Origin of the sequence: Plantactinospora sp. ZYX-F-223 (genome assembly GCF_039649625.1) — a bacterium.
Taxonomy (GTDB): Bacteria; Actinomycetota; Actinomycetes; order Mycobacteriales; family Micromonosporaceae; genus Plantactinospora.
This window is the reverse complement of sequence record NZ_JBDJAV010000001.1, coordinates 57,672-115,342: the sequence shown is the minus strand read 5'-3', so window position 1 is coordinate 115,342 and position 57,671 is coordinate 57,672. Positions and strand designations below refer to the sequence as shown.

Genomic DNA, 57,671 nt, shown 5'->3' with positions numbered 1-57,671 from the left:
TCAGCGACATGACCTCCTCCAGCGAGTGCGCGCCGTCGTCACCGACCCGCAGCCCGAACCGCACCCCGTCGAAGCGGGCCAGGTTGGACGAGCACTCGCTCGGCGCGATCAGGTAGTAGGCCGGCAGCGCGTACTGGAAGTGCGGGCAGGAGACCTCGACGATCTCGGCGCCGAGCTTGGTCAGCGCGTCGACGGCGTCCCGGAACGCGGCCATCACGCCCGGCTCGGCACCCTCGCCGGAGAACTCGGTGACCAGCCCCAGCCGCACCCCGGTCAGGTCGCCGGTGGCGCCGGCCCGGGCGGCGGCGACCACGTCCGGCACCGGCGCCGGAATCGAGGTGGAGTCCCGCCAGTCGTGCCCGCCGATCGCCTCGTGCAGCAGCGCCGCGTCCAGCACGGTACGCGCACACGGACCGGGGGTGTCCAGCGACGACGAGAAGGCGACCAGGCCGTACCGGGAGGTCCCGCCGTAGGTCGGCTTCGCCCCGACGGTGCCGGTCACCGCCCCCGGCTGCCGGATCGAGCCACCGGTGTCCGAGCCGATCGCCAGCGGCGCCTCGTACGCGGCCAGCGCGGCCGAGCTGCCCCCGCCGGAGCCGCCCGGGATCCGGCCCAGGTCCCACGGGTTGCCCGTCGGCCCGTACGCCGAGTATTCGGTCGACGAGCCCATCGCGAACTCGTCCATGTTGGTCTTGCCCAGCATCACCGTGCCGGCGGCGCGCAGCCGGCGCACGATCGTCGAGTCGTACGGCGGGCGCCACCCCTGGAGGATCTTCGACCCGACCGTGGTCGGTACGCCCTTGGTGGTGAGCACGTCCTTGACCGCCACCGGCACCCCGGCCAGCGGGCCCAGCTCCTCCCCGGCGGCCCGCTTCGCGTCGACCGCGCGGGCCGCCTCCAGCGCACCGTCGCCATCGACGTGCAGGAAGGCGTGCACCCGGTCGTCGACCGCGGCGATCCGGTCCAGGTGCGCCTGGGTCACCTCGACCGCGGACGCCTCGCCGCCGGCGATGAGGGCCGCGATCTCGGTCGCGGTCATCCTGGTCACGTCAGCCATGGTGGTCACGCCTTCCCTTCCGCCGGGCCCTCACCGCGCGGGCTGGGCGGCTCGTCCTCGTCCAGGATGCGCGGCACCCGGAACCGGTCCTCCTCGCTGTCCGGTGCCCCGGAGAGCGCCTCCGCCCGGGTCAGCCCGGGCACCACCACGTCGTCGCGGAGCACGTTGGTCAGCGGCACCGAGTGCGAGGTCGGCGGGATGTCGGCGGCGGCCACCTCGCCGACCCGCGCGACGGCCTGGAGGATCACGTCGAGCTGGCCGGCGAAGGTGTCCAGCTCCTCCTCGGTGACGGCGAGCCGCGACAGTCGCGCCAGGTGCGCGACCTCCTCGCGGGAGATGGCGGACATCGGTGCCCCCTTCATGCCTTGACGTCTACGCGGCTTCCGCCGTCGACTTTCCCGGCGCAGCGTGGCACGCGCGCCGTGACCTGAGCGAGTCTATTTGTCACCCCGAGCGCCGCCGCCCCCGACTCCCCCGCGGCACCGACCAGCCCGAGCAATCCGGCCCGAGCAATCCGACCCCGAACGATCCGGCTTGAGCGATCCGACCCCGAACGGGCCGGACCGGCGGGCGGCGGGCGAGAGCCGGCGTTCACTCCACGCTCGGATGCAGCCGGGCCGCCGCCTCGGCCTTCGCCGGTCCGCCGGGCCTCGTCACCGGCGCGGCCGGATCGACCGGGGCGGCCAGCACGTCCAGCTCGGTCGTCGGATCGTCCACCCCGGCGGGCCGGTCCGGCGGCCCGGGCCGCTCGCCGAACTGCGCCGCGCCGTCGCCGTTCCGGGTTGCCGTCGCGTCGCCGTTCCGCGTTGCCGCCAAGTCCGTGGTCCGCGTTGCCGCCGAGTCCGTGGTCCGCGTTGCCGCCGGATCGGCGCTCTGCGCCGCCCGGTCGCCGTCCTGTTCACCCGGGCCGCCGTTCCGCTCGGTCCGGCCACCGGAGCCGGGCCGCTCCGCGCCGACCGGACCGGAGCCGCCGGCGCCGAGCCGGGCGGCGGGGCTGATCGGCCGGTACCGCGCGAGCCAGGTGACCAGGTCCTCCGCCGGCATCGGCCGGGCGAAGAACCAGCCCTGCGCCGCCTCGCAGCCGGCCTCGTGCAGCAGCCGCCAGGTGCGCTCGTCCTCCACCCCCTCGGCGACGACCCGCAGTCCCAGGGCACCGGCCAGCTCGATCACCGACCGGACGATCGCCGCGTCGTCGGCGTCGGCCACCATCCCGAGTACGAACGACCGGTCGACCTTCACCTCGGCCAGCGGCAGCCGCCGCAGGTGCTGCATCGACGAGTAACCGGTGCCGAAGTCGTCGAGCGAGATCGCCACCCCGATCCGGTCCAGCCGGGAGATGGTGGCCAGCACCCGGCGCGGGTCGGCCATCAACGCGCCCTCGGTCATCTCCAGCTGGATCCGGGACGGCGGTACACCGTACTGGGCGAGCCGCTCCGCGATCTGGTCGGCGATCTCCCCGGTGTGCAGGTCGCGGACGCTGACGTTGACCGCCGCCCGCAGCTCCAGTCCGGCCGCGGACCACTTCGCGAGCTGCTCCACCACGTCGTCGACGACCCGGCGGGTCAGCAGCCGCATCACCGCGCTCTGCTCGGCGACCCGGATCAGCTCCTCCGGGTCGACCATGCCGCGCCGGGGGTGCCGCCAGCGCAGCAGCGCCTCCACCCCGACCACCTCGCCGGTGGCGATCGCGATCTGCGGCTGGTAGTAGAGGGTGATCTCACCGGCGTCGTCGGCCCCGGTCTCGAGCACCCGGCGCAGGTCGGCCAGCAGGCTCAGCCGCTCGGCCGAGTTGTGGTCGGACTCGGCGGCGTAGACCGCCACCGGGTCGCCCCGGTGCTTGGCGTCGTACATCGCCACGTCGGCGTGCCGCATCAGGGTGGCGAAGTCGGCGCCGTGCTCCGGATAGAGCGCGATCCCGATCGAGCCGCCGACGTCCAGCGGCAGCCCGTCCAGCGGCACCGGGTCGGTCAGCTCCCCGACGACCCGGTCGGCCACCCGCCGGGCGTCCGCCACCCCGTCGAGCCGGGTGGCCAGGATGGCGAACTCGTCCCCGCCGAGCCGGGCGATCACGTCCGGCGGGCGTACCGCCGTGGTCAGCCGGGCGGCGACCTCGACCAGCAGCCGGTCCCCCACGGCGTGCCCGAGGGCGTCGTTGACGTGCTTGAACCGGTCGAGGTCGAGCAGCAGGAGCGCGAGCTGGCCCCCGGGCGCCTGCTTGCCGGCCAGCTCGGCGTGCACTGCCACCTGCTCGGTCACCTCGGCGAGCAGCGCCTCGCGGTTGGCCAGCCCGGTCAGCGGGTCCTGCCGGGCGAGCTGTTCCCGCTCGGCGGAGAGCCGGGCCATCCGGGAGACCGCGTAGAGCGGCAGCACCATCATCGGTACCAGCGCCGGGCTGGTCCGGGCGGCGGCGACCAGCACCGGGGCGAGCAGCAGCAGCGACCCGGTGGCGAGCAGCTCGAAGCCGAGCCCCTGCCGGATCCGGGTCCACCACCGGCCGCCGAAGCGCAGCCGGACGGCACTGGCCACCAGACCGTGGTTGACGGTCAGCCAGGCCCCCGCCGCGCCGACCGCGACCAGCACGTCGGGCGGTCGGAGCCGGCCGGTGGACCCGAACCCGTCGCCGGGCACGAGCCGGACGACCGCTTCGGCGGCGGCCAGCGCGCAGGCGTACTGGGCGATGTTGAAAATCGTGCGCCACGGCGCGTACCGCATCCGCCAGCCGGAGACCAGCACGGCGGCGGCCTGCACCACGATGGCCGGCCCCGGCCCCCACTCCAGGGCGATGGCGAAGGTGAAGCAGATCGACGGGAAGACGGACATGCTGCGCCGCTCGGCGTGCGGGCTGAACGGGCGGGCGTCGAAGGTGACCGCGAGGGCCGCCATCAGCCAGAACGCCAGCGGCAGCCGGGACAGCTCGCCGGGCAGGGCGAGCAGCGACACGGCGGAGACCCCGACGGCCAGGCCGACGACAGCCCAGACGAAGCCGAAGAACGGCGCCGTCCGATCTGGAGGGACGGAGTTCCGCAGCACGGCGGCCTCCATGTGACCTCCCGAGCCTCTCGGTCTGGGCGCGGCGGCTGCCGCGCGGCGTGCCCCCCATGAAACGCCCTGACCCGGGCCGCACGGGGGGCGACAGACGCGAATCGGACCTAGTCGTGACTAACTTGAAATACGGCGCATCTTGCCCAGACGATTCTGTTACGGAGAGCTGATTAACCCATCACTGATCGTCACTTATTACGAGCCTACCCGCCGCCTCCGGCCCCTCCGTGAGCAGCGCCGCGAAGCCGGCCTCGTCGAGCATAGGCACCTTCAGCGCGGCCGCCTTCTCCGCCTTGGAGCCCGGGTTGTCGCCGACCACCACGAAGTCGGTCTTCTTCGAGACGGACCCGCTGACCTTGCCGCCCCGGATCCGCACCTCCTCGGCCGCCCGGTCCCGGGTGTACCCCGACAGTGTCCCGGTCACCACCACGGTCAGCCCCTCCAGCGGGCGCGGACCCTGCTCGACCCGCTCCTCCGCCATCCGTACGCCCGCCTCGGCCCACTTGCGCAGCACCTCGCGGTGCCAGTCCACGTCGAACCACTCCCGCAGGCTGACCGCGATCGTCGGCCCGACACCGTCCACCGCCGACAGTTCCGCCTCGCCGGCCGCCTCGATCGCCGCGACCGAACCGAACTCCCGGGCCAGCGCCTCGGCCGCGGTCGGGCCGACGTGCCGGATCGAGAGCCCCACCAGTACCCGGGCCAGCGGCCGGTCCTTCGCGGCGGCGAGACTCTCCAGCAGCTTCTGCGCGTTCCGGCCCAGCGTGCCGTCCTTCTTGACGAAGAACGGCACCCGGGCCAGCCGCTCCTCGTCCAGGCAGAAGAGATCGCCCTCGTCGGTGATCGCCCCGGCGTCGAGCAGCGCGCCGACCGCCTTGAAGCCGAGCACCTCGATGTCCAGCGCCTCCCGGCCGGCCAGGTAGAAGATCCGCTCGCGGAGTTGGGCGGGGCAGGTCCGGGTGTTCGGGCAGCGGATGTCGACGTCACCGGTCCGGGACGGCGCCAGCGCGGTGCCGCAGGCCGGGCAGCGGGTCGGCATCTCGAACCGGCGGGCGTCCGGCGGGCGCAGCTCGACGATCGGCCCGAGAACCTCCGGGATCACGTCACCGGCCTTGCGGATCACCACCGTGTCGCCGATCAGCACGCCCTTGCGCTCCACCTCGTGCGCGTTGTGCAGGGTCGCCCGGGCCACCGTCGAGCCGGCCACCTTCACCGGCCGCAGCTCGGCGAACGGGGTCACCCGACCGGTCCGGCCGACGTTGACCTCGATGTCGAGCAGCTCGGTGGTGACCTCCTCCGGCGGGTACTTGAAGGCGATCGCCCAGCGCGGCGCCCGGCTGGTCGAGCCGAGCCGGCCCTGGATGGCCACCGGGTCGACCTTGACCACCACCCCGTCGATCTCGTGCTCGACGTCGTGCCGATGCTGGGCGTAGTACTCGATGTAGTCCTGGATGCCGGCCAGGTCCGGCACCACCCGCCAGCGGTCACTGGTCGGCAGCCCCCAGCCGCGCAGCGCCGCGTACGCCTCGGACTGGGCCACCGGCGCGAACCCCTGCCGCGCCCCCAGCCCGTGTACGACCAGCCGCAGCGGCCGGCTCGCCGTGATCCGGGGGTCCTTCTGCCGCAGGCTGCCCGCCGCCGCGTTGCGCGGGTTGGCGAACGGCGGCTTCCCCTGCTCGACCAGCCCCGCGTTCAGGTCGGCGAAGGCGGCCACCGGGAAGTAGATCTCGCCCCGCACCTCCAGCAGCTCGGGCACCGGATCGGTGCCGTCGACCAGCCGCTCCGGCACCTCCTGCAGGGTGCGTACGTTGGCGGTGACGTCCTCGCCGATCCGGGTGTCGCCCCGGGTGGCGGCCCGGACCAGCCGGCCCCGCTCGTAGGTGAGGTTGATCGCCAGCCCGTCGACCTTCAGCTCGCACAGGTAGTCCACCGGGCCGCCGGCGTCCCGCTCGATCCGCTCCACCCAACCCGTCAACTGGTCCTGGGTGAAGGCGTTGTCCAGCGACATCATCCGCTCGATGTGCGGCACCGGGGTGAAGAGCGTCGAGAACGTGCCGCCGACCCGCTGGGTCGGCGACTCCGGGGTACGCAGCGCCGGATAGCGCTCCTCCAGCCCCTCCAGCTCGCGCAGCAGCGCGTCGAACTCGGCGTCCGAGACGATCGGCGCGTCGAGCACGTAGTACCGGTACTGGTGGTCGGTGATCTCGGTGCTCAGCTCGGCGTGCCGGTCCCGCGCCCCGGCGGTCGGCTCCTCGCCGGCCGCCGCCTCCTGTTCCGGCCCGACCTGCTGCGGGATCGCTTCCTCGGACACCTCGACCTCCTCGTCCTCCCCGCAAACGTAACCGCCGGTCCGGACCCGCACACCGGACCGGTCCGAACCGCCTCCGGACCGCTACCCTCGCCGGCCGGCCCGGCGGACGCCGGCCGCACGGACGCCGGTTCCCGGCCCTGACCAGGTGCGCACCGCCGGATGCACGGCGCACTACCGCGCGGCCGGCTCCGGTGCGGCCGCCCGGCGCAGGGCGTCGAGCAGTCCGCTCAGCGCGGGCCGGACCGGGGCCTCGTTTCCCTGCGCTGAAGCACTGGTGTGGCGGCGGTCAGTCCCAGGCCGCGCCGAGGGTGCTGAGCTGGTCGGCGTACTCGATCCGGTCGAGCCAGTCGGCGGGCCAGCCCGCCATCCCGTACGCCGCACCGACGAACGCGCCGGCCAGGCAGGCGATGGAGTCGGAGTCGCCGGAGGTGGTGGCGGCCCGGGCCAGCGCCGACACCGGGTCGCCGGCGTGCCGGATCGCGCAGTACAGCGCGGTGGCCAGCGCCTCCTCGGCGATCCAGCCCGCACCGGTGGCCGCGCACGGATCGGTGCTGCCGTCGTCGGGCAGCGCCAACGCCGCGTCGAGCGCGTCGAGCACGCCGAGGCACTCGTCCCAGCCCCGGGTGATGAAGGTGACCGGGTCGTCGACGGCGGGCCGCTGCCACAGGTCGCCGAGCCAGTCCGCCCGGTAGACGGTGCGCTGCCGTACGGCCCGCTCGCGCAGCAGGCCGGGCAGCTCGGTCAGCGCGGCGCCGTCCCGCAGCACCCGGACCGCGTACGCGGTCAGCTCGCTCGCCGCGAGCCCGGTCGGGTGCCCGTGGGTCAGCCCGGCCTGCAACTGGGCGACCCCGGCGAGAGTCTCCAGGTCGTAGCCGGGGACCAGGCCGACCGGGGTGACCCGCATGTTGGCGCCGCAGCCCTTCGAGTCGGCGACCGTCGCGGCCTGCCAGCGCAACCCCTCGGCCAACCCGCCGCAGGCGCGCAGGCAGGTCATCCCGGGAGCGCGATCGTTCTCCGGGCTCTGTGCCCAGGCCACGAAGCGCCGCCGGAGCAGCGGCTCCAGCAGCTCGGGGGTGACCGCCGGACCGGCGTCGTGCAGGGCCCAGCCGACCGCCAGCCCCATCTGGGTGTCGTCGGTGACCCGGGCCGGCTGCCCGACCAGGTCGCGGGGGCCGGTCGGGCCGTACCGCCGCTGGATCTCGGCGACCGGCAGGAACTCGGTCGGCGCGCCGAGCGCGTCACCGTAGGCCAGCCCGAACAGCGAACCGGAGGCGCGGGCAACGGTAGGCGAGGCGGTCGGAGCGGCAACCGGATCATGCATGGCGGCCATCTTCCCCGAGTCGTTCCGGCGCCGCCACCCGCTCGGCGGGACGGGTCAGTCGTCCCAGCAGAGACAGAACGGGTGCCCGGCGGGATCGGCGTAGACCCGCCAGCCCGGGCCGGAACCGGGCAGCCGGGTGGCGCCCAGCGCCAGTACCTTCGCCTCGGCCGCGTCGACGTCCTCCACGGTGACGTCGATGTGGAACTGCTGCGGACGGCTCGGGTCGGGCCAGCGCGGCTCACGCAGGTTGACCGCCCGCTGGAAGGCGAGCCGGGGGTGCTCGCCGGGCCCGCCACCGAGCACGACCCAGCCGTCCTCGTCATCGGCGGCGCGGTCGTCGACGGGCAGCCCGAGCAGCTCGGAATAGAAGCCGGCCAGGGCGCGGGGATCAGGGCAGTCGATGACGACGGAACGCAGTTGACCGATCATGCCCCCATCCTGCCCGTCGAATGTGACAGAAAAACCTACTCCTCGGCGAGTCGGCGACCGGCGTCCCGGCAGGCGGTGAGGACGGTCCGGGCGTACTCGCCGGTGGCGCCGGCCAGCCCGCAGGCGGGGGTCACCACCACCTGCTCGGCGAGCCGGGCGCGGGGGAAGCCGAGCCGGTCCCAGAGTTGGCGTACCCGATCGGCGATCTGGGCCGACGACGGCCCGCGCCCGGTCGGCGGCGGCAGCGTCGGCGCCGCCCCGGCGAAGAGGCCGAGCCCGGCGTCGATCGCCTCGCCGACCGGGTCGAGCCGGTCCACCAGGGCCAGGTCGAGCGCGACCGCGACCGCGCCGGTGGACCGGACCAGGTCCAGCGGTACGTCCCGGGCACAGCAGTGCAGCACCACCGGCGCGTCGACCGCCGACACCACGGTGCGGAGCAGGCCAGCCGCCGTCCCCGACTCGACCGGCCGGTACGCCCCCAGCCCGCTCTCGGTCGGAATCCGCCCGGCCAGTACGGCGGGCAGCGCCGGCTCGTCCAGTTGCAGCAGCACCGTGGCCCGGGGCAGCCGGCGGCGGACCTGCGCCACGTGCCCGCGCAGCCCGTCGGCGAGCGACTCGGTCAGTTCCCGGACCGCGCCCGGATCGCGGAGCATCCAGCCGCCGACCGGCAGCTCGACGTTGGCGGCCAGGGTGAGCGGACCGGCCGCCTGGACCTTGAAGGTGCCGGTGAACTCGCCGGCCTGCTCGGTCATCTGGTCCAGGTCACGTTCCAGCAGGTCGAGCGCCTGCCGCAGGTCCCGCCCCGGCCGGCCGGCGATCCGCCACCGGGCGGCGTACAGCTCGACCGGCAGGTCCACCAGCAGTCCGGCGCTCCGGCCCACCAGGTCGGCGCCGGGTCCCCGGGCGGGCAACTCGGGCAGGTGCGGCACAGGCAGCTCGCCGAGGACGATCCGCTGCGCCTCGGCGATGTCGGTACCGGGCATCGACCCGATGCCGGAGGCCGCGCCGACCGGCCACGGCCAGGCCGGCCCGGTCGCCGCCGTCGATTCCGCGAGTTGATCGGGCACCTGCTGTTGATCGGTCACGTCGGCAGGTTATCCCGGCACCGGCGGTCCGTCCGGCGCCTCCCCGTCCGGCCGCCTCCTCCCGGGTACGCCGGGGACGGGTCGGACCGGGCTCAGGCGGCGGCGCTGATGGTGGCGGAGCCGAGCACGACGTCGCCACCCGGATCGGGCCGGTACGCCACGATCGCCTGCCCCGCCGCCACCCCCCGGACCGGCTCGCGCAGCTCGGCGCGGAGCCCTGCCCCGTCGAGCCGGACAGTGGCCGGCACCACCTGGCCGTGCGCCCGCAACTGCACCTCGCAGTCGAACGCGGCGGTCGGCACCGGCCCGCCGGTCCAGACCGGACGCTCGCCGGCCACCGTGGACACCTCCAGCGCCTCGGCCGGGCCCACCGTCACGGTGTTGGTCTTCGGGGTGATCGAGAGCACGTACCGGGGCTTCCCGTCCGGGGCCGGCACACCGAGCGACAGCCCCTTGCGCTGCCCCACCGTGTAGGCGTACGCGCCGCTGTGCGCGCCGACCACCGCACCGGTGCGGGCGTCGACGATCTCACCGGGCGCCTCGCCCAGCCTGTCGGCGAGGAACCGCCGGGTGTCGCCGTCGGCGATGAAGCAGATGTCGTGCGAGTCGGGTTTGTCGGCGACCGCCAGGCCACGGCGGGCCGCCTCGGCGCGTACCTGCGCCTTGGTCGAGTCGCCGAGCGGGAAGATCGACCGGTCGAGCTGCTCCCGGGTCAGCACCGCGAGCACGTAGGACTGGTCCTTGGCCAGGTCGACGCTGCGCCGCAGCAGCCCGTCCGGGCCGAGCCGGGCGTGGTGCCCGGTGACCACCGCGTCGAAGCCGAGCGCCACCGCCCGGTCCAGTACGGCGGCAAACTTGATCTTCTCGTTGCACCGCAGGCAGGGGTTCGGGGTGCGCCCCGCCGCGTACTCGGCGACGAAGGTCTCCACCACGTCTTCGTGGAACCGGTCGGCCAGGTCCCAGACGTAGAACGGGATGCCGAGCACGTCCGCCGCCCGCCGGGCGTCCCGGGAGTCCTCCAGCGTGCAGCAGCCCCGGGCACCGGTCCGGTACGTCTGCGGATTGCGTGCCAACGCCAGGTGTACGCCGGTGACGTCGTGACCGGCCTCCACCGCCCGCGCGGCGGCGACCGCCGAGTCGACCCCGCCGGACATCGCTGCCAGTACCCTCACCGGTCCATCCCCTCCACCCGACGAGCGTAGCCGGCTCGGCCGACGGACCGTCCCGGCCACCGGGCCGGCCGTCGCCCGGATCACCGGCCGGGATGCCGGCCGAGCCGGTCGGCCTTGACAGCGCGGTCAGCTCCGGTCGGCCTTGACGGCGCGGTCAGCTCCGGGCGGCCTTGACGGCCCCGGCCCGGCGGGCCCGCTCGACCACTCCGGGCAGCGCGGCGACCAGTGCGTCCACGTCCTCGGCGGTCGAGGTGTGCCCGAGCGAGAACCGCAGGGACGACCGGGCCCGGTCGTCGTCGGCACCCATCGCCAGCAGCACGTGCGAGGGCTGGGCCACCCCGGCCGAGCAGGCCGACCCGGTCGAGCAGGCGATCCCCTGCGCGTCCAGCAGCATCAGCAGGGCGTCCCCCTCGCAGCCGGGGAAGGAGAAGTGTGCGTTGCCGGGCAGCCGCTCGACCGGATCGCCGTTGTAGAGCGCCTCCGGCACGGCCTGCCGGACCCGAGCCACCAGGTCGTCGCGGAGCGCGGCGACCCGGGCCGCGTAGTCCTGCTGAGCCTTGACCGCGGCCTCGACAGCGACGGCGAAGGCGACGATCCCGGCGGCGTCCAGGGTGCCGGACCGGACGTCCCGCTCCTGCCCGCCGCCGTGCAGCACCGGCGTGCAGCCGACGTCCCGGCCGAGCAGCAGCGCGCCCACCCCGACCGGTCCGCCGAGCTTGTGCCCGGTGACGGTCAGCGCGGCCGCCCCGCTGGCGGCGAAGTCGACCGGTACCTGGCCGACCGCCTGCACCGCGTCGGTATGGAACGGGATGCCGTACGCGGCGGCCACCTCGGCGAGCGCGGCTATCGGCTGGACGGTGCCCACCTCGTTGTTAGCCCACATCGCGGTGACCAGGGCGACCTCGTCGGCGTGCGCGTCGAGTTCGGCCGCGAGCCGGTCCGGGTCGAGCCGGCCCGCACGGTCGACCGGCAGCCAGCTCGCGGTCGCCCCGTCGCGGGCGGCCAGCCACTCGACCGAGTCCAGCACCGCGTGGTGCTCGACGGCGCTCGCCACCACCCGGGTCCGGCCGGGGGCGCCGGCCCGGCGCGCCCAGAAGATGCCCTTGACCGCGAGGTTGTCGCTCTCGGTACCGCCCCCGGTGAAGACCACCTCGGACGGCCGGGCGCCCAGGACGGCGGCTACCCGCTCGCGGGACTCCTCCACCTTGCGCCGGGCACACCGTCCGGCGGCGTGCAGTGACGACGGGTTGCCGACCTCGCGAGCGGTCGCGACGTACGCCTCCAACGCCTCGTCGAGCATCGGCGTGGTGGCCGCGTGATCAAGGTAAGTCATCAGCATCCAGCCTAGTGCCAGAGTCCGGGCGGCCCACTCGGCCGCCCGGCCGTGCCCGCGGCCCCGGTGCCGGCGCCCGGCGAGCCGATCAACCGCTGGCCAGCGACGGAACCCGGCCGGGTGCCCTGGGGCAGCCCGGCCGGGTATCGCAGGTCACACAGCGGCTGGCGGGCGGTCATCGCCGGGCCGCTCGCCGGCTACCGCCGCTTGCGGATCTCCTCGGCGGCCTGCGGTACGACCTTGAACAGGTCCCCGACCACACCGAAGTCGGCCAACTCGAAGATCGGCGCCTCGGAGTCCTTGTTCACCGCGACGATCGTCTTCGAGGTCTGCATGCCGGCCCGGTGCTGGATCGCGCCGGAGATGCCGAGCGCCACGTAGAGCTGCGGCGAGACGGTCTTGCCGGTCTGGCCCACCTGGAACTGGTGCGGATAGAAGCCGGAGTCGACGGCCGCACGGGACGCGCCCACCGCACCACCGAGCAGGTCGGCCAACTCCTCGACCAGCTTGAAGTTGTCGGCGTTGCCGACGCCGCGCCCGCCGGAGACCACCACCGACGCCTCGGTCAGTTCCGGCCGGCTGCCCTTCTGCTCGGCCACCCGGTCGACCACCCGGGCCAGCCGGTCGGTCTCGCCGAGTACGACGTCGAGCTGCTCGACGGTGGGCGTGGCCGCGGCCGGGCTCGGGGTGACCGAGTTCGGCCGCAGGGTCACCAGCGGCAGACCCCGGGTCACCTTGGAGGTGACGATGGTCGAGCCGGCGAAGGCGACCTGGGTGGCGGTGCCGTCGGCGGCCAGTCCGACCACGTCGGTGAGTACGCCGTTGTCCAGCTTGACCGCCAGCCGGGCGGCGATCTCCTTGCCCTCCTGGCTGGCGGCGAGCAGCACGGCGGCCGGCTGTACCCGGCGGACCAGCTCGGCCAGCACCGTCGCCTTCGGCGCCACCAGGTAGCCGTCGATCTCCTCGTGCTCGGCCGCGTAGATCTTCTCCGCGCCGTACTCGCCCAGCCTGTCGCCGAGCGCGGCGGCGGCGCCGGGACCGCCGAGCACCACGGCGGCCGGCGTACCCAGCTCGCGGGCGAGGGTGAGCAGTTCGAGCGTGACCTTCTTGACGCCGAACTCGCGGGTGGCCTCGACGACGACGAGAACCTCGGTCATGACTTCTCCTCCTGATTCCCGGTCGCGCTCAGACGAACTTCTCGGCGGCGAGGAACTCGACCAGCCTCGTGCCGCCGGTGCCGTCGTCGGTGACCCGCTCGCCGCCGGACCGCTCCGGGCGGCGGCTGTGCGAGATCACGGTGCTGGTGGCGCCGGCGAAGCCGACCTCGTCGGCCGCGACGCCCAGGTCGGCCAGGGAGAGCGTCTGCACCGGCTTCTTCTTGGCCGCCATGATGCCCTTGAAGGAGGGGTAGCGCGGCTCGTTGATGGTGTCCCAGACCGAGACCACCGCCGGGGTCGCGGCGGCGACCACCTCGTAGCCCTCCTCGGTCTGCCGCTCCACGGTGAGGTTGCCGCCCTGCACGGTCAGCTTGCGGGCGCCGGTCAGCGCGGCGATGCCGAGCCGCTCGGCGAGCATGTGCGGCATCACCTGCACCCGGCCGTCGGTCGACTCGGCGCCGCAGAGCACCAGGTCGGCGTCGAGCTGGCCGAGGGCCGCGGCGAGCACCTTGGAGGTGGCCACGGCGCAGGACCCGTGCAGGGCGTCGTCGAGCACGTGCACGGCCTTGTCCGGGCCCATCGACAGCGCCTTGCGGATCGACTCGGCGGCCTTCTCCGGGCCCATGGTCAGCACGGTCACCTCGCCACCGTGCGTCTCCTTGATCCGCAACGCCTCCTCGATGGCGTACTCGTCCATCTCGTTGATGACGTTGTTTGCCGACCCCCGGTCGACGGTGTTGTCGTCACTGCGCAGGTTGCGGTCCGCGCCCGAGTCGGGCACCTGCTTGACGAGTACGACGATGTTCATCGCGCTTCGACGACCCTCCTGTGAATGGCGATCCCCGCCGACCGTGGCGATCCGCCGGGTTGCTCGGGAGCAGCCTCCCGCCTCCTTAACGATCGGTCAACCGAAGACCGACGGCTCGGCGCGCGAGAAGGTGTGGTGTTACTTACGGCTGATGTTACCCGCAAGTAGCATAGGGCTGCCGGCACCCCGGAGTGACCCGGCTCACCGTCCCCGCACCAGGCCGGGCGACGCCACCCGGCTCAGCCGGCCGCGTCCAGCGCCTCCCGGACCGTGGCCAGCACCGCCGCCTCGCTCGGGCTGATCCCGTCGTGTGCCCGGGCCACCTCCTCGGTGGCCCACAACACCGCCGAGCGATAGCTGACCACCTCGTCGGGTGCCTTCGAGCGGAGGATCTCGACCGAGCGGCGCAGCGCGGGCAGCACCGTCGCCGACGCCTCGGCCGGCGACCCGCCGGGCAGCCGGGGCAGGGCGCCGGTGGTGAGCAGTTCCCGGACCAGCCCGGTGGTGCCGGCGAACGCGTTCGACGCGGCCAGACTCTCCTTGATCATGGAGAACGCGCCCGGTTCGGCGCTCGACACCAGGAAGACCGCACCGAACGCGGCCCCCTTCAGGGTCGCCCGCTCCTCCTCGGTCAGCGGCTGCGTCACGGATTCGGAGTGTAGACGTACGGCGTGGTGGTGGTGACCGGGACGAAGCCGAGCCGCTGGAGGATCGGCCGGCTGTCCTCCGAGGCGTCCACCTGCAACAGGCTGAAGCCCCGGGCGTCGGCCAGCCGGGCCCGGTGGGCCAGCAGCGACCGGTAGATGCCCCGGCGGCGCCAGTGCGGCAGGGTCGCCCCGCCCCACAGGGTGGCGAACCGGGTGCCGGAGACGAACCGGATCCAGGCGGCACTGACCAGCTCGTCGTCGGTCTCGGCCGCCACGATGGTCAGCGGCGGCTGGTCCAGCTCCGCGCCGGCGGCGAGCTCCCGCTCCAACCCGTCGGCCAGCCAGCTCCCGTCGTCGTCGCCACCCCAGACCCGGGCCTTCAGCCCGGCGATCCGGTCCAGGTCCGCGCGTTCGGTCACCTCGCGCAGGCGTACCCCCGCAGGTGGCACCGGCAGCGTCGCCGCCAGCGACGCGACCGGGCCGATCACCACGGTCTCCCGTTCCTCCGGGACGAAACCGGCGGCCACCAACCGGTCCGGCAGGTCGGCCGGCTGGTCGTGGCCGTGCAGCTTCCACTCGACCGGCTGGCCCAGCCCGGCGAAGTGGTCCCGCTGCCGCGCGATCAGCTCGTCCAGCGCCGCCCCGGTCAGCCCACCCAGGTCCTGGTAGGTCAGGAAGCCGCCCCGGTCCAGGCCCTCGATCCGCAACAGCGGACCGTCCCGGTCCACCGTGACACCCGGGGGCACCGGCTCCGGCGGGCGCGCCCGCAACTGGTTGTCGTAGGCCGTCCGCAGCAGGTCGGCGTCGAGGTCTGTCACCCGCCCAGGCTACGGGCGATGTCCACCCGATAATCTCCGAACGTGTACCAGGCGATCCGGCGGTGGTTCGACCCGCGCGAACTGCGGGAGGTCGGCGAGACGCCGGACTACCGCTTCTCGCTCGCCAACGAGCGCACCTTCCTCGCCTGGCTGCGTACCGGCCTGGCGCTGATCGCCGGTGGGCTCGCCGTGGCGCAGTTCCTGCCCCCGATGCCGGTCCCGTACCTGCGCGAGGCACTCGCCGTGGCGCTGCTGCTGCTCGGCGGCGCGGTGGCGGTACGGGCGGTCGACCACTGGGCGCGTACCGAGCGGGCCATCCGGCTCGGCCACGAGCTTCCCGCCTCGCGGTTTCCCGCCGTACTCGCCCTGCTGGTCGGGCTCGGTGGCGTACTGCTCGTGGTGGCGGTGCTGGTGCAGGCAGCCCGTAACCCGTGAGCCCGGAACAGTCGGAGCCGGAGCACCGGGGGCCGGGGCGGGACGTCGGGCTGGCCGCCGAGCGGACCCGGTTGGCGTGGCGGCGCACCGTGCTCGCGGTCGGGGTGGTGGCGGTGCTCACCGCCCGGCTGGCCGTGTCGAACGGGACGGTCGGGGCGCTGGTCGCCGTCCTGGCCGGGCTGGGCTGGCTCGGCGTACTGGCGATGACCTTTCCGCGGTCGTCCGGCCGGCGCGGGCGCCCCGGCCGGACGCTGCCGGTGATCGCCCTGGCCACCGTCGGTTTCGCCGGACTCGGCCTGCTGCTGGTGCTGGCGTCGGTGCACTGAGGCGACCGGGTGCGTCATCATGGCCAGATGGTCCGCCTCTACGCGCTCCTCGCCATCGGACAGCTCATCCTGGCCGTCGTCGCTCTGATCAGCTGCCTGTCGGCCGAGGACGACGAGATCCGCGCGCTCCCCCGGTTCGCCTGGGTCCTGATCATCCTGTTCTTCCCGCTGGTCGGCTCGATCGCCTGGTTCGTCGCCGGCCGTCCGGTCAGCCCCGAACGGCCGGCTGCCGGTGGCCGTCCGGCCGGCGGCCCTGACCGCCGGCCACCGCTGGCCCCCGACGACGACCCGGAGTTCCTCCGTTCCCTGGACGAGGAGCGGTCGAAGCGCGACCGCGAACTGCTCGACAGCTGGGAGCGGGATCTCCGGCGCCGGGAGGAGGAACTGCGGCGCCGGGACAGCGAGCCGCCCCGGGAAGAGGACAAGCCAGACGTCTGACCGGCGCCGCGTCCCGCTCGGGCGTACCCCGAGCACCGGGTCGACATTGCGGGCTGCCCGGTGACCGTGCCAGGCACAATCGAGCCCGTGCAGATCGCCATGCTCGGGCCGCTGGAGGTCACGGCCGACACCGGGGCGCCGGTGCCGGTCAGCGGTGCACGGCTGCGCCGGTTGCTGATCCTGCTCGCGCTCGACGCCGACCGGGTCGTCGACACCGGCCGGCTGATCGACGGGCTGTGGGAGGACGAACCACCGGCGGGTGCGGCGAACGCGTTGCAGGCGCTGGTCTCCCGGCTCCGGCGTACCGTGCCGGACGCCCCGATCGAGTCGCATCCGACCGGCTACCGGCTGGCCATCGAACCGGCCGCGGTGGACGTACGCCGGTTCGAACGGTTGGTCGGCACCGGCCGGGCCCTGCTCGGCTCGGACCCGCCCGGTGCCGCCGAGGTCTTCGCCGACGCGCTCGGCCTCTGGCGCGGCCCCGCGCTGGCCGACGTGGCGCACGCCGGATTCGCCCGGGGACCGGCGGCCCGCCTCGACGAGCTGCGGCTGACCGCCGTCGAGGAGCGGATCGACGCCCGGCTCGCCTCCGGCGAGGCTGCCGTGCTGGTACCGGAGCTGCGTGCCCTGGCCGAGGCGCACCCGCTCCGCGAGCGCTTCACCGGGCAGCTCGTCCGGGCGCTGGCGGCCACCGGGCGGGCCGCCGAGGCGCTGGCCGCGTACGCCCGGCTGCGGCGCACCCTGGCCGAGACCCTCGGCACCGAGCCGGCCCCCGAACTCGCCGCGCTGCACCTCGAACTGCTCCGGGAGGCCGCGCCCGTCCCGCCGGCCCCCGCGCCCGAATCGGGCAGCATCTCCGGCGACGCGCCGGTCGACAACCTGCCCACCCCGTTGACCAGCTTCGTCGGCCGGCAGCCGGAGATCAGCCGGGTCACCGAGCTGCTCTCCGGATCCCGGCTGGTCACCCTCACCGGTCCGGGCGGCGCCGGCAAGACCAGGCTGGCCGTCGAGGCGGCGCGTACGCTCTCCGGCCGCGCCTGTGACGCCCTGTGGCTGGTCGAACTCGCCCCGGTGACGGACGGCGCCGAGGTGCCGCAGACCATCCTCCAGGTGCTCGGGCTGCGCGAGCAGGGCCTGCTGGCCGCTCGCAACCGCGTCCCCGACGCAGGGGCGACCGACCCGATCGACCGGCTCGCCGGAGCCATCGGATCCCGGCGGATGCTGCTCCTGCTCGACAACTGCGAACACGTCATCGAGGCCGCCGCCACCCTCGCCGACCGGCTGCTCGGCGCCTGCCCGGAACTGCGGGTCCTGGCCACCAGCCGGGAGCCGCTCGGGATCACCGGCGAGACGCTCTGCCCGGTCGACTCGCTGCCGCTGCCGCCCCCGCACGCCGACCCGGTGACGGCGATGGCGTACCCGTCGGTCCGGCTGCTCGCCGACCGGGCCGGCGCGGTACGCCCCGACTTCACCGTGCACGACGACACCGTCGCCGCGGTGGTCCGGATCTGCCGGTCGCTGGACGGCATGCCGCTCGCCATCGAGCTGGCCGCCGCCCGGCTGCGCAGCATGACCGCGGCCCAGGTCGCCGCCCGTCTCGACGACCGGTTCCGGCTGCTCACCGGCGGCAGCCGAACGGCGCTGCCCCGGCACCAGACCCTGCGTGCGGTGTTCGACTGGAGCTGGGACCTGCTCGACGACGCCGAGCGGGCGCTCTGGCGCCGGCTGGCGGTGTTCAGCGGCGGGGCCACCCTGGACGCGGTCGAGCGGATCTGCGCACTGGACGGCGGCGGACCGGAGGGCGGTGCCGGGCCGGCGGGCGGTGCCGGACCGGCGGGCGTACTCGACCGGGCCGGGGTGCTCGACCGGCTCTCCGCACTCGTCGACAAGTCGCTCGTGGTGGTCACCGGGAACGGCGAGCCGCGCTACCGGATGCTGGAGACCATCCGGGAATACGGGCTGCGCCGGCTGGCCGAAGCCGGCGAGGCGGACCGGGTCCGGCGGGCGCACGCCGAGGACTTCCTCGCGGTCGCCCGGGTCGCCGACGCCGAACTGCGCCGCGCGGACCAGCTTCGCTGGCTCGGCTGGCTGACCGCCGAGCACGACAACCTGCATGCCGCGCTGCGCTGGGCGATCGGTACCGGATCCGCCGCGACGGCGGTGGGACTCGTCGCGGCCCTCGGCTGGTACTGGTGGATGCGGGGTATGCGGGTCGAGGGCGTCGAACTGGCCGTCGCGGCGATGGCCCTGCCCGGGATCGACCGGCTGCCACCGGCGGAGGTCGCCATCGCCGAGTTGCTGACCGGGATGAACCTGCTCGCGGCCGAGGGCGAGTTCGCCAAGGGCGGGCAGTGGCTGGCCCGGGCGGCCCGGACCGCCGAGGGGCAGGAGCCGGTCCACCCGCTGCTGCGTCTGATCAAACCGATATCGGTGATGTTCGAGTCCTATCTGACCGAGCCGGCGCTCGACGTGCTGGCCACCCGATTCGACGATCCCGACCCGTGGGTCCGGGCGACCGCCCGGATGTCCCACGCGCACGCGCAACTCAACAGCGGCGGGTCCAGCGACGCCGCCGAGGCCAACATGACCGCCGCACTCGAGGGTTTCCGGTCGATCGGCGAACGGTGGGGCACCGGGTACTCCCTCTCGGCCCTCGCGGAACTGGCCAGCCGGCGGGGTGAGCACGGCCGGGCCGCCGGGTTGCAGGTCGAGGCGATCGAGCTGATCCGCCTGGTCGGCGCCGCCGAGGACCTGCCGGTGATGCAGGTCCGGCTGGCCCACGAGCTGTGGCAGCTCGGCGAGCACGACCGGGCACTCGACCTCGTGATCGACGCCGACCGGCAGGCGGAGCGGATCGGCTCGGACGAGTGCCGGGCGGCGGTCGCCCACGAGTACGCCGAGATCCTGGGCGTCCAGGGCGACCTCGTCGGCGCCCGGCAGCGGCTCGACCAGGCCACCGGGCTGACCACGGATCGGCGGATGGCTCCGCAGTGGCGGGCGATGCTCGCCTCCTCGCACGGCGCGGTGACCGCCGCGCTCGGTGACCTGTCCGGCGCCCGGCAGCACCACGACCGGGCACTCGGCTTCGCGCTGGAGTTCTACGACGCCCCGGTGCTCGGCGCGGTACTGGCGGGCTTCGCCGACCTGGCGCTCCGGCTCGGCCGGCCGGTCGGGGCGGCCCGGCTGCTCGGGGCGGCGGCCGGGGTCCGGGGTGGACCGGACCACTCGCTGCTGGACGGCGCCCGGGTCGAGACGGCCGTCCGGGACGCGCTCGGCGAGGCGGCCTTCGCCGAGGCGTTCGGCCAGGGCGGGCAGGCCGCCGGCTCGCCGGCCGCACTGCCCGCACTGGTCCAGGAAACCGTCGGCTGACCCGGGACACCACACCTGCCGTCCCGCACCCCGGCCGCCGCACCCCACCGGGTGCGGGACCTCCCGGGGCACCGCGCCCCGGAAGACAGGACCCGCTCACACCCGCCGCATCACCGCCCGGACGGCCAGCGGGGCGAAGACCACCGCGATACCGAGCCCCCAGAGCAGCGAGGTCACGATCGGCCCCGACTCCGGTCCGGAGACCAGCAGCCCGCGCAGCGCGTCGGCCAGCGTGGAGACCGGGTTGACCTTCACCCAGGCCTGGAGCCAGCCGGGCATGCTCTCGGTCGGCACGAAGATGTTGCTGGTGAAGGTCAGCGGGAAGATCACCATGAAGCCGAAGATCTGCACCTTCTCCGGCTCGTTCACCAGCACACCGACCAGCACGGAGATCCAGGCGGCGGCCAGCGAGAAGGCGAGCAGCAGCGCGAACGCGCCGAGTACGCCGAGCGGGCCGGTACCGATCCGGAAGCCGAGCAGCACGCCGATGGCGAGCAGCAGCGCGATCGACCACGCCTGCTTGACCGTGTCGGCGAGGATCCGCCCGGCCAGTGGCGCCCAGCGGGCGATCGGCAGCGAGCGGAGCCGGTCGAAGACTCCCTTGGTCAGGTCGGTGTTCAGCCCGAACCCGGTGGTCATGGTGGCGAAGAGCGCGTTCTGCACCATGATTCCGGGCAGCATGAACCGCAGGTAGTCGGTGGGGCTGTCGGCGATCGCGCCACCGAAGACGTACGTGAAGAGCAGCACGAACATCAGCGGCTGGATGCTGAGGTCGAGCAGCTCCATCGGGTTGTGCTTGATCTGGACCAGGCTCCGCCAGGCCAGGGTCATGGTGTGCCGGAACCCGACCACCGGGCCGACCCGCCGGGTGGGCACCGGCGCCGGTGCGCTGATCGTCGTCATGCCGGCACCTCCGCCAGTTCGGTCTCGTCCTCGGCCCGGTGACCGGTCAGCGACAGGAAGACCTCGTCCAGGCTCGCGCCCCGCAGCGCGAGTTCGGCGATGGTGACCTCGGCGTCGTCGAGCCGGCGTACCACCGCGGGCAGCATCTCGCCGCCGCTGACCGGCACCGTCACGGTCTGCTGGTTCAGCTCCGGCTCGGCACCGGTCACCTCCCGCAGCACGCCGACCACCACGGCCAGGTCACCGGGGTCGGCTGGCCGGACCACCAGCGCCTGCCCGCCGACCTTCGTCTTCAGCTCCTCCGAGGTGCCCTGGGCGATCACCCGGCCGTGGTCGATCACCGCGATCTCGTCGGCGAGCTGGTCCGCCTCCTCCAGGTACTGCGTGGTGAGCAGCACGGTCACCCCCGAACCGACGAGGTCCCGGACGATGCCCCAGAGTTCGGTACGGCTGCGCGGGTCCAGCCCGGTGGTCGGCTCGTCCAGGAAGAGCACCCGGGGCCGGCCGACCAGGCTCGCCGCCAGGTCCAACCGCCGCCGCATGCCTCCGGAGTACGTCTTCGCCGCCCGGTCCGCCGCGTCGGAGAGGTGGAACTCGGCGAGTAGTTGCCGGGCCCGGGAACGGGCATCGCCCCGGGACATCCCGAGCAGCCGGCCGATCAGCAGCAGGTTCTCGGTACCGGTCAGCGTCTCGTCGACCGAGGCGTACTGGCCGGTGAGGCCGATCACCTGCCGCACCTGGTGCGCCTGGCGGAGTACGTCGTACCCGCCGACCGTGGCGGTGCCGGCGTCCGGCCGGAGCAGGGTGGCGAGTACCCGTACCGCAGTCGTCTTACCGGCCCCGTTCGGGCCGAGCAGGCCGAAGACGGTGCCGGCCCGTACCCCCAGATCCACGCCGGCCAGGGCGGTGGTCTCGCCGAAGCGTCTGACCAACCCCTCGGCCCGGATGGCGTAACTCATGAACTGTCTCCCGTCGGTATTCGTCGTGCCCCCACCATGACCAACGGGACTGAGCCGGGGCTGACACCGGCCGCTCGGCGCTGACAACTGGCTGACACGCACGGTCGGACCCCGGCCGGTGCGGAGTCCGCCGTTCCAGGGACTCTCGGCCGACGCCGGCCGTAGCATGGCCCAGATCGGTGCCCACCACCCCTCGCACCGCTGGTCGGCGCGGCCGCGCCCGGGCGAAGGACGATAGGCATGGCACACGGGGTGGTGACCGGGCCGGCAGGGCCGGCGGACGGGTCGGCGGAGTCCGACGACCGCCGCCCCCACCGGCCGGGGTGGCTCGGGGGTTCGCCGGCGAGGCTCGGCGGGCTGACCTTCGGGCTGACCCAGGCGGTACTGCTGTTCTGGTGGGCCGCCCGCTATCCGGGACTGTTCAGCCCGGACTCGCTCGACCACGTCTGGCAGGCCACCACCGGCAACTGGAACACCCACCACCCGGTCAGCTACACCGGTCTGGTCTGGCTGTCGGTGCGGCTCACCGGCGGAATCGGCTGGCTGACCCTGGTGCAGACCACCGCCCTGGCAGCCGGCCTGGCGTACGCGGTCACCGGCCTGCGCCGGATCGGCGGCCCGGCCTGGGCCTGGACCACCGCGGCGGTGGTGGTCGTGGCGCTGCCTCCGGTCGGCACCTTCACGGTCTGCGTCTGGAAGGACGTGCCGTTCGTCGTCTGCCACGTCTTCCTGCTCGGCACGGTGGCCCGGATGCTCGCCGCACGCCGGCCGGAAGCCACCGGTGCGCAGGACCGGGCGCGCGGTGTTGGTCCGGATGGTGGCCGGCCGAGCCGGGGGAACGCCGGTACGGTCGTCCGGCCCGCCGCACCGGCGCCGCGGGCGGCCGGACGGCCGGCCGGAAACACCTGGCGGATGCCCTGGGAACTGCTCGGCGCCCTCGCCGCCGAGCTGACCCTGAGCTGCCTGTTCCGGCAGAACGGCTTCGTGGTGGCGGCGATCGTCACCGTGCTGCTCGCCCTGCTGCTGCGCGGTACCGCGCTCCGGATCCTGCTCGCCGGGGTGGTGGCCGCCACGGTCGCGCTGCTGACCAACTGGGCCCTGCTGCCCGCCCTCGGGGTACGGGACAGCGAGTCCATCGTGGCCTACGAGGCGTTCCTCGCCGACCTCGCGATCGGGTACGCCGAGCGGCCGGCCGACTTCCCCGCTGCCGACCTGGCCCTGCTGACCAAGGTGGCGCCCCTGTCGCACTGGCGGCAGTCGGCGGACTGTTACACCGTCGACTCGACCGTCTACCACCCCGACTTCGACCGCTCGGCCGCAGCGGCACACCACGAGGACCTGCTGTCAGCCTGGTGGCGGCTGGTACGCCGATCGCCGGAGACGGTGCTCGCCGCCCGGATCTGCCGGGGCTCGATCGCCTGGCGGCCCACTCCGGCGGGCGGGTTGCGGGCCAACCCGACCGCCTGGGCGCTGCCGACCTATCTGGAGCGGGATCCGAGGTTCCAGCGGCCGGAGGTGCTGGCCGTCGCGTACAGCCGGCCGCTGGCCGAGCCGGTCAGCGACGTGGCGGACGAACTCTCCAGCCGGGTCGGCCAGCCCGAGTGGCTGCTGTGGCGCGGCGCGACCTGGGCCTACCTGGCGTACCTGACGGTTGGGCTGCTGGCCTGGCGCCGGCGGGACCGGGCAGTGCTGGCACTGGCCACGCTGAGCCTCGGCAACCAGCTCTCGGTACTGGCTGTCAACAACGCCCAGGCCGCCCGCTACATGGCCGCACCGTTCGTGCTCGGGGTACTGCTGCTGCCGCTGCTCGCGGCCCGCCACCCGGACCGGGCCGGTCCGGGGGCGCGGGCGGCGAACCGGGCCTGGTGGACCGGGGCGTCGGCCGGCGCGGGTGGGGAGCCGCCGCTACGGGTCACCGACCTGACCGTGGTCGGAGAACCGGGCATCGCCGGCCCGGCCGACCCGCTCGACCCGGATCACCGGCTCGGCCCGGCATCTCGGCTCGACCCGGCGGACCAGCTCGCCCGGGCGGACCAGCTCGACCCGGCAGACCGGTTCCACCCGTCCGACCAGCTCGAACCGGACCGGCGGCCCGACTGGACCGATCAGGTCGACGCGGGGGACGAGCCCGGTCTCCGGCCCCCGCCGATCGGCCCGGCCGAGTGGTGGACCGACTCCGCCGACCGGTACCGCTGACCGCCGCGCCGAGCGCGGGTGGACGGATCAGGCGAGGTTGGACGAGCGGGGATAGGCGTCGGCCGGGTCGGTCAGCACGTTGACCAGGTACGGCACCTGAGCGTCGAACGCCCGCTCCAGCGCCGGTCCCAGGTCGGCCGCCTTCGCCACCGTCTCGCCGGCACCGCCGAGCGCGCTCACCACCTGGTCGTAGCGCAACTCGGGCTGGAGGTCGGCGGCGACGTCGTAGCCGTACATGCCGCGCATCGGGTGCTTCTCCAGGCCCCAGATGCCGTTGTTGCCGACCACGATCACCACCGGCAGCTTCTGCCGGACCAGCGACTCGACGTCCATCAGCGAGAATCCGGCCGCGCCGTCGCCCATCAGTACGCAGATCTGCCGGTCCGGGTAGCTCACCCGGGCCCCCATCGCGTAGCCCATGCCGGTGCCGAGGCAGCCGTACGGGCCCGGGTCGAGCCAGGTGCCGGGCTGGGCGGGCTCCAGGTAGCGCCCGGCGTACGAGACGAAGTCGCCGCCGTCGCCGATGGTGACCGCGTCCGGGGCGAGTACCCGGCGCAGTTCGCCGTAGACCCGGGCCGGCTTGATCGGGTCGGTCTCGGCCGCCATCGCCGCCGCGTCCTTGGCCCGGGCGGCCTCCTCGGCGGTACGCAGCCCGTCGATCCACTGCTCGTGGTCGGTCCGGTCACCGGAGTACTCGGCAAACGCGGTCAGGATCAGCCGCAGGTCGCCGGCGGGGCTGACGGCCGGCTCGACGTGCTGGGCCCGCTGGCTGGGCGCGTCCACCACGTGCACCACCCGGGCGTCGCCGAAGTCGCCGAAGCCGAGCCGGAAGTCCAGCGGGGTGCCGACCACCACGACCAGGTCGGCGCCGCCGAGCGCCACCCGGCGGGCCTTGGCGAAGCTGAGCGGGTGACCGGGCGGCAGGGCCCCGCGGCCCATCCCGTTGGTGAAGACGGGTACCCGGAGCGCCTCGGCGGCGGCCCGCAGCGCCTCGACGGCGTCCCCGGCGTAGACGTCGGAGCCGGCGATGATCACCGGGCGCTCGGCTGCGGCGATCAGCCGGACGGCCTTCGCCACCTCGTCCGGATCCGGCTCGACGGGCGCGATCACCGGCTCGGCCGGCGGCTCGGCGTCACCGGTGGAGAAGATCACCTCCAGCGGCAGGTCCAGGAAGACCGGACCCCGGTGCGGGGTCAGCGCCGCGGTCAGCGCCCCGGCGACCGCCCCCGGTACGTCGTCGGTCGACCAGACCGTGCCCGCGTGCTTGGTGACCGGTGCGACCAGCGGGACGTGGTCGATCTCCTGGAGGCTGCCCGAACCCCAGCGGAAGGCCGGGGCGCGACCGCCGAGCACCAGCACCGGGGAGGCGTTGAAGAACGCGCTGGTCAGCCCGGAGATCCCGTTGGTGACGCCGGGACCGGCGGTGAGTACGGCCAGCCCCGGCCGGCGCTGCAACTTGGCCACCGCCTCGGCGGCGAAGACCGCCGACTGCTCGTGCCGGACGTCGTAGATCGGAAAGTCGGTACGGTGCGCCGCGTCGTACAGCGGGAAGACGTGGCCACCGGAGAGGGTGAACATCTCCCGCACGCCGTACGCCCGCAGGGCCGCCAGGGCCAGGTCGCCGCCGTGTCCTTCGATCCGTTCCGTCATCGCCGCTCCTGTCGTCCGCCGTGCCTGCCGCTCGTCGCGCCGGGGTTCCTGCGAGGTTACCGGCCGGTCGGAAATAACGTGAACGACACTCACCTATCCCGGGAAGGTGATCACCGACCGGTGAAGTCGGGGCGGCGCTTCTCGACGAAGGCGGCCATCCCCTCCCGGCGGTCGTCGGTGGCGAAGAGTGCGGCGAAGAGCTGGCTCTCCCAGGCCAGCCCGGAGGCGAGATCCATCTCCAGCCCGCCGTCCACGGCCAGCTTCGCCGCCCGCAGGGCCTGGGCCGGACCGGTCAGGTACGGCCGGACCAGCGCCACCGCCTCGGCGTACACCGACTCGGCCGGGACCACCCGGTCGGCGAGGCCGATCCGGAGCGCCTCGGCGGCGTCGACCATCCGGCCGGACATGATCAGATCCTTGGCCCGGGCCGGGCCGACCAGCCGGGCCAGCCGCTGGGTGCCGCCCGCGCCGGGGATGATGCCGAGCTTGATCTCCGGCTGACCGAGCTTCGCGTCCTCGGCGACCACCCGCCAGTCACAGGCCAGTGCCAGTTCGCAGCCGCCACCGAGGGCGTACCCGGTGATCGCCGCGACCACCGGCTTCGGGATCCGGGCGAGCGCGCCGAGCGCGCTGGACAGGTCGGCGGCCCGCTCGGCCATGTCGACGTACGACATGTCGGCCATCTCCTTGATGTCCGCGCCGGCCGCGAAGACCCTCTCCCCGCCGTACACGATGACCGCGCGGATGTCCGGGTCGGCGGAGACCACGGTGGCGGCGGCGCGCAACTCCTCCTGAACCTGGGTGTTCAACGCGTTCATCGGCGGCCGGTCCAGCCGGATCGTGCCGATACCCTCGTTGGTCTCCACCCGGACGAAGTCGCCCACAGCCCACCTCCACGTCGAAGTCGCGAGGCTCACCCTAACGGGCGTTCTGCCGGCCGTGGCAGCTCGGTGGGGATTCGGGGCGGCCCCTGCGGGGTACCGTTTCCAGATACGCTGAGCACGTCGGACTCACCCCGAGCGGAACGGCGATGACCACGTACTACGACGACCGTACGATCCGGATCACCTCGGAGGCGATCCGCGTCGACGGTCGGGCCTATCCCCTGGCCGAGGTCGCCCGGGTCTGGCACGTCCGGGGCGCCCGCTCCTGGGGCACCCTCGCCGGCCGGGGCGCGCTGCTGGCCGGGCTCGCCGGCCCGCTGGTCGCCGCCGCCGTCGGCATCCTGATCGCGGTACGCCTGCACACCTCGCTCACCGCGACCATCGCGATCGTCGGCGCCTCCATACTCGTCGGGCTCGCCGCCGCACCGGTCGCCGACTATCTGCTGGAGCACGTCGACCGCAGCTACGCCCGGGGCGCGCACCGGCTGGAGATCTGGGCGCAGTGGCGCGGGGTGCCGGTCCGGGTGCTCAGCACCGCTGACGCGCTGCGGTTCGGCCAGGTCTACCGGGCCCTGGAGCGGGCCGTCGAGCAGGCCGCAGCCGTCACTCCCAGCCGCAACCGCTGACCGGCGGAAGCGCCGCGACACCCGCGCCATCACGCCGGGTGTCGTACCCCTCTCGTAACGTACCCGCCATGCCGAGTGCGGAGCACGAGTCCCCGGTCGCCCTGGCCAAGCTCGACCCGAGCCTGGTGGCCTGGTTGCTGAGGCACGTGTTCGACGTGAAGGTTCCCGACTACCACCACGCCCGTCCGCACGCCACGGACGTACGGGTGCTGGTCCCGCGCACCTACCACGCGGACAGCATGCTGCTCTTCTGCGACCCGACCGACCAGCCGCTGCTCGCGGTCGTACTGGAGATCCAGCGCGGCTGGGACTCCACGAAGCGACGCACCTGGAAGCTCTACGTGGCCCAACTCGAAGCCGAGTTGGATGTCGACGCCGCGCTGCTGGTCTACTGCCCCGACCTGCGGACCGCCCGCCGCTACCGCGGCCTCTTCGAGTTCGACGGGTTGAGCCTGGCACTGCGGCCGTTGATCTTCACACCCAGCGATGTCCCGCTGGTCGTGGACGTGGACCTGGCCCGGACCAACCCGGCACTGGCCGTGCTCTCGGCCATCTGCCACGGCCACGACGCCCAGGTGGAGGCCACCTTCCCGGCGCTGATGGCAGCGCTTCGCTCAGTCAATCCGAAGACCGCGATCTTGTATTATGACGTTGTACTGGCCGGGCTGCCGGCGGCGACCCGGACTCGTTGGGAGGCTTTCATGACCACCACTGCGAGGTACGAGTACCACAGCGAGTTGTTCCGGGAACTCGCCGCCAAACACGAGGAGCAGGGCGAGGCCCGGGGCGAGGCCCGGGCGATCCTGACCGTGCTCGACGGGCGAGGCGTGGCCGTACCCGACGAGGCCCGCGAGCAGATCCTCGCCTGCACCGACCTGGCCCAGCTCGACACCTGGCTGCGCCGCGCCGTCAACGCCACCACCGTCGACGACGTCCTCGGCGCATAGGCCATCGCCAGCGGGCGACGACGACTCACCGGTGGCGATCGTGGGCCGCACCCCGGTTGATCCGGCATCCATTGATCTAAGTTCTTGACCCTCTTCCGCCTACCCTCCTACTGTTGCCAGCAGGTTTCGTGCGCGGATCGGCTGCTGCGCGGCGGTGTCGATCCGTCCCGCAGCGGCGCGAGGAGACACGATGGCGACATTCCCGTCCGGCCCGTCCGTTCCGCCCGCAGCTTCCCGCTCCGCGCCCCACACGCTCGCCCGGCGCCGCCTGCTCGGCGGTGCCGCGTACGCGGCCGGCGCACTGGCCCTGCCGGCAGGGCTGGCGGGCTGTGAGAAGCCGACCGAGGACGGCAGCGGCGGCGGCACGGTGACCCTCGGCTCCAACTACTCGGACGAGGTGCCGAAGAAGGCGCTCGCCGAGGTGCTCGCCGGCTCCGGGCTCGACGTGAAGATCAACACCGTCGACCACAACACCTTCCAGGAGAACATCACCCGCTATCTCCAGGCGACCCCGGACGACGTCTTCAGCTGGTTCTCCGGGTTCCGGATGCAGTACTTCGCCGCCCAGGGGCTGGCCACCGACATCTCCGACATCTGGCAGTCGATCGGCGGCGACTTCTCCGCCGCGATGAAACAGGCGTCCACCGGCACCGACGGCAAGCAGTACTTCGTGCCGTTCTACTACTACCCGTGGGCGATGTTCTACCGGAAGAGCGTGTTCCAGGAGAAGGGCTACCAGGTCCCGAAGACCTGGGACGATCTCAAAGCGCTGGCCGCGAGGATGCGCTCGGACGGGCTGATCCCGATCGCCATGGCCGACAAGGACGGCTGGCCCGCGATGGGCACCTTCGACTACATCAACATGCGCAGCAACGGATACGACTTCCACGTCAACCTGATGGCCGGCAAGGAGTCCTGGGAGGACAGCCGGGTCAAGCAGGTCTTCACGCTCTGGCGGGAGCTGCTGCCGTACTGCCAGCCGGGGGCGAACGGGCGGACCTGGCAGGAGGCGGCGCAGTCGCTGGGCCAGAAGCAGACCGGGATGTACCTGCTCGGCATGTTCGTCGGCCAGCAGTTCCAGGGCGAGGTCGCGGCCGACATGGACTTCTTCCCGTTCCCGCAGATCGTCGAGGCACACGGGCAGGACGCGGTCGAGGCGCCGATCGACGGCTTCATGATCTCCAGCAAGGTGAAGAACGTCGACGGGGCGAAGGAGCTGCTCCGCTATCTGGCCAGCGCCGAGGCGCAGAACGCGTACCTCAAGAGCGACCCGAACAACGTCGCCACGCACAACGGCGCCGACACCAGCGGGTACAGCGCGTTGCAGCGCAAGGCGGTCGAGCTGGTCGGCGGGGCGAAGCAGATCTCCCAGTTCCTCGACCGGGACACCCGGCCGGACTTCGCCTCCACGGTGATGATCCCGTCGTTGCAGAGCTTCCTGAACAAGCCGGACGACATCGACGGGCTGTGTAGGCGGATCGAGTCGCAGAAGAAGACCATCTTCGCCTCCTGAAGGCGGTGGCGGTGACACCGACTCCGACGGCACCGCCGGTCGAGGCTGGGCGGGCGGGGGACGTACCCCGGTCACCGGCCCGGCGTCGACGGCGCCGGATCGGCCGGTTCACCCCGCGCGACATCGCGGTGATCGGGCTGCTGCTCGGCCTGCCGCTGCTGCTCGACCTGGCGCTGATCTGGGGCCCGGCGCTCGCCTCGATCGGGCTGTCGTTCACCTCCTGGGACGGGCTGGGCGAGATCCGGCCGGTCGGGCTGGAGAACTACGTCAACATCGTCAGCAACTATCCGCCGTTCTGGCCGGCGGTCCGGCACAACCTGCTCTGGCTCGCCTTCCTCGGCCTGGTCGCCACCCCGTTCGGGCTGTTCCTGGCGGTGCTGCTGGACCGGGAGATGCGGTTCACCCGCTTCTACCAGACCGCCTTCTACCTGCCGGTGGTGCTCTCCCTGGCCGTGGTCGGCTTCCTCGCCCAGCTCATCTTCTCCCGCGACTACGGGGCGGCGAACGCGCTCCTGGGCCGGACCGACAACCCGGTCGACTGGCTCGGCGACCCGTCGATCAACCTATGGTCGGTACTGCTGCTGGTCGGCTGGCGACACGTCGGGTACGTCATGCTGCTCTACCTGGCCGGACTGAAAGCCGTCGACCCGGCCCTGAAGGAGGCCGCCGCGATCGACGGGGCGAACGAGGCGCAGACCTTCTTCCGGGTGGTCTTCCCGACGCTGCGCCCGGTCAACGTGATCGTGCTGGTGATCACCGTGATCGAGGCGCTGCGCGCGTTCGACGTCGTCTACGCGATCAACCGGGGGCGCAATGGTCTGGAACTGCTCTCGGTGCTGGTCACCGACAACATCGTCGGGGAGGCCAGCCGGATCGGGTACGGCTCGGCGATCGCGGTGATCCTGCTGCTCATCTCCACCGGCTTCATCGCGGTCTACCTGGTGCAGGTCTTCCGGCGGGAGGACGAGGCGTGAGCAGCGACGGGGTCCGGGTGCGGGAGCGGGTCGCTACGGGACGCCGGACGGCGGTGGCCGGCGGCCCGCGCCGGAGGCGGCCGGTGAGGCCGTGGCGGGTGGTGGTCCGGGTCTTCCTCTGGGCGATGGCGCTGGGCTGGCTGGTGCCGCTGCTGCTGCCGCTCTACGCCTCGCTGCGGCCGTATGCCGAAACCGCCGCCGAGGGCTATTTCTCGCTGCCGAAGACGCTCAACTTCGACTACTACGTGCAGGCGTGGCAGGGCGGCAACCTGCCCCGGCACTTCCTGAACACCCTGCTGGTGGCCGTACCGGCGGTGCTGTTGACGCTCTTCTTCGCCTCGTTCGTGGCGTTCCTGATCTCGCGACGCCGGCTGCCCGGCGGCAAACTGCTGTTGATCCTCTTCACCGCCGGCAACCTGCTGCCCCAGCAGGTGGTGCTGACCCCGCTCTACCTGATGTACACCAAACTCCCGCTGCCGTGGTGGATGAGCTGGCCCTCGGAGCTGGTCTACGACTCGTACTGGGGGATCATCGCGATCCACGTGGCCTTCCAGACCGGATTCTGCGTCTTCGTGCTGAGCAACTACATGGACACCATCCCGCGCGAGCTGATCGAGGCGGCCACGGTGGACGGTGCCGGGGTCTGGCGGCAGTACTGGCGAGTGGTGCTGCCGCTGGTCCGGCCGGCGCTCGGCGCGCTCGGCACCCTCGAATTCGCCTGGATCTACAACGACTTCCTCTGGGCGGTGGTGCTGATGTCCACCGGCGACAAGTTGCCGGTGACCAGCGCGCTGAACAACCTGCGGTCGGTCTACTTCACCGACTACAACCTGCTGGCGGCCGGGTCGATCCTGGTCGCGCTGCCGACGCTGATCGTCTTCTTCGTGCTGCAACGGCAGTTCGTCGCCGGGCTGACCCTCGGCGCCAACAAGGGCTGACCCGAATCCGACCGAGCGGGGCGGTGGCGCTCACACCGGCCGCCACGCTTAGCTGGAACGGTGACGCTCTATTACCGGGACGACACGGTACGGGTTACCTCCGAGACCATCCACGTGAACGGGCGCACCGTGCCGGTCGCCGAGGTGTCGTACGTCTGGCATGCCAGAGGCCGGGGTACGGCCCGGACCCGGGGGCGGCTCGCCGGCCGGGGCGTACTCATCTTCCTGCTGTCGATCCCGCCGCTGGTGGTGATGGTCTGCGTGCTGTCGCTGGCGTACTCGGCCCAGGACCGGGGCGAGTGGCAGCTCGCCGCGATCGTGCTGGCGGTCTGTGTCGTCGGCGCGCTGGCCCTGTTCCCGTTCCTGGAAGTGCCGCTGTACTGGCTCGACCGGTCGTACGAACGCGGCGCGAAGGTGCAGGAGTTGTGGGTGCAGTACCGGGGTGAGGAGGCCCTGCTGCTGCGCAGTTCGGACGCGCTGCGGTTCGGCCAGATCTACCGGGCGATCCAGCGCGCCATCGAACAGCACAGCGGCGACCGCTGACCCGAAGCCAGGGCTGAGCACCGCTCGCGCCGGCCTCGTTCGGTGCGAGAACGACAGACCGGGAAATTGCGCTCCGAATCACTCACCCGCGGATATGACTCCAGGTCGGTCAACGCCATCGACGCCCCCCAGATACCAGGGCAAATCGAGGTGGACAACGTCGCCGGGCCTCGTGGGCACGCGGTCCGGCTCGGGAGGGGTCCCCGGGAGTCCGGGTTAGAAACGGGTGGACAACCGAGCCCAGCATCAGGAGCCGATGATGAGTGTCTCTACCGACGCCACCGGCGTGGCCCGCAGGATCTCGTGGCAGACCGGATGCGCGCTGCTCGCCGTACTGCTCTCGACGGGCTGCGGCGCACGGCGCGACAGCGGCGTAGCGGAGAACCCGACCAGTACCGCCGCATCTCCGGTCACCACCGCTTCGCCAACCCCCAGCCCCGCTCCCGACGCCACCACCCCAGCTCCGATCCGGGTCCGCGCCGCCGCCGACGGCCGGCGCTACGCGGCCTGCGCGGACGGCACCTGCGAGGTGGCCGTGACCAAACCGGTCCGGATCAGGGTGGACGGCGGCACCTTCTCGGTGACCAAGGTGAAGCGGGACGTCCAGCTCGACTTCAAGCTGACAATGCCGACCGGTGCCGGCGGATCCGGCACGTTGAAGAGCTGCGGCGTGATGAAGTTCTATCTCGGCGGCGGCGGAGGCGTGGTCACCTGCGGCGCCGACGGCGTACCGGAGCGACCGGAACGGGAACCCGGAGCGTTGTTGGTGCAGTTGGCCGGCTGGACCTCCGACGGTGCCGGCGTACTGCGCCTGGTGTCGGGTTAGGCCGGGCGGGGGCCGTACCCGGAAACGGGGGGCGGTGCGGAACTTCCTGCCGACCGATCGGGCCCGGCCGTCGCGGCCGGGCCCAGGCCCGTGCCCTGGCGGCGTCGGGTGCGCCGGACGGGCTGCCGATGGTCGGGGCGGACTGACTACAGTCGGACGGTAGACGGCCCGGTCGATAAGACGGCTTTCCGTGATCGTGTCGACGGCCGCACCGCACCGCGCCACGGCACCGGGGAGGCAGGAGTTGAAGCCGCTACTGCCGTCCGACCCGGACCGTGTCGGCCCGTACCATCTGGTGGCCCGGCTGGGCGCGGGCGGAATGGGCGTGGTCTACCTCGGACACTCACCCGGTGGCCGGGCGGTCGCGGTCAAGGTCGTCCGGGAACGGTTCCACAGCGACTTCGAGTTTCGGGCCCGGTTCCGGCGCGAGGTGGCCGCCGCCCGCACGGTGACCGGCGCGTTCACCGCGTCGGTGCTGGACGCCGACCCGGAGGCCGCCGCGCCGTGGCTGGTCACCGCCTACCTGCCGGGTCTGTCGCTCCGGGAGGCGGTACGGGCCGAGGGACACCTGCCACCGTTGGCGGTACGCCTGCTGGCCGCCGGCCTGGCCGAGGCGCTCGTCGACATCCACCGGGTCGGCCTGACACACCGCGACCTGAAGCCCGGCAACGTCATGCTGACCGCCGACGGCCCGCGGGTGATCGACTTCGGCATCGCCCGACCGGAGGACGCCACCGCGATCACCCAGGTCGGCTCCATCATCGGCACCCCGGGGTTCATGTCACCGGAGCAGGTCGCCGGTGGCGTGACCGCGCCGCCGAGCGACATCTTCTCGCTCGGCGCGGTGCTGGCGTACGCGGCGACCGGTCGGGAACCGTTCGGGTCCGACGCGACCGTGGCCACGCTGTACCGGGTACAGACAGCCCAGGCGGATCTGGACGGCATCCCCGATCCCTGGCTGTCGGACCTGATCACGACCTGTCTGCGGGTGGTACCCGGGGAACGGCCGTCGGCCGCGCAGTTGTTGCACCGGCTCGGCGCGATGGCGAGGGCGGTGGCGGGTACCGGATGGTTGCCCGCGTCGCTCGCCGAGGAGATAGACCGGCGTACCGCCCAGGCCCGCCACCTGTCCCGGCCGCCGACGGCCGGAGCCATGGCCTCCGCGCCGAACGCGGCGGCGCCGCCGGCTCCCCCGCGGGGAAACCCCCTCGCAGCCGGCCAGAACGCCCCGGCACCGGACGAGAGCCACCCCGGCCGGGCCGGGAATCCCGCGGCTGAGAACACCCGGGACCCGGACGAGCACACGTGGGAGCCCGGCGCGCAGACCCGGGACCCGGGCGCGCACACCCGGGAGCCGGGCTCGGCAGATCCGGGCGCGGAGGTTCCGGGTGCGGCAGTTCCGGTGGAAGCGGCGGTCCCGGGTGCCGAGGTCGGGTGGCCGGCGGCCGGGGCGGCGGGGCCGGTGCAGCTCCGTACCCCTGCCGGCAATCGACGGCTGGACCGCCGGTACCTGCTCGGCGGTGCCGTCGGCGCGCTCGCCGTCGCCACCGGCGCCGGGTTCCTGATCCGCGGGCGAGGTTCGGACCGAGCCGCCCCGACCGGTACGCCCGCCCCGTCCAGCGCACCGCCGACCCCGACCGTCGCCCCACCTACGGCGGTACCCAGGTGGAAGGCGAAGGTGAGCGCCTACTACCCGGAGCTGTTCACCGCCGGTGGCGTGGTGCTGGCGAAGACCCAGGAGCAGGAGTTGTACGCGCTGAACGCGCGGACCGGCCGGACCCGCTGGAAGCATCCCGCGACCCTGCTCGGCACGGTCGCCGGCGGCCTGGTGCTGGAGGCGCAGAACACCAATCCCCGGCTGACCTCCGTCGACCCCGTCTCCGGCGCCACCCGATGGAGCTATCGGGTGCGGTTTGGCGAGTTTCCACTCTGGCCGGTGGTCGCCGGATCGGTGCTGTGTTGCGGTCGCAATCCGATCAGGGCCCTCGGCGTACGGGACGGTCGGGAGCGTTGGGCGGCGCGGATCGGCGAGATCAACAACCTCGCCGCGGGCGACGGAGTCGTCGTCGCGGCGAACGACACCGAACTGATCGCCTTGAACGCGAAGACCGGGCGAACCCGGTGGCGGTGCCCGATGGACTACGCGTTCTACCTGCTGGTCGGCGAGGGACTGGTCTTCGCGATCGACCGCAACCGCGCCCTGCACGCGGTACGCGTCGACACCGGGACGACCGCCTGGCGGATAGCGACATTCGGCGGCAGTTCACCACCGCAACTGGGCGGCGGCACGCTCTACGCCACCGGGGGTCGCGGCGAGGTCTTCGCACTGAACGCCGCCACCGGTGAGCCGCGCTGGTCCCGGAGCCTGGATGCCGACAGCGCGGTACGGCTCTCCGGTGACACGCTCTACGCGGCGAGCACCGACCGGATGCTGTACGCACTGGACACGGCCGACGGCCGGCTGCGCTGGACGTACGAGGCGAGCATCGTCCAGCCGCCGATGCTGGCCAACAGCGGACTGGCGGGTATGTCCGGGCTGGTGTTCGTCGGCACCAGAGAGGGGTACGTGGAAGCCCTGACCCCGCCGACCGGAGTCGCCGGTGCGACCGCTTGAGCAGCACGATCCGCGAGTGATCGGGCAGTACCGCATCCTTGCGAGGATCGGCGCGGGTGGCATGGCCGTCGTCTACTTCGGACGTTCGATCGGCGGACGGGCGGTGGCGGTCAAGGTGATGCACGCCGAGTTCGCCGCCGACCCGGCGTACCGGGCGCGCTTCCGGGGCGAGGTCGCCGCCGCCAGGAGGGCGGGCGGACGGTACAGCCCCGGGGTCCTGGACGCGGCTCCGGACGCCCCGCGCCCCTGGATGGCGACCCAGTTCCTGCCGGCGGTGTCGCTCCGGGACGCGGTACGCCAGCTCGGCCCGCTGGCTCCCGACGCGGTCTGGCCGCTGGCGGCCGGCATCGCGGAGGCGCTCACCTCGATCCATGCCGCCGGCATCGTGCACCTGGACCTGAAGCCGGCGAACGTGCTGCTGACCGCCGACGGCCCACGGGTGATCGACTTCGGGATCGCCACGGCCACCGGACCCGGCGCGGCAGTGCCGGACAGCACCCGGGCCGGCTCGTGGGGATTCCTCTCCCCGGAGCAACTGGCCGGTACGCCGGTCGGTCCGGCGAGCGACGTCTTCTCGTTCGGCGCGACGATCGCGTACGCCTGCACCGGCGCCCCGCCGTCCGGGATCGGGCTGGCCGGGCTCGCCGACGACGAACTGCGGACGCTGATCGCCGGCTGCCTGCGTCCCGATCCCGCCGCCCGGCCCCGCCTGCCCGAGCTGACCGGTCGACTGGCCTCGGCCGTCCGGGGGCGGCCGGCCGGTGCCGCCGGGCTGCCGCCGGCCGTGACGGCCGAGATCGACCTCCGGGCAAGCGAGGCGGAGAACCCGCCGCTCCCGCTGCCCCCGGTGCCGACGTCCACGCTCGGAGCCGGCGAACCGCAGCCGCTCGGACGCGGGCCATCCGTCGTTGTCCGCGCGCACCCCCGGTCAGCGGAGGGGGCAGCGCCGGAAGCCGGAGGCGTGACCGATCAGCCGGGGCCGGTGCGCCGGGTGGACCGGCGTGCCGTGCTGCTCTCCGGTGGGGTGCTCGCGGTGGCCGGCGCCGCTGCCGGGCTGCTGGCGCTGCTCCCGGACGAGCCCGAGGCGGGGGCGACGACGCCACCGCAGCCCAGCACCCCGCCCGTGCCGCCGCCGGCCAGCACCGTCGCGGTGCGCCAGACCCGTACGCTGGAGTTCTACGTCTTCGGCAGGACCACGCTGAAGTCCCTGACCATCACGGTCAACGGCGAGGCGGTGACGGTACGCAACGTGCCGCTGCCGTACCGGCGGACCGTCGAGATATCGATGGCGGAGAACCAGACCACCTGGCGGATCGACTACCGCATCACCACCGGCAACCTGAGCTGTGTGGTCCTGGTGGACGGCGTCGAGCGCTACAACGGCAACGGCTCCACCACGGGTGCCGAGACACAGAGGTCCGCGAACGGCAAGGTCTGATCCGGGACCCCTCCCGGGCCCGGTCGCCTACCGTGGCGTCGTGGGTGCGCGAGGGGAAGGAGACGAGCGGTGACGATGTCGTTTCCCAGGTCGTCCGGCAAGGTCAGCCTGCTGTCGAGGGAGACCGGCAGCCTGGCTCGCGGGCTTCCGCCGGCCCGGCCGGAGACCCTGTTCGTGCTCGGGGTCAACGGCGGGATGAGCGTCGCCCCGGACGCCGGTTTTCCGCTGGTCTTCGGGCGCAACGAGCCGCAGGTGCACGTCTGCGTCGGTGCCGGTGACCCGCACGTCAGCCGGCGGCACGGGATCATCACCCGGGAGCACTCGCGCTGGGTGCTGAACAACATCGGCCGGCTTCCGATCCGGTTGCCGGGCTCGTGCCTGGTGCTCGGCGGCGACCGGGCGGAGCTGCCGCTCGGCTACACGCCGCTGTTCATCGTCGGCCCGCGCCAGGATCACCTGCTGGAGGTCCGGGTCGCCGCGTCGACCTCGCGGCCGGGCGCCACGGACGGGCACGAGGCCGAGACGCGGGACCGCGAGCGATGGGAGCTGAGCCCGGTCGAGAGGCTGGTGCTGGTCTGCCTCAGCCAGCGGTACCTGCGGCACGAGCCACAACCGCAACCGCTGACCTGGGCTCAGGTCGCCGCCGAGCTGGGCGCGTTGCAGCCGACCGAGGAGTGGAGCTGGCGGCGGGCGGCCCACATCGTCGCCAAGGTCCGCACCCGGCTCAGCCGTACGGTCCCGGGGCTGCTGGAGAAGGAGATCCCGCCGCCGGTCGGCAACACCCTCAACCACAATCTGATCAACGAACTCCTGGTCACCACGACAATCACCAGGGCCGATCTCGGGCTGCTCGACGAGGAAGCGGCGCAGCCGGCACCGCCCGGATGAGCCAGCGGGCGGCGGCGAGGTCAGCTCCCGCAAGGTACCGCTCGGCGAGTTCGACCGGCACCGACAGGTCGGCGTCGGCCGCCAGCGGCACCGCCGTGGGCAGGTCGATCGCCCCTCGGCAGATAGGGGTTGGCCGTCATGCCGGCTCCGGATAGCTCTGTGCGTAGAGGGCGTCGATCTCGTCCCGGGTGGGCAGCGCGGTGGAGGCGCCGGGCTGCCGCGCGCAGGCGGCACCGGCCGCGCACGCCCAGCGCAGCGCCGCCGTCACCGCCGCCGGCTCGACCGGCCCGCGCCGCTGTGCCCAGGCCACCGCCAGCGCACCGGTGAACGCGTCCCCGGCGGCGGTGGTGTCCACCGCGTCGATCGTCGGCGCGTCGACCGCGAGTCGCAGGCCGAGCCGGTCGGCATAGCACGCGCCCCGGGCACCGAGGGTCAGCACCACCCGGGGAACCAGGTGCAGCAGGGCGCCCAGCAGGGCGTCGAGGCCGGTGTCGGTGTCGAGGCCGGCCACCATCGCCGCCTCGACCTGGTTGACCACCAGCACGTCCACCACGTCGAGCAGCTCCGCCGGCAACTGCCGGGCCGGTGCGGCGTTCAGCACCACCGTGGTACCGGCGGTCCGGCCCCATCCGGCGGCCTGGGTCACCGCCGGCAGCGGCACCTCCAACTGGCACAGCAGGACGTCCGCCGCCGCCACCACGGCCCGGTCGTCGGCGTCCAGGCTGGTCAGCTCGGCGTTCGCGCCCGGGGCCACCACGATCAGGTTCTCGGCGTCGGCGTCCACCGCGATCAGCGCCACACCGGACGGCCCCGGCACGGTACGCAGCCGGCGCAGGTCCACCCCCGCCTCCGCCAGGTTGGTCCGGAGCTGGTCGGCGAAGCCGTCCTGCCCGACCGCGCCGACGAAGTCGCACCTGGCCCCGGCCCGGGCCGCCGCCACCGCCTGGTTGGCGCCCTTGCCGCCGGGAATGGTTCGCAGCGCGTCGCCGAGCACCGTCTCGCCGGGCCGGGGCAGCGTCGGCGTCGGCACCACCAGGTCCAGGTTGGCGCTGCCGACCACCACCACCCGGACCTCGCCGGATCCGCCCGTCATGCCGACCCACCTCCCGTTCGCGACTGCCGGGTTCCCGGCATCTGCTCACACCTCGCGCTCACCATTCCTCCCCGCCCCGGACCAACCGCCCGGTCGGCACGGCCGGCTCGGCGAACTCCACACCGACGCCGGTGAAGTAGCCGGCCAGCGGGAGCAGCAGCAGGTAGACGGTGGTCCGGTCGAGGCGGCGGCGCCGGGAGCGGCCGCCCCGCCCGGTCCGCCCGACGTCCCCGGTCGGCGGAGCCGAGCGAGACGCTGGAGAACTGCGGAAAGGCCATCTGCGCCAGCTCCTGACTTGTAAACGTTTCGGGAGAATGCTCCGCTCCCCGCGCCCCGTCAAGACCCCGTTACGAGACGTTTCGGCCCTGCTCAGCGCGATGGCGACGGGACGCCGCCTCGCGGGACGGCCAGATTTCTCCGGCCGGTGTGTCGATCCGGCGGCCCGCCGAACGTGTAGAGGTGGAGAGGCCGCCGGTGCCATGCCGGCGGCGGGACAGGAGGTCGCGCACCATGCAGCAGTACCTGCTCAGCATCTACCAGGGCGACGGCGAGCCGCCGGGACCGGAGATCCTGGATCCGATCATGGCGAACCTGGCAGCCCTGAACCAGGAGATGAAGGCCGCCGGAGCGTGGGTCTTCTCCGCCGGACTGCACCCGGCGAGCACCGCGACCGTGCTCCGCCCCCGCGACGGCGAGGTGCTGATGACCGACGGGCCGTACACCGAGGGCAAGGAGCACCTCGGCGGGTTCACCGTGATCCGCGCCCCCGACCTCGACGCCGCACTGGAGTGGGGCGGCAAGCTGGCCCGGGCGATCGGCCTGCTGCCGATCGAGGTACGGCCACTGGCCGACGAGGCCGAGAGTTGCGACCCGCCCCGTGCCTGAGCCGCCCGACCCGGCACGAGCGGCTCACCCGGAGCGGGGCGCCGGATCGGACCCGACGTCCGGCCCGGAGCCCCGCCCCGGACGGGAGCCGGCAACCGCCGCCGACGTCGAGCGGGTGTTCCGCACCGAGTACGGCCGGGCGGTCGCCGTCCTGATCCGCGTCTTCGGCGACATCGACATCGCCGAGGACGCGGTGCAGGACGCGTTCGCCACCGCGGTCCGGAACTGGCCCGCCGAGGGCACACCGCCGAGCCCGGCCGGCTGGATCATCACCACCGCCCGGAACCGGGCGATCGACCGGCTCCGCCGGGAGTCCACCCTGCCGGACCGGCACGCCCAGGCCGCCCTGCTGCACGCCACCGACGAACCGGCGTCGTACCCCGGAAGCGGATCGGACGAGGAGGGTCCCGTGCGGGACGAACGGCTACGCCTGATCTTCACCTGCTGCCATCCGGCGCTCGCCCCGGCCGCCCGGGTCGCGCTGACCCTGCGACTGCTGGGCGGGCTGAGCACCGCACAGATCGCGCACGCCTTCCTGGTCCCCGAACCGACCATGGCACAGCGGCTGGTACGCGCCAAAGGCAAGATCCGGGCCGCCCGGATCCCGTACCGGGTGCCGGCCGAGGCCGACCTGCCGGACCGGCTCCAGGCCGTACTCGCCGTGCTGTACCTGGTGTTCAACGAGGGATACACCGCCAGCTCGGGCGACCGGCTCGGCCGGACGGACCTCGCCGTCGAGGCGATCCGGCTCGCCCGGCTGCTCGCCGACCTCATGCCCGACGAACCGGAGGTGCTGGGGCTGCTCGCCCTGATGCTGCTGGTCGAGTCGCGCCGGCCGAGCCGCACCGACCCGGACGGCGGACTGGTACGCCTGGCCGAGCAGGACCGTACCCGCTGGAACCGGCAACTCGTGGCCGAGGGGCAGGCCCTGGTCCGGCGTTGCCTGCGGCGCGACCGGCCGGGGCCGTACCAGGTCCAGGCGGCGATCAACGCGGTGCACAGCGACGCGCCGACCGCCGCCGGGACGGACTGGGGTCAGATCCTTCGGCTCTACGACCACCTGCTGGCACTCGCCCCGAGCCCGGTCGTGGCGCTGAACCGCGCGGTCGCGCTCGCCGAGGTCGCCGGGCCGGCCCCGGCACTGGCCCTGGTCGACGACCTCGACCTCGGCACATACCACGTCTTCCACGCCGTCCGGGCCGACCTGCTGCGCCGGCTGGGCCGCACCGCCGAAGCCGCGCTCGCCTACGACGCGGCCGCCGCGCTCACCGGCAACGCGGTCGAGCAGGACTTCCTGCGCCGCAGCCGCCAGGCACTGACCGACCCGGCCGGGTCTGCCGGCGTCAGCTCGCCGGGGCCGGTGTCGCCGCCGGGCGGCGAAGGTCGTCGACCTCCACCACCTCCCGGCCGAGCGGCCAGAACGCCGCCGGGACGAGCTTGAAGTTGGCGATACCGAACGGGATTCCGATGATCGTGACGCAGAGCGCGACCCCGGCGACGATGTGCGCCAGCGCCAGCCACCAGCCGGCCAACACCACCCAGAGCACGTTGGCCAGCCCCGAGCCGAGCCCGGCACCGGGCTTCGCCACCAGGGTCCTTCCGAACGGCCAGAGCGAGTAGTACGCCAGCCGCAGCGCGGCGACTCCGAACGGGATGGTCACCACCAGCAGGAAGCAGATCAGGGCCGCGATCCCGTACCCGATGGCGAGGGCGATGCCGCTACCGAAGATCAGCCAGAGCAGGTTGAGGACGAATCTCACCATGCCCCCATCGTGCGCCCTCCGATCAACTCGCTTCGACGTAACCGGAGTCTCCACCCGCCGGCACGTAGAGGGCGTCGATCTCGGTCCGCAGCGGCAGCGAGACCGAGGCACCGAGCCGGCGCGCGCAGGCGGCACCGGCCGCGCTCGCCCAGCGCACCGCGTCGACCGGCTCCCGACCCTCGCCCCAGGCCACCGCGAGCGCACCGGTGAAGGCGTCACCGGCCCCCGTGGAGTCGACCAGGTCCACCTTGACCGCGGGTACGTGCACGGCGGTGCCGTCGCGGTCGCCGTACCAGGCGCCGTGCCGGCCCAGGGTCAGCACCGCGCGGGGCACCACGGCGAGCAGCGCCGCCGGGTCCTCCCGGCCGCACCCGGTGATCGCCCGCGCCTCGGCCTCGTTGACCACCAGCAGGTCGACGGAGTCCAGCAACTCGACCGGTACCGGCTGGGCGGGCGCGGCGTTCAGCACCACCCAGGTACCGGCGGACCGGGCCGCCCGGGCCGCCTGGGTCACCGTGCCGACCGGAATCTCCAACTGCGCGACCAGCACGTCCGCCTCGCGTACGGCGGTCAGCTCGCTCTCCGTGAGCCCGGTGAACGCCGAGTTGGCGGCCGGGGTGACCACGATGGTGTTCTCGCCCTCGGCGTCGACGGTGACGACCGCCACCCCGGACGCGCCGTAGACCACCCGGACCCGTTCGGTGTCCACCCCGGCGGCCGAGATCCGGGCCTTGAGCGTCACGCCGAACGAGTCCGAGCCGATCGCGCCGAGCAGTGCCCCGGCGGCGCCGGCCCGGGTGGCCGCGATCGCCTGGTTGGCACCCTTGCCGCCGGCCACCATCACGAAATCGGTGCCGAAGACGGTCTCACCGGGCTTCGGCAGGGAACCGGTGGTGACCACCAGGTCCATGTTGGCGCTGCCCATGACTACGACCCGCGGCCGGCTCACCGGCAGCACCTCCCGTTTCGGCGACCGCCTGAGTCTAGAACCGGCCGTTGCCGGCGTCGTCTGGCAGGCTGCCAGACATGGGACAGATGCCGATCGGAGTGATGTACCGCTGTGACACCGCCCCGGAGCAACTTCCGGCGTACGCCCGGCTGGTGGAGCGGCTGGGCTACGACGAGCTGTGGGTGGTCGAGGACTGCTTCTTCGGCGGGGCGGTCTCCAGCGCCGCCGTCGCCGCGGCGGTGACCGACCGGCTCAGGATCGGCATCGGCATCCTGCCGGCGGCGTTCCGCAATCCGGCGCTGGCCGCCATGGAGCTGGCCAACCTCGCCCGGCTCTTCCCCGGCCGGATCCTGCCCGGATTCGGGCACGGCATGCCGGACTGGGTCCGCCAGGTCGGTGCCGATCACCCGTCCCCGCTGGCGGTGCTCGGGGAGACCGTGGCGGCGGTACGCGCCCTGCTGGCCGGGGAACGGGTCACCGTCGCCGGCCGGCACGCCCGGCTGCGCGAGGTGGCGCTGGAGTTCGCGCCGGAGCAGCCGCCCCCGATCTCGACCGGCGTACGCGCCGAGAAGTCGCTGCGGCTCTCCGGCCGGGTGGCCGACGGCACCATCCTGGCCGAGGGCGCCAGCCCGGCGTACGTGCGCTGGGCCCGGGGGTTGATCGACGAGGGGCGCCGGGAGGCCGGCCGTACCGACGACCACCGGCTCACCGTCTACGCCCATCTGGACTTCGACGAGGGCCGGGCCAGCGCCCGCCGGGAATTCGCCGCCCAGCTCACCGGCGGCTGGGCGCTGCCACCCGCCGACGCCGACCTGGCCGACGAGATCACCGCCATGCTGGCCGGCTCGTCCGGCGCCGAGGCGCTGGCGGCGGCCCTGCCCGAGCACTACCTCGACCGGTTCACCGCGGCCGGCAGCGCCGAGCAGTGCGCGACGGCGGTGACCCGGCTGCGGGAGGCGAGCGCGGACGCGGTGGTCTTCGTCCCACCCCGCGACGCCCAGTCGGCGGTCGCCCAGATCACCCTGGCGGCCGAGACGCTGCTCCCGATGGTCCGCGCCGCCACCGCCCGCTGACACCCGCCCACCACCGATCCGCCGCCCCTCACCTGGACCTCAGATGCGCTACGCGTGCGCCGTAACGCCTCTACCGTCCGGGTGAAGGGCTGGCCACCCTCGACGGCGACCGCCCGGACGACGGCAGGGCGGCCCGGTGGGCAGGGCGGCCCGGTGGGTGGGTGGTCAGGCGGCGCGGGCGGTGAAGCGCTCGCCGGAGTGCTCCACCACCAGCGGTACCCCGAAGGTCTTGGAGAGGTATTCGCCGGTGACCGTCTCGGCGAGCGGCCCCTGCGCCACGATGCCGCCCTCGCGGAGCAGCAGGGCGTGGGTGAAGCCGGGCGGGATCTCCTCCACGTGGTGCGTGACCAGCACCATCGCCGGAGCGTCCGGATCGTGGGCCAGACCGGCCAGCCGGGCCACCAGGTCCTCCCGGCCGCCGAGGTCGAGCCCGGCCGCCGGCTCGTCGAGCAGCAGCAGCTCCGGGTCGGTCATCAGCGCGCGGGCGATCTGGGTCCGCTTCCGCTCGCCCTCGGAGAGGGTCCCGTACGGGCGGTCGGCCAGGGGCAGCACGCCGAGCTGGCCGAGCAGGGCGTTGGCCCGCGCCTCGTCCATCTCGTCGTACTGCTCGCGCCAGCGGCCCACCACCGACCAGGCGGCGGTGAGCACCACGTCCCGGACCCGCTCGTCGGCCGGTACCCGCTCGGCCAGCGCCGCCGTGGTCAGCCCGATCCGGGTACGCAGCTCGGCCAGGTCGGTACGCCCGATCCGCTCGCCGAGCGCGTGCACCAGGCCGGTGGTCGGGTGCAACCGCCCGGCCGCCAGGTTGAGCAGTGTCGTCTTGCCCGCGCCGTTGGGCCCGAGGACCACCCAGCGCTCGTCCGGCCACACCCGCCACGTCACGTCTCGCAACAGTGGAGTGCCGGAGCGCAGTACGCCGACCCCGTGGAAGTCGATCACCACGTCCGGGGGTACCGGTGCCGGGGAGCCGGCGTCGGCGGAGATGGAAACCGGATCATCACGCACCCGACCATCCAACCACGCAGCGCCGCTCCCCCCGCGAGCAGCGTCCGGGCCGTAGGGTGGGGCGCCGTGTCCTGTGTCACGTTGCCGGGAGGTGAGGCGTGCCGGCGGTGATCGAGATCGACGGTCTGCGCAAGACGTTCACGAGCCTGCGCCGGGGCAGCCGGGTGGCGCTGGACGGCTTCGACATGCGCGTCGAGCCGGGCCAGGTGCACGGCTTCCTCGGCCCGAACGGATCCGGCAAGACGACCACCCTGCGTACGCTGCTCGGGCTGGTCCGCGCGGACAGCGGCCGGATGGCCCTGTTCGGCGAGCCGACGCCCGGGCGGCTGCCCGCCGTGGTCGGCCGGTTCGGGGCCATCGTGGAGAGCCCGCAGTTCTTCGGCAACTTCAGTGGCCGGCGCACCCTGCGGCTGCTCGCCGTCGCCGGTGGGGTGCCGCACACCCGGGTCGACGAGGTGCTGGAGCAGGTCGGGCTGCGGGACCGGGCCGACGAGCGGGTGAAGGCGTACTCGCTGGGCATGAAGCAGCGGCTGGCGGTCGCCTCCGCCCTGCTCAAAGAGCCGGAGCTGCTGATCCTGGACGAGCCGGCCAACGGGCTGGACCCGGCCGGCATCCGTGAAATGCGGGACCTGATGCGCGGGCTCGCCGCCGCCGGGGTCACCGTGCTGATCTCCAGCCACATCCTCGCCGAGATCCAGCAGATCTGCGACCACGTGACAATTATCTCCCGGGGCCGGCAGGTGGCCGCCGGTCCCGTCGAGGCGGTGCTGGCCGGCTTCGACCACCGCGAGTTCCGGATCCGGGTCGCCGACGAGCAGCCCCGGGCGGTCGAACTCGTCCAGGCGGCCGGGCTGCCGGTGGAGGTACACGCCGACCATCTGGTGGTGTCCGGGGTCGAGGATCCGGCCCGGATCAGCCGGATCCTCGGCGAGCAGGGCGTCTGGCTGCGCGAACTGACCCCGCTCACCCCGGACCTGGAGAGTGTCTTCCTGGAACTCACCGGCACCCGGCCCCGTCCCGGAGTGCCGCGCCAGGTCGACGAGTCGGTGCTGCCGGGCGCCCCGGCGCACGACCCGCTGGAGATCACCGTCAGCACCGAGCGGAGGGCGGAGCCGTGAACCTGGTACGCGCCGAGATCGGCCGGCTCGCCGCACGTCGCTTCGTACAGCTCATGCTGGTGCTGCTGGTCACCGCGTTCGGGATCACCGTCGCCACCACGCTGGCCGGCTCGCACCAGCCGACCGACGTCGAGATCACGCTCGCCGAGGCGCGCGCCGAGCAGCAGCGGGCGGACGCCCGGCAGTGGTACGCCGAGTGCCTGCGGGCCGAACGCGCCGGTGTGCCCGACCTGGAGATGCGGTACCAGGGCGACTGCGGGGACATCCATCCGGACCGGATCGACGCGTCCGACTTCCTGACCGGGGTCTTCGTCTTCGACCGGCAGATCCTCGACCTGACGTACTTCCTGATCGCCTTCCTCTGCCTCTTCGGCTTCCTGGTCGGCGCCTCCTACATCGGCGCGGACCTCACCTCCGGCGGGATGACCAACCTGCTGCTGTGGCGTCCACAGCGGATGGTCGTACTCGGCGCCAAGCTCGGCACCCTGCTCGGCGGCGTACTGGGGCTGTCGGTGGTCGCCTCGGCGGCCTACCTCGGCGCGTTCCGGCTCATCGCGGAGGTGAGCGGCCTGCCGGGCAGCCCGGACAGCGGGTTCTGGGTCGACCTGGCCGGCACGGTCGCCCGGGGACTGCTGCTGGTGCTGATGGTCACCGCACTGGGCTTCGCGACGGCCACGCTGGGTCGGCACACGTCGGCGGCGCTCGGCGTGGCAGCGGCGTACGGCGTGGTGTGGGAGGTGGGCGGCCGGATCGTGATGGGCATCATCGACGTCGCCCGGCCGGACCAGTTGATGCTGAGCAGTTACGTGATGGCCTGGGTCGGCGGCGAGGTCCGGCTCTGGGGGCTGGCCGGCGACTGCGCCCCACAGCCCGGATCGGGCTACTGCGACCTGTCGTACTCGATCCTCTGGCCGGCCGGGCTCGTCGTGCTGCTCGGGCTGACGCTGCTGGCCCTCGGCGGCGCGTTCACCGCCTTCCGCCGCCGCGACCTGGCCTGACCGGTCCGGACGGCCTGACCGGGGCAGACGGCCTGACCGCTCTGGACGGCCTGGCCGGTCCGGACGGCTGGGCGGGGGTTGCTCGGTCGCGCCCCCTGCCCAGCCCTCTGGCGTCAGACCCGGGTGACCCGGATGGCGTCCGCGATGACCAGTCCGGTGCCGCCGGTCCACCGGCTCACCGCCACCTTGTCCGCGTCACCGGCGGCCAGGGTGAAGGTGCCCAGGGTCCGCCACGCACCACCGCCGGAGCGCTGGTCGACGTAGACGGTCTGGTTGCCGGTGGTGGTGGCGATGATGTACGGCGCCGAGCTGTTGTAGCCGGGGTCGGCCGGATACCAGGCGTCCACCCGGTAGCTGCCGGTCTCCGGGATCGCCACCTTGTACCAGGCCGGGTCGCTCGACTCGACCGGGTCCGCGAACCGGTAGTCCGCGCCCTGCTTCTGCGACGAGTACGCCGAGGTGCCCCAGTTGGCACTGGCGGTGAACCGGCCGGCGGTGGAGTTGTCCACCGTCTGCGACCAGCCGCCGGGCGGCGGGGTCGAGCCGGTGACGAGTTGCATGTAGTAGGTCCAGTTCCAGTGCGGTCCCGGGTCGGTGTGGGTGGCGCCGGGGACCTGGTTGTGCCCGATGATCCGGGACCGCTCCTTCGGGATGCCGTACCGGTCGCAGAGGTGCCGGGTCAGCGCGGCCGAGGAGCGGTACATCGCGTCGGTGAACCAGGAGGGCTGGGTGACGTAGCCCTCGTGCTCGATGCCGATCGACTGGGTGTTGTAGGTCCAGTTGCCGGCGTGCCAGGCGACGTCCTTCTCCCGCACCGACTGGGTCACCGCGCCGTCCGAGGAGCGGATCGTGTAGTGGGCGCTGACCTGCGCGGCCGGGTTCTGGAACCAGCTGATCGAGCCGGCGTACGAGCCCTGGGTCACGTGGATCACCACGTAGTTGATCGGGTACGTCGACTCGCGGTTGGCGACGGTGTAGTTGGCCGAGTGCGCCGGTGCCCAGGCCGCCGGCCCGTAGTCGGTGCTCATGATGCCCATCCCGCCGGGGCTGCCGAGCGGGGCCACGTCGCGCAGGGCTCCCCGGTCCGGGGCGACCGTGCGGGCGGGCACCCGTACCGGCCCGCTGGCGGTGGTGGCGTCGATGCCGGTGCCGAGCAGCTCGTAGACGGTGTCGGCGTAGAGCCGGGCGACGGCCGGGGTGCTGGCGCCGCCGTACCGGATGACCTGGCCGTACCAGCGGTTCACGTCGCGGCGCTGCGCGGCGGTGAGCCCGGCGGCGTCGGCGTACGACCGCAGCACCGCCGCCGCGCCGGTGACGTTGGCGGCGGGGTCGGTGCGCAGGGTCTCCCGGCCCAGGCCGGTCAGCGCGACCGCCTCGTCCAGGGTGTGCAGCTTCGGGTTGCTGGTCAGGTGCATGACGCCGTACCCGCCGGAGGCGCTGGGTGCCCCGGCGTGCCCGTCGAGGTGCGTCTCGGCGTAACCGAGCGCCACCAGCAGGTCACGTGGCACGTCGTACCTGGTCGCCGCCGTCGCGAAGGCGGCGGCCAGCGGTCCGGTCACCGTGGCCGGGGCGGGTGCGGCCGGCAGGTCGACCGGAGCGGATGGTCCGGCCAGCGCGGGCTGACCGGTGAGGCCGATGGTGAGGGACGCGATCAGGGTGGCGCCGAGCAGGTGGCTCGGACGCGACTGGGGGTTCCGTTCGGTCACCGTCACTCCTCTGCGGAGCAGAGACGTCCCGGGAGTCGGGACGCCGGGTGGCCGTACCGTATAGCCTCACATCTGCCTATGTCGAGACCTTGCACCCAACCAACAGGTAATGAAAAATATCTACATGACCACCCGACGGGTCCCCCGGGACGACACCCTCGGGTGCGGCGGATCAGCCGAGCGTGGAGCCGAAGACCTCGTCGCGGACGGCGTCGAGCGCCACCCGGAGGGCACCGCGCAGCACCGGCTCGTCGGTCAGCTCGGTCGGCACCACCCGGGGCGTGACCAGGGTGATCGCGGCGACCTCGTGCTGCACCCGCTCGGCCAGCGCGGTGCCGCCGGCCTGGCCGACCTCGCCGGCCAGCACCACCAGCGGCGGGTCGAGCACCACGCAACTGCTGGCCACCCCGAGCGCCAGGCGCCGGGCGACCTCGTCGAGCACCGGCCCGCCCTCGGTACCGGCCGCGATGGCGGCCCGGATCGCGTCCGCCGCCGAGCCGGCCCGGAAGCCGTGCTCGCGGGCCACCGCGCGGACCGCGTCGGAGCCGGCGAGCTGGCCGAACGCCGGCTTCGCCCGCCGGGAGGCGTCCCGGGGGATGGGCGCGCCGGGCACCGGAAGGTAGCCGATCTCGCCGGCCGCGCCGGTGCTGCCGTGGTGCAGCCGGCCGTTCAGCACGATGGCCAGGCCGACGCCGACACCGAGCCAGACCAGCACGAAATCGTCCACCCCGCGCGCCGCACCGGACTCCGCCTCGGCGACCGCGGCCAGGTTGACGTCGTTCTCGAAGACCACCGGGGTGTCCAGGTCCTCGCGGAGCGCGGCGAGCAGGCCCCGGTGCCAGCGGGGCAGGTTGAACGCGAAGGTGATGTCCCCGGTGGCCGGGTCGACCAGGCCGGGCGTGCCGAGCACCACCCGGCGTACGGTCGACAACTGGGCCCCGGCGTCGCTCGCCGCCTGCACCACCGCGTTGTGCACCACGCCCACCGGGTCGTCGGTGTCCCGGGTGGACTGCTCGACCCGGCCGATCACCTCGCCGGTGATGTCGGCACAGGCCGCCACCACCCGGTCCTGTTCCACGTCGACGCCGACCACGTGCGCGGTGCCCGGCCGTACGGCGTAGAGCTGCGCGTTCGGGCCGCGTCCGCCGGCTTGCTCGCCGACCCGACTGACCAGTCCGCGCTCCTCCAGGCGTTCCACGAGTTGGGACGCGGTGACCTTGGACAACCCGGTCAGCTCGCCGAGCTGCGCACGGGTGAGCGGCCCGCGCGCGAGCAGCAGCTCCAGCGCCGCCCGGTCGTTGAGCGCGCGGAGCAGGCGGGGTGTACCAGGTAGCCGGGTGCTCGCCATGCAGTGTCCCTCTTGTTTAAGAAGCTTTCCTAATAGCTAGGCTAACCTTCGTGGGAGTAGCCGTAGCGTAATGGTCCGGTGCGGCCGGAGTGTTAAGCCGATCCGGTAGCGCTTGGCCGCGAGATGGTCCACCCCGGTGCGACACTCGGAGCCGGGAAAAGGGCCGAAGGGGGAGGAACGTGCCGACCGATCCAGGAATCCGCCGGCTGGCGCTGGGTACGCTGCTCGCCGCCTTCCCCGGCACCAGCCCGCCCGGCTGGGCGCTCGACCTGCTCACCGAGGGGCTGGCCGGGCACACCCTGTTCGGCCGGAACATCGCGCACCCCGACCAGGTCGCCGCCACCACCGCCGCGCTGCGGGAGGCCCGCCCGGACGTACTGATCGCGATCGACGAGGAGGGCGGCGACGTCACCCGGCTGGCGCACGCGACCGGCAGCCCGTACCCGGGCAACGCCGCGCTCGGCGCGGTGCACGACGTCGGGCTGACCGAGCGGGTCTACCACGCGATCGGCAACGACCTGGTGGCGGTCGGGGTCAACCTCAACCTCGCGCCGACCGTCGACGTCAACACCGCCGACGACAACCCGATCATCGGCACCCGGGCGTTCGGCGCCGACCCGGCCCGGGTCGCCGCGCACGCCGCCGCCGCGGTCACCGGGCTGCAATCCGCCGGGGTGGCCGCCTGCGCCAAGCACTTTCCCGGGCACGGCGCCACGGTCGCCGACTCCCACCTCGAACTGCCCACCGTGGACGTACCGGTGGAGCTGCTCCGGGCCCGCGACCTGCCGCCCTTCGCGGCGGTGATCGACGCGGGCGCCAAGGCGATCATGACCGCGCACATCCGGGTACCCGCGCTCACCGGCGACGACCCGGCCACGTTCAGCTCCGCCGTCCTGGCCGACCTGCTCCGGGGCGAATACGGCTTCACCGGCGTGGTGCTGACCGACGCGCTGGAGATGAAGGGCGCGGCGGTGGCCGCCGGCGGTGTCGGGCCGGGCGCCGTCCGGGCGCTGGCCGCCGGTGCGGACCTGCTCTGCATCGGCGCGCAGGTCGACGCCGAGCTGGTCGAGCTGGTGGTCGCCGAGATCGTCGCCGCGCTCCGCGACGGCCGCCTCGACCGCGCCCGGGTCGAGCAGGCCGCCGAGCGGACCGCCGCGCTCGCCGCGTGGACCCGGGCCGCCGCGCCGGTCCGGGCCGCCGGAACAGACCTCGGGTACGCCGCCGCGCGGCGCGCCGTCCGGGTCGAGGGCAGCCTCGACGGGCTCACCGCACCACTGGTGGTGCAGCTCTTCAGCGCCTCCACGATCGCCGAGGGGCGGGTGCCGTGGGGGCTCGGGCCACACCTGAACGGCACCGAACAGCTCCGGGTCGTCGCCGCCGAGACCGACGCGGAGACGCTCCGGGAACGTGCCGCCGGGCGGCCGATCGTGCTGGTCGGCCGGCACCTGCACCGCCTGCCGGGCGGGCCGGAACTGGTCGAGGCGCTGGCCGGCAGCCATCCGGTGACCGTGGTCGAGATGGGCTGGCCCTCCGGCTGGCGCCCCGCGGGCGTACGCGCCTTCGTCACCACGTACGGCGCCAGCCACGCCAACGGCCGGGCCGCCGCCGAAGCCCTCCACCTGACCCGCCCCCGATAACCACACACCTCCCTCCTCGATTGCGGAGTCTCGTCGGGGTCATCACCCAACGGGTTCCCCGGTGATGCCGGAGCGGGTGGTCCACAGGGATCGTGGTTGCCAGGTCGTCAGGCGCCAGGCCGGGATCGTGAGCTACCCGCGGTGCGGGCCGCCGGCCGCAGCGCGCCCGCTCCTGCGGTACGTCCTCGTGGTCGCCGAGGCGGGCCCCGGGCGGCGGAGGGCTGGGGCGGCGCCCGGGCCGGCCGTCGCGCACGGGCCACCCGGACCACTTCGCCCGGCGGGCGGCCGGCGGCTCAGTGGTGGTGGTGGATTCGCGGCGCCCTGTCCCGGGCAAGGTGCGGTTGACTGGCAGGATGGAATGGATTCTCGGCCGGCCCGATACGCCTGACCTGATGTACGCCGTCGACCTCGTGAATGCCCGACACCCCGACTGGGATCTCTGGGTCCCGTCGATCGAGCTGGTGCGGTGCGGGCAGGCGGTGAAGCCAGCCGTCTTCCTCAAGGTCGGCCAGTACGAGTACAACACGTGGTCGGAGCGAGTGGTGCTGGAGGCGATGCGGTGGGAATGGCACCCGCCGAAGCCGTGCGTGGTGTTCCGGATGTCGATGTTCTTCCGCGACCCGCAGGGCGGCCGGCTGGGGGTCGGTGCGCGGGGCCAGATCACGAACACCACGGTCGAGCTTGACCGGTACAGCCACCAGCTGGTGTGCGCTGCACTGTTCGACCCGACGCTGCGCGACCACACCGACCGGATCACAGCGCTGGCGCAGGCGCCAGGTCCTCTGGTGGTGTTCTTCGTCGAGGAGTTCGGCGCGGGTATGAACTACATCTACTGCGGCGGCGTCACCGACGGTGCCCTGGGTCAGCTCCAGGTCGCGTCGCACGAGGCGGCGAAGCTGCCATCACCCGATCGGGCAGCTTTCGCCCAGGCGTGCGCTGCGGCAGCGGCCGACCAGCCCACGAAGAACTGGTGGAGTTGAGCGTGACGTGATCTGGAGGGCGCCGAGGTTTCCGCCATGGCTGGGCTGCGCACCACCAAGCGTGCGTCCACACGATCGCCTGCGACACCAGCACCTGCCTGGCCGCGCTACGGATGCGGCGCTTCACGCCGGCATCCCGTGACCTGTCCCTGACCGGGCCGCCGGCGGATCCCAGCCTGACAACTACGGGCCCTCGGATGCGGTGCTCCATACCAGGTCAAATCCGCCGAACGGCCAGTTCGGACGAGGCCGCCGCAGGGTTGTCGTATCCGGAGTGGATACGTAGCGTTACCAGCATCGCGAGCGGCGTCACCACTGGACCTCGGCCTGGGAGAGGACGCGGACCGTGGACCCGGCGCGGGTCCACGGTCCGCGGATGACGGCGATCCGGCGGGATCTCCCGGGTACTGACCGATGCCGGGCTTCATTGACGAACGTCGGTGGGGGATCTATGGTGAGGATCAGGAAAGCGCTTTCCCGCCTCCGCCCGACCCGTCCGGCCATCCGGGCGGAGGCACCACCACCCCCGAGCGCACCGCGCACTCCCCCACCCGTCTCCGCCACGCCCGCGTCGCCCGGGTGGCGACGCGTATCGAGAAACCGAGATCGCAGATGACACCTCGACGCCTCGGTGGCCCGCACCCCGGACCCACCTCCCGGCGGGCCGCCCACCGGCCGCCCACCCTCCCGTCCCATCCCGCCACCCGTCGGCGTCCAGCCGCCGGGCACCGGTCCAGGCTCGCCGCCGGGCTGGTCGGGGTACTCGCGCTGGCCTCGCCCGGCGCCGCCGGGCCGGCCCAGGCCGGACCCTTCGACCGGACCGGTCCGGCGGGCAACGCGACGATCCTGTGTACGGACGCCCCGATCGGGTTCGCCTCGGTCAACGCCCTCGGCTTCAACGGCACCACCGGTGGCGCGGGCGGACCGACGGTGACCGTGACCAGCGCCGCGGCGCTGGCGGACTACGCCGGGCGTCCCGGGCCGCACATCATCCGGATCTCCGGCCGGATCCAGCTCGACGACATGGTGACCGTGGTGGCGAACAAGAGCATCCTCGGTGTCGGCAGCACCGCCGAGATCACCGGCGGCGGCCTCCAGATGGGCTCCACCACCCGGCCCGGCAACAATGTGATCATCCGGAACATCCGGTTCACCGGCGCCGAGGACGACTCGATCAGCGTCACCAACAAGGCCCACCACGTCTGGATCGACCACAACGACCTCTCCGACGGATACGACGGCCTGCTCGACATCAAGCGGGAGTCGGACTACGTGACGGTCTCCTGGAACAGGTTCCACAACCACAGCAAGTCGTCGCTGGTCGGCCACTCCGACACGTACACCGCAGACGTCGGGAAGCTGCGGGTGACGTACCACCACAACTTCTTCGACGGTACGGACCAGCGGCATCCCCGGGTGCGGTTCGCCGACCCGGTGCACGTGTTCAACAACTACTACCGGAACAACGCGCTCTACGGCATCGCCTCCACCGAGGACGCCGGCCTGATGGTCGAGGGCAACTACTTCGAGAACGTGGCGCACCCGATCTACGTCGGATACGACAAGAGCGGCCCCGGCCGGGTGGTGGAGCGCAACAACGTCTACGTCAACTCGGGTACCCCGCAGACCGCCGGCACCGTGGTCGAGCCGCGCGGGTTCTATCCGTACACCGTGGACCCGCCGGCCAGTGTGCCGGGCACGGTCTCCGGTGGAGTCGGGGTGGGCAAGGTCTGCGGCTGAACTCCACCGTCCTGATCAGACAGACCCGGGTCACGAGGCCGTCGGCTGGACCGCCCTCTCCAGTCCGTAGCCGGACCAGCCACGGTCGTCGAACCCGGCGGCCTCGGCGACCCGGGCCGACGCGAGGTTGCCCGGATCGTGCAGGTACGTCGGCACCGCGCCCTCGTCCAGCACCCGCCGGGCCGCCTGCGCCACCAGCCCGCGGGCCAGGCCCCGGCCCCGGCCCGCCGGCTCGGTGCCGACGGCGATCTCGTGCCCGTAGCCGTCGTGCCGCTTGATGCCCACCCCGGCGAGGTAGCCGCCATCGGAGTCCCGCACCACCAGCACCTCGCCGCCGAACGGCCGCAGCCACGGCGGCACCACCGGATCCGCGGCGTCGACCCACTCGCCACGCTCCGCCAGCGGTGCCGGGGCGAGCGTGTAGCGGAACACCGCCCGGTAGCCCACCCAGCCGGGCAGGCCCAGCACGGCGGGCAACTCGGCCAGCAGCGCCGCGATCGGCCGGGCGCCGAGCGCGCGTACGGCGGCGGCCCGGGCCGGCGGCACCGAGAGTACGACCCCGAGCGGGCTGCCGACCCCGACGACCGGATGCGGCTCACCGTCCCAGCCCGGTTGGATCCGGCGCTCGGAGCCGACCACGTCCAGCGACCCACCGGCCGGCCACTGGCCCAGCCAGGTCACCAGATGGTGATGCAGCCGCTGGTCGAGCATGCACCCGCCCCCGATCCATTTCCGGCCCCGACAGGCCCCGCCCGGTCAACCCAATCTCAACGAAGATTATCAATGGGATCCGGCCCCCTGCCGATGCCGGGGGCGATCCCGGCGGCGGGACCGGCCGGAGTGGACACACCCGGACGGGCAGAGCCACGGTCAGCCTCTGATCAGCAGGCCAACCGCCCGGGAGGGGCCAAAAAGGCGATCTTCGTTCAAACCGGGGGTTGAGGCATCACACCGGGCGCTGCTAGCGTGCGCCGGGTACTCAAAGATCGTGGATGCGACCCAGGGCGCCCGCGACGCCAGAACATGGCGAGTAGTCGATCATTCGGCCTTCGACCGGCACGGGACGGTGTAATGGGCTTTCGTGCTTCGCGCCTGCGTACCAAGGTTGTCGCCCTGCTGGTCACCCTGACCGCGCTCTGGGCATTCGGCGCATGGGTCACCCTCCGCGACGGGTTGAACCTGGTCTGGGTGCAGACTCTCGAGGCCCAGGTGTACGCCCCGAGCGAACCGCTGATCCTGAACCTGCAGAACGAGCGGCGGATCTCGCTGAGCTACCTCGGTGCACCGGAGGCACCGGCCCGGGAGCCGCTGGAGACCGAGCGCCGCAAGGTACGCGCGGACGTGGCGATCTTCCGTGCCGAGACGCAGACCTGGTTCACGAAGCTGGCGGCGCGGCCGGAACTGGAGCGACGGGTCGACGAGGCACTGGCCAGGCTCGACGGGCTGGCCGCCGTCCGGGAGGCGATCGACGCCCGCCGCATCGACCGGCTGGCCGCCGCGCAGGCGTTCACCGAGGCGATCGACACGATCTTCCGGATGTACGGCTCGCTGGGCAACCTCGACGCCGGCGACATCGACCGCCGGGTCGAGAACCTGATCCGGTTCACCAAGGCGCGGGAGCTGGCCTCCCAGACCGACGCGCTGCTGGCCGGGGCGTACGCCGCCAACCGGATCAGCCCGGCCGAGCACGCCCGGGTGATCCAGCTCATCGGCACCGGGCGGCTGATCGCAGACGAGGCGATGGCCGACCTGCCCCGGGCCGACCAGGACCGCTACCGCCAGGCACTCCAGCAGGGACCGCTCGCCCGGCTGCGCGCGGCCGAGGACCGGATCGTCCTGAACGGACGGCCGAACGGCCGCCCGGCGGTTCCGGCGGGCGAATGGCGCGACACCATCGACCCCGGGTTGCAGGAGCTGCTCCGGTTGCAGATCGCCGGCGGCGACGAGGTGGTCAAGGCCGCCACGCCCGGCGCCATCGGGACCATCGTACGGATGCTGATCATGGCCATCCTCGGCCTGGTCGCCGTCGTCATCTCGGTGAACACCGCACGGTCGATGGTGCGCCAGCTCGAACGGCTCCGCGAGGCGGCCCTCAAGCTCGCCAACGAGCGGCTGCCCGACCTGGTCGGCCGGCTGGGCCGGGGCGAAAGGGTCGACGTCGGCACGGAGGCACCGCCGCTGGAGGCCGGCCCGGACGAGATCGGGCAGGTGGCCCAGGCGTTCAACGTCGCCCAGGAGACCGCCGTACGGACCGCGGTCGAACAGGCCGAGCTGCGCCGCAGCGTACGGGACATCTTCCTCAGCCTGGCCCGGCGTACCCAGGCGCTGATCCACCGGCAGCTCACCCTGCTGGACGCGATGGAGCGCCGGGAGAACGACCCGGAGGAGCTGGAGGACCTGTTCCGGGTGGACCACCTCGCCACCCGGATGCGGCGCAACGCGGAGAACCTGATCGTGCTCTCCGGTTCGACCCCGGGCCGGGCCTGGCGGCGGAACGTCCCGATGATCGACGTACTGCGGGGCGCGGTGGCCGAGGTCGAGGACTACGCCCGGGTCACCGTGCTACCGGTCGGCGCGGTGGATCTCGCCGGCCGGGCGGTCGGCGACGTGATCCACCTGATCGCGGAACTGGTCGAGAACGCGCTCTCCTTCTCTCCCCCGCACACCGGGGTGCAGGTCAGCGGTCAACTGGTCGCCAACGGCTACGCCGTGGAGATCGAGGACCGCGGGCTCGGCATGAGCAACGAGGATCGGGCCGCCGCCAACGAGCGGATCGCCACCCAGCACGAGTTCACCCTCACCGGCGGCGCCGCCCAGCTCGGCCTGTACGTGGTCAGCCGGCTCACCGAGCGGCACGGCGTACGGGTCCGGCTCAAGGAGTCGCCGTACGGCGGCACCACAGCGGTGGTACTCCTCCCGCTGAACCTGATCACCGACCGGGGCGCCGAGGGCGAGCCGACCACCGGCTCGATGCCGGTCGAGCGACTCGCGGCGAGCGCGATCGGCGGCAGCGTACGGCGACCGCCGGGGCGGGAGATCGGTCGCCTGGCGGAGCGGGAGTCGGTACTCCCGCCCGGGCCGGAGCCGGGACAACGCCCGGGCCTGGGCCTGGAGCCGGATCCGGCGCAGCAGTCGCGCCGGGCTGTCGAGTGGCCCGTGGCCGGGAGCCCGCTCGACACACCGGGGCGGCCGGCGGGCGCACCGCCGAAGCCCGACCTGGCGCCACCGGCCCCGGGCCTCGCACCGCCGTCGCCGGACCTTCCGGCCCTCCGGCCCGACCGTGCCCCGCCCCGGCCCGAGGTCGGCGCGGCGGAGCCGGACGCTACGGCCTTCCCCGGGTCGGCCGGGTCGACGATGCTCCCGAAATCTGGCGGGCCGGCGGCGCTCCCGGGACCGGCGGAGCCGACGGCGCGGTCCGGACTTGCCTCCCGGTCCCCACGGCAGGTTACCGGGCCGTCCGATGTGGTGTCGCCGGACGCCCGGCCGGGTACCGGCGCCCCACCGGCCGGGACCGGATCGTCCCGGCCGGCGGGCTCTCCCTCGCCGGAGGCCGGGCCGGGTCCGGCGAGCGGATCGGCCTCGCTGACTCCGTCCGGGCTGCCGGTCCGGGTCCGGCAGGCGAACCTCGCCGCGCCGCTGCGCGACGGCGACGACCGGACCGAACCGGAGCCGGCGGAGGACCACGCCCCCCGTACTCCTGAACAGATCCGCCGGATGATGAGTTCCTAT

The 57,671-nt window shown here is 73.3% G+C and carries 47 protein-coding genes and 1 pseudogene (2 of these 48 cut by a window edge); 24 read left to right on the top strand and 24 right to left on the bottom strand.

All coding sequences use genetic code 11. The features are described 5' to 3' along the window. The 13 genes and pseudogenes from gatA to AAH979_RS00385 all read right to left on the bottom strand — a co-directional run. Positions 1-1,057, bottom strand: partial view of an Asp-tRNA(Asn)/Glu-tRNA(Gln) amidotransferase subunit GatA gene (gatA, locus tag AAH979_RS00445; protein WP_346256281.1) — the 5' portion only. It extends 419 nt beyond the left edge of the window; the window shows 1,057 of its 1,476 coding nt (coding positions 1-1,057); its start codon is at positions 1,055-1,057; its stop codon lies off the left edge, out of view. A gap of 5 nt (positions 1,058-1,062) precedes the next feature. After that, a complete protein-coding gene (gene gatC, locus AAH979_RS00440; RefSeq protein ID WP_203865007.1) occupies positions 1,063-1,404 on the bottom strand; it encodes an Asp-tRNA(Asn)/Glu-tRNA(Gln) amidotransferase subunit GatC in 342 nt (113 codons plus the stop codon). Positions 1,405-2,053: 649 nt separating this feature from the next. Beyond that, a pseudogene (locus tag AAH979_RS00435) lies at positions 2,054-4,099 on the bottom strand (EAL domain-containing protein); the annotation flags it as partial. 178 nt (positions 4,100-4,277) lie between these two features. After that, positions 4,278-6,410, bottom strand: coding sequence for an NAD-dependent DNA ligase LigA (gene ligA / locus AAH979_RS00430; protein ID WP_346256163.1), 2,133 nt, complete (start codon positions 6,408-6,410; stop codon positions 4,278-4,280). 286 nt (positions 6,411-6,696) lie between these two features. Then, positions 6,697-7,731 (bottom strand): ADP-ribosylglycohydrolase family protein, encoded by a 1,035-nt coding sequence (locus tag AAH979_RS00425; protein ID WP_346256162.1) that lies wholly within the window; start codon positions 7,729-7,731, stop codon positions 6,697-6,699. A 54-nt stretch (positions 7,732-7,785) separates the two neighbouring features. Next, entirely contained in the window at positions 7,786-8,160 is a 375-nt protein-coding gene (locus AAH979_RS00420; RefSeq protein WP_346256161.1) for a VOC family protein, read from the bottom strand. 35 nt (positions 8,161-8,195) lie between these two features. Further along, positions 8,196-9,143, bottom strand: a complete 948-nt coding sequence (locus tag AAH979_RS00415) for a methionine synthase (protein WP_346256280.1) — start codon at positions 9,141-9,143, stop codon at positions 8,196-8,198. Between the two features lie 194 nt (positions 9,144-9,337). Beyond that, entirely contained in the window at positions 9,338-10,417 is a 1,080-nt protein-coding gene (mnmA, locus tag AAH979_RS00410) for a tRNA 2-thiouridine(34) synthase MnmA (protein ID WP_346256160.1), read from the bottom strand. A 154-nt stretch (positions 10,418-10,571) separates the two neighbouring features. Continuing rightward, positions 10,572-11,750 (bottom strand): cysteine desulfurase family protein, encoded by a 1,179-nt coding sequence (locus AAH979_RS00405; protein ID WP_346256159.1) that lies wholly within the window; start codon positions 11,748-11,750, stop codon positions 10,572-10,574. A gap of 197 nt (positions 11,751-11,947) precedes the next feature. After that, positions 11,948-12,907, bottom strand: coding sequence for an electron transfer flavoprotein subunit alpha/FixB family protein (locus AAH979_RS00400; RefSeq protein WP_346256158.1), 960 nt, complete (start codon positions 12,905-12,907; stop codon positions 11,948-11,950). A 28-nt stretch (positions 12,908-12,935) separates the two neighbouring features. Then, positions 12,936-13,715: an electron transfer flavoprotein subunit beta/FixA family protein gene (locus tag AAH979_RS00395; RefSeq protein ID WP_346256157.1), complete on the bottom strand. Its 780-nt coding sequence runs from the start codon at positions 13,713-13,715 to the stop codon at positions 12,936-12,938. Between the two features lie 239 nt (positions 13,716-13,954). Then, on the bottom strand, positions 13,955-14,362 hold the full coding sequence (locus AAH979_RS00390; RefSeq protein ID WP_346256156.1) for a hypothetical protein: 408 nt from the start codon (positions 14,360-14,362) through the stop codon (positions 13,955-13,957). Next, positions 14,359-15,180 (bottom strand): GNAT family N-acetyltransferase, encoded by an 822-nt coding sequence (locus AAH979_RS00385; RefSeq protein ID WP_346256155.1) that lies wholly within the window; start codon positions 15,178-15,180, stop codon positions 14,359-14,361. Before AAH979_RS00385 ends, AAH979_RS00390 begins: the two co-directional genes overlap by 4 nt. 42 nt (positions 15,181-15,222) lie before the next feature. Here AAH979_RS00385 and AAH979_RS00380 point away from each other — a divergent pair, with 42 nt between their 5' ends. The 4 genes from AAH979_RS00380 to AAH979_RS00365 all read left to right on the top strand — a co-directional run bounded on the left by AAH979_RS00380 (position 15,223) and on the right by AAH979_RS00365 (position 19,748). Then, a complete protein-coding gene (locus AAH979_RS00380; protein ID WP_346256154.1) occupies positions 15,223-15,615 on the top strand; it encodes a DUF202 domain-containing protein in 393 nt (130 codons plus the stop codon). Further along, complete coding sequence (locus AAH979_RS00375; RefSeq protein WP_346256153.1) at positions 15,612-15,941, top strand: DUF202 domain-containing protein; 330 nt, start codon at positions 15,612-15,614, stop codon at positions 15,939-15,941. Before AAH979_RS00380 ends, AAH979_RS00375 begins: the two co-directional genes overlap by 4 nt. A gap of 27 nt (positions 15,942-15,968) precedes the next feature. Beyond that, complete coding sequence (locus tag AAH979_RS00370) at positions 15,969-16,379, top strand: PLD nuclease N-terminal domain-containing protein (RefSeq protein ID WP_346256152.1); 411 nt, start codon at positions 15,969-15,971, stop codon at positions 16,377-16,379. An 87-nt stretch (positions 16,380-16,466) separates the two neighbouring features. Beyond that, a complete protein-coding gene (locus tag AAH979_RS00365) occupies positions 16,467-19,748 on the top strand; it encodes a BTAD domain-containing putative transcriptional regulator (RefSeq protein WP_346256151.1) in 3,282 nt (1,093 codons plus the stop codon). A 96-nt stretch (positions 19,749-19,844) separates the two neighbouring features. On the opposite strand, the gene AAH979_RS00360 is transcribed toward AAH979_RS00365, so the two are convergent. Further along, positions 19,845-20,651: an ABC transporter permease gene (locus AAH979_RS00360; protein ID WP_346256150.1), complete on the bottom strand. Its 807-nt coding sequence runs from the start codon at positions 20,649-20,651 to the stop codon at positions 19,845-19,847. Further along, positions 20,648-21,610 (bottom strand): ATP-binding cassette domain-containing protein, encoded by a 963-nt coding sequence (locus tag AAH979_RS00355; RefSeq protein WP_346256149.1) that lies wholly within the window; start codon positions 21,608-21,610, stop codon positions 20,648-20,650. Before AAH979_RS00355 ends, AAH979_RS00360 begins: the two co-directional genes overlap by 4 nt. A gap of 240 nt (positions 21,611-21,850) precedes the next feature. Here AAH979_RS00355 and AAH979_RS00350 point away from each other — a divergent pair, with 240 nt between their 5' ends. Continuing rightward, positions 21,851-23,806 (top strand): hypothetical protein, encoded by a 1,956-nt coding sequence (locus AAH979_RS00350; RefSeq protein WP_346256148.1) that lies wholly within the window; start codon positions 21,851-21,853, stop codon positions 23,804-23,806. Between the two features lie 27 nt (positions 23,807-23,833). Here the strand turns inward: AAH979_RS00350 and AAH979_RS00345 are convergent, their stop codons facing one another. Both AAH979_RS00345 and AAH979_RS00340 read right to left on the bottom strand, forming a co-directional pair. Further along, on the bottom strand, positions 23,834-25,456 hold the full coding sequence (locus AAH979_RS00345) for an acetolactate synthase (protein ID WP_346256147.1): 1,623 nt from the start codon (positions 25,454-25,456) through the stop codon (positions 23,834-23,836). A 110-nt stretch (positions 25,457-25,566) separates the two neighbouring features. Continuing rightward, positions 25,567-26,340, bottom strand: coding sequence for an enoyl-CoA hydratase-related protein (locus tag AAH979_RS00340; RefSeq protein ID WP_346256146.1), 774 nt, complete (start codon positions 26,338-26,340; stop codon positions 25,567-25,569). A 146-nt stretch (positions 26,341-26,486) separates the two neighbouring features. Here AAH979_RS00340 and AAH979_RS00335 point away from each other — a divergent pair, with 146 nt between their 5' ends. From AAH979_RS00335 to AAH979_RS00290, 10 genes are all read left to right on the top strand, one after another. After that, positions 26,487-26,966, top strand: a complete 480-nt coding sequence (locus tag AAH979_RS00335) for a DUF6232 family protein (RefSeq protein WP_346256145.1) — start codon at positions 26,487-26,489, stop codon at positions 26,964-26,966. A gap of 68 nt (positions 26,967-27,034) precedes the next feature. Beyond that, positions 27,035-27,913 (top strand): hypothetical protein, encoded by an 879-nt coding sequence (locus AAH979_RS00330; RefSeq protein ID WP_346256144.1) that lies wholly within the window; start codon positions 27,035-27,037, stop codon positions 27,911-27,913. Between the two features lie 190 nt (positions 27,914-28,103). Continuing rightward, positions 28,104-29,426, top strand: coding sequence for an ABC transporter substrate-binding protein (locus tag AAH979_RS00325; protein WP_346256143.1), 1,323 nt, complete (start codon positions 28,104-28,106; stop codon positions 29,424-29,426). 11 nt (positions 29,427-29,437) lie between these two features. Continuing rightward, complete coding sequence (locus AAH979_RS00320; protein ID WP_346256142.1) at positions 29,438-30,400, top strand: sugar ABC transporter permease; 963 nt, start codon at positions 29,438-29,440, stop codon at positions 30,398-30,400. Then, positions 30,397-31,338, top strand: coding sequence for a carbohydrate ABC transporter permease (locus AAH979_RS00315; RefSeq protein WP_346256141.1), 942 nt, complete (start codon positions 30,397-30,399; stop codon positions 31,336-31,338). The genes AAH979_RS00320 and AAH979_RS00315 overlap by 4 nt, the downstream gene beginning before the upstream one ends. Positions 31,339-31,398: 60 nt before the next feature. Next, a complete protein-coding gene (locus tag AAH979_RS00310) occupies positions 31,399-31,881 on the top strand; it encodes a DUF6232 family protein (RefSeq protein WP_346256140.1) in 483 nt (160 codons plus the stop codon). A gap of 259 nt (positions 31,882-32,140) precedes the next feature. Then, the gene (locus AAH979_RS00305) at positions 32,141-32,707 is read left to right on the top strand and encodes a hypothetical protein (protein ID WP_346256139.1); all 567 of its coding nucleotides are present in this window, start codon (positions 32,141-32,143) and stop codon (positions 32,705-32,707) included. Positions 32,708-32,951: 244 nt separating this feature from the next. Then, positions 32,952-35,321: a PQQ-binding-like beta-propeller repeat protein gene (locus tag AAH979_RS00300; protein WP_346256138.1), complete on the top strand. Its 2,370-nt coding sequence runs from the start codon at positions 32,952-32,954 to the stop codon at positions 35,319-35,321. 16 nt (positions 35,322-35,337) lie between these two features. After that, entirely contained in the window at positions 35,338-36,759 is a 1,422-nt protein-coding gene (locus tag AAH979_RS00295; protein ID WP_346256137.1) for a serine/threonine-protein kinase, read from the top strand. A gap of 69 nt (positions 36,760-36,828) precedes the next feature. Next, positions 36,829-37,647 (top strand): hypothetical protein, encoded by an 819-nt coding sequence (locus tag AAH979_RS00290; RefSeq protein WP_346256136.1) that lies wholly within the window; start codon positions 36,829-36,831, stop codon positions 37,645-37,647. 136 nt (positions 37,648-37,783) lie between these two features. Here the strand turns inward: AAH979_RS00290 and AAH979_RS00285 are convergent, their stop codons facing one another. Next, positions 37,784-38,740, bottom strand: coding sequence for a ribokinase (locus AAH979_RS00285; protein WP_346256135.1), 957 nt, complete (start codon positions 38,738-38,740; stop codon positions 37,784-37,786). A 510-nt stretch (positions 38,741-39,250) separates the two neighbouring features. Here AAH979_RS00285 and AAH979_RS00280 point away from each other — a divergent pair. After that, positions 39,251-39,625 (top strand): YciI family protein, encoded by a 375-nt coding sequence (locus AAH979_RS00280; RefSeq protein ID WP_346256134.1) that lies wholly within the window; start codon positions 39,251-39,253, stop codon positions 39,623-39,625. A 115-nt stretch (positions 39,626-39,740) separates the two neighbouring features. After that, positions 39,741-41,066, top strand: a complete 1,326-nt coding sequence (locus AAH979_RS00275) for an RNA polymerase sigma factor (protein ID WP_346256279.1) — start codon at positions 39,741-39,743, stop codon at positions 41,064-41,066. Here AAH979_RS00275 and AAH979_RS00270 read toward each other — a convergent pair. Together AAH979_RS00270 and AAH979_RS00265 are read right to left on the bottom strand one after the other, a co-directional pair. Continuing rightward, on the bottom strand, positions 40,969-41,388 hold the full coding sequence (locus AAH979_RS00270; protein ID WP_346256133.1) for a YccF domain-containing protein: 420 nt from the start codon (positions 41,386-41,388) through the stop codon (positions 40,969-40,971). The two genes, AAH979_RS00275 and AAH979_RS00270, sit on opposite strands and share 98 nt — an antisense overlap. A gap of 22 nt (positions 41,389-41,410) precedes the next feature. Then, positions 41,411-42,337 (bottom strand): ribokinase, encoded by a 927-nt coding sequence (locus tag AAH979_RS00265; protein WP_346256132.1) that lies wholly within the window; start codon positions 42,335-42,337, stop codon positions 41,411-41,413. A gap of 77 nt (positions 42,338-42,414) precedes the next feature. Between AAH979_RS00265 and AAH979_RS00260 the strand changes: the two genes are divergently transcribed. Further along, the gene (locus AAH979_RS00260; protein WP_346256131.1) at positions 42,415-43,410 is read left to right on the top strand and encodes an LLM class flavin-dependent oxidoreductase; all 996 of its coding nucleotides are present in this window, start codon (positions 42,415-42,417) and stop codon (positions 43,408-43,410) included. Between the two features lie 165 nt (positions 43,411-43,575). Here the strand turns inward: AAH979_RS00260 and AAH979_RS00255 are convergent, their stop codons facing one another. Then, positions 43,576-44,415: an ABC transporter ATP-binding protein gene (locus AAH979_RS00255; RefSeq protein WP_346256130.1), complete on the bottom strand. Its 840-nt coding sequence runs from the start codon at positions 44,413-44,415 to the stop codon at positions 43,576-43,578. 98 nt (positions 44,416-44,513) lie between these two features. Here AAH979_RS00255 and AAH979_RS00250 point away from each other — a divergent pair, with 98 nt between their 5' ends. Both AAH979_RS00250 and AAH979_RS00245 read left to right on the top strand, forming a co-directional pair. Then, positions 44,514-45,533 (top strand): ATP-binding cassette domain-containing protein, encoded by a 1,020-nt coding sequence (locus AAH979_RS00250; protein WP_346256129.1) that lies wholly within the window; start codon positions 44,514-44,516, stop codon positions 45,531-45,533. Then, the gene (locus AAH979_RS00245; protein ID WP_346256128.1) at positions 45,530-46,531 is read left to right on the top strand and encodes an ABC transporter permease subunit; all 1,002 of its coding nucleotides are present in this window, start codon (positions 45,530-45,532) and stop codon (positions 46,529-46,531) included. The genes AAH979_RS00250 and AAH979_RS00245 overlap by 4 nt, the downstream gene beginning before the upstream one ends. A 113-nt stretch (positions 46,532-46,644) precedes the next feature. On the opposite strand, the gene AAH979_RS00240 is transcribed toward AAH979_RS00245, so the two are convergent. Both AAH979_RS00240 and AAH979_RS00235 read right to left on the bottom strand, forming a co-directional pair. Next, positions 46,645-47,568 carry an N-acetylmuramoyl-L-alanine amidase gene (locus AAH979_RS00240; protein ID WP_346256278.1) on the bottom strand — a complete coding sequence of 308 codons (924 nt, stop codon included), beginning with the start codon at positions 47,566-47,568 and terminating at the stop codon, positions 46,645-46,647. A gap of 841 nt (positions 47,569-48,409) precedes the next feature. Further along, positions 48,410-49,585: an ROK family transcriptional regulator gene (locus AAH979_RS00235; protein WP_107258288.1), complete on the bottom strand. Its 1,176-nt coding sequence runs from the start codon at positions 49,583-49,585 to the stop codon at positions 48,410-48,412. A 179-nt stretch (positions 49,586-49,764) separates the two neighbouring features. Here AAH979_RS00235 and nagZ point away from each other — a divergent pair, with 179 nt between their 5' ends. From nagZ to AAH979_RS00220, 3 genes are all read left to right on the top strand, one after another. Beyond that, entirely contained in the window at positions 49,765-51,222 is a 1,458-nt protein-coding gene (gene nagZ, locus AAH979_RS00230) for a beta-N-acetylhexosaminidase (protein ID WP_346256127.1), read from the top strand. Positions 51,223-51,518: 296 nt separating this feature from the next. Next, positions 51,519-52,202 carry a hypothetical protein gene (locus AAH979_RS00225; RefSeq protein ID WP_346256126.1) on the top strand — a complete coding sequence of 228 codons (684 nt, stop codon included), beginning with the start codon at positions 51,519-51,521 and terminating at the stop codon, positions 52,200-52,202. A gap of 612 nt (positions 52,203-52,814) precedes the next feature. Then, positions 52,815-53,942 carry a pectate lyase gene (locus tag AAH979_RS00220; RefSeq protein ID WP_346256125.1) on the top strand — a complete coding sequence of 376 codons (1,128 nt, stop codon included), beginning with the start codon at positions 52,815-52,817 and terminating at the stop codon, positions 53,940-53,942. Positions 53,943-53,972: 30 nt separating this feature from the next. Here the strand turns inward: AAH979_RS00220 and AAH979_RS00215 are convergent, their stop codons facing one another. Next, the gene (locus tag AAH979_RS00215; protein ID WP_346256124.1) at positions 53,973-54,653 is read right to left on the bottom strand and encodes a GNAT family N-acetyltransferase; all 681 of its coding nucleotides are present in this window, start codon (positions 54,651-54,653) and stop codon (positions 53,973-53,975) included. Positions 54,654-55,013: 360 nt separating this feature from the next. Between AAH979_RS00215 and AAH979_RS00210 the strand changes: the two genes are divergently transcribed. After that, positions 55,014-57,671 carry the 5' portion of a nitrate- and nitrite sensing domain-containing protein gene (locus AAH979_RS00210; RefSeq protein WP_346256123.1) on the top strand. The gene runs 81 nt beyond the window's last position, so the window shows 2,658 of its 2,739 coding nt (coding positions 1-2,658); it begins with the start codon at positions 55,014-55,016; its stop codon lies off the right edge, out of view.

Bases quoted from the DNA above. Each gene is read 5' to 3' on its own strand.
- gatC (WP_203865007.1), bottom strand. From the start codon at position 1,404: ATGTCCGCCATCTCCCGCGAGGAGGTCGCGCACCTGGCGCGACTGTCG.
- AAH979_RS00425 (WP_346256162.1), bottom strand. From the start codon at position 7,731: ATGCATGATCCGGTTGCCGCTCCGACCGCCTCGCCTACCGTTGCCCGC.
- AAH979_RS00420 (WP_346256161.1), bottom strand. From the start codon at position 8,160: ATGATCGGTCAACTGCGTTCCGTCGTCATCGACTGCCCTGATCCCCGC.
- AAH979_RS00415 (WP_346256280.1), bottom strand. From the start codon at position 9,143: ATGCCCGGTACCGACATCGCCGAGGCGCAGCGGATCGTCCTCGGCGAG.
- AAH979_RS00405 (WP_346256159.1), bottom strand. From the start codon at position 11,750: ATGACTTACCTTGATCACGCGGCCACCACGCCGATGCTCGACGAGGCG.
- AAH979_RS00400 (WP_346256158.1), bottom strand. From the start codon at position 12,907: ATGACCGAGGTTCTCGTCGTCGTCGAGGCCACCCGCGAGTTCGGCGTC.
- AAH979_RS00395 (WP_346256157.1), bottom strand. From the start codon at position 13,715: ATGAACATCGTCGTACTCGTCAAGCAGGTGCCCGACTCGGGCGCGGAC.
- AAH979_RS00370 (WP_346256152.1), top strand. From the start codon at position 15,969: ATGGTCCGCCTCTACGCGCTCCTCGCCATCGGACAGCTCATCCTGGCC.
- AAH979_RS00360 (WP_346256150.1), bottom strand. From the start codon at position 20,651: ATGACGACGATCAGCGCACCGGCGCCGGTGCCCACCCGGCGGGTCGGC.
- AAH979_RS00355 (WP_346256149.1), bottom strand. From the start codon at position 21,610: ATGAGTTACGCCATCCGGGCCGAGGGGTTGGTCAGACGCTTCGGCGAG.
- AAH979_RS00350 (WP_346256148.1), top strand. From the start codon at position 21,851: ATGGCACACGGGGTGGTGACCGGGCCGGCAGGGCCGGCGGACGGGTCG.
- AAH979_RS00345 (WP_346256147.1), bottom strand. From the start codon at position 25,456: ATGACGGAACGGATCGAAGGACACGGCGGCGACCTGGCCCTGGCGGCC.
- AAH979_RS00335 (WP_346256145.1), top strand. From the start codon at position 26,487: ATGACCACGTACTACGACGACCGTACGATCCGGATCACCTCGGAGGCG.
- AAH979_RS00330 (WP_346256144.1), top strand. From the start codon at position 27,035: ATGCCGAGTGCGGAGCACGAGTCCCCGGTCGCCCTGGCCAAGCTCGAC.
- AAH979_RS00325 (WP_346256143.1), top strand. From the start codon at position 28,104: ATGGCGACATTCCCGTCCGGCCCGTCCGTTCCGCCCGCAGCTTCCCGC.
- AAH979_RS00305 (WP_346256139.1), top strand. From the start codon at position 32,141: ATGAGTGTCTCTACCGACGCCACCGGCGTGGCCCGCAGGATCTCGTGG.
- AAH979_RS00285 (WP_346256135.1), bottom strand. From the start codon at position 38,740: ATGACGGGCGGATCCGGCGAGGTCCGGGTGGTGGTGGTCGGCAGCGCC.
- AAH979_RS00280 (WP_346256134.1), top strand. From the start codon at position 39,251: ATGCAGCAGTACCTGCTCAGCATCTACCAGGGCGACGGCGAGCCGCCG.
- AAH979_RS00270 (WP_346256133.1), bottom strand. From the start codon at position 41,388: ATGGTGAGATTCGTCCTCAACCTGCTCTGGCTGATCTTCGGTAGCGGC.
- AAH979_RS00260 (WP_346256131.1), top strand. From the start codon at position 42,415: ATGGGACAGATGCCGATCGGAGTGATGTACCGCTGTGACACCGCCCCG.
- AAH979_RS00240 (WP_346256278.1), bottom strand. From the start codon at position 47,568: ATGGGCATCATGAGCACCGACTACGGGCCGGCGGCCTGGGCACCGGCG.
- AAH979_RS00235 (WP_107258288.1), bottom strand. From the start codon at position 49,585: ATGGCGAGCACCCGGCTACCTGGTACACCCCGCCTGCTCCGCGCGCTC.
- AAH979_RS00220 (WP_346256125.1), top strand. From the start codon at position 52,815: ATGACACCTCGACGCCTCGGTGGCCCGCACCCCGGACCCACCTCCCGG.
- AAH979_RS00215 (WP_346256124.1), bottom strand. From the start codon at position 54,653: ATGCTCGACCAGCGGCTGCATCACCATCTGGTGACCTGGCTGGGCCAG.